57 protein-coding genes, 1 tRNA gene and 1 riboswitch (2 of these 59 cut by a window edge) are annotated in these 54,404 nt (G+C 71.2%); of the genes, 32 read left to right on the top strand and 26 right to left on the bottom strand.

Features of this window, described 5'->3' with window-relative positions:
• From OIE67_RS02370 to OIE67_RS02360, 3 genes are all read right to left on the bottom strand, one after another.
• Positions 1–589: the 5' portion of a GH39 family glycosyl hydrolase gene (locus OIE67_RS02370; protein ID WP_326636183.1), read on the bottom strand. Its footprint begins 800 nt before the window's first position; 589 of the gene's 1,389 nt are visible here — the first part of the coding sequence; it begins with the start codon at positions 587–589; its stop codon lies off the left edge, out of view.
• Between the two features lie 198 nt (positions 590–787).
• Positions 788–1,540 carry an SDR family oxidoreductase gene (locus OIE67_RS02365; protein WP_326636181.1) on the bottom strand — a complete coding sequence of 251 codons (753 nt, stop codon included), beginning with the start codon at positions 1,538–1,540 and terminating at the stop codon, positions 788–790.
• A gap of 40 nt (positions 1,541–1,580) precedes the next feature.
• Complete coding sequence (locus OIE67_RS02360; protein WP_326636179.1) at positions 1,581–2,606, bottom strand: phosphotransferase family protein; 1,026 nt, start codon at positions 2,604–2,606, stop codon at positions 1,581–1,583.
• 157 nt (positions 2,607–2,763) lie between these two features.
• Between OIE67_RS02360 and OIE67_RS02355 the strand changes: the two genes are divergently transcribed.
• Together OIE67_RS02355 and OIE67_RS02350 are read left to right on the top strand one after the other, a co-directional pair.
• A complete protein-coding gene (locus OIE67_RS02355; RefSeq protein WP_326636177.1) occupies positions 2,764–3,846 on the top strand; it encodes a GNAT family N-acetyltransferase in 1,083 nt (360 codons plus the stop codon).
• Positions 3,843–4,967, top strand: coding sequence for a DegT/DnrJ/EryC1/StrS family aminotransferase (locus OIE67_RS02350; RefSeq protein WP_326636176.1), 1,125 nt, complete (start codon positions 3,843–3,845; stop codon positions 4,965–4,967). The genes OIE67_RS02355 and OIE67_RS02350 overlap by 4 nt, the downstream gene beginning before the upstream one ends.
• Here the strand turns inward: OIE67_RS02350 and pdxR are convergent.
• Positions 4,945–6,333 (bottom strand): MocR-like pyridoxine biosynthesis transcription factor PdxR, encoded by a 1,389-nt coding sequence (gene pdxR, locus OIE67_RS02345; RefSeq protein ID WP_326636174.1) that lies wholly within the window; start codon positions 6,331–6,333, stop codon positions 4,945–4,947. The two genes, OIE67_RS02350 and pdxR, sit on opposite strands and share 23 nt — an antisense overlap.
• A gap of 71 nt (positions 6,334–6,404) precedes the next feature.
• Here pdxR and OIE67_RS02340 point away from each other — a divergent pair, with 71 nt between their 5' ends.
• From OIE67_RS02340 to OIE67_RS02305, 8 genes are all read left to right on the top strand, one after another.
• Positions 6,405–7,043, top strand: a complete 639-nt coding sequence (locus OIE67_RS02340; RefSeq protein WP_326636172.1) for a pyridoxamine 5'-phosphate oxidase family protein — start codon at positions 6,405–6,407, stop codon at positions 7,041–7,043.
• Between the two features lie 86 nt (positions 7,044–7,129).
• Positions 7,130–9,577, top strand: a complete 2,448-nt coding sequence (locus OIE67_RS02335) for a serine/threonine-protein kinase (protein WP_326636170.1) — start codon at positions 7,130–7,132, stop codon at positions 9,575–9,577.
• A gap of 109 nt (positions 9,578–9,686) precedes the next feature.
• A complete protein-coding gene (locus OIE67_RS02330) occupies positions 9,687–11,369 on the top strand; it encodes a serine/threonine-protein kinase (RefSeq protein WP_326636168.1) in 1,683 nt (560 codons plus the stop codon).
• 23 nt (positions 11,370–11,392) lie between these two features.
• Entirely contained in the window at positions 11,393–12,775 is a 1,383-nt protein-coding gene (locus tag OIE67_RS02325; protein ID WP_326636166.1) for a protein kinase family protein, read from the top strand.
• Positions 12,776–12,866: 91 nt separating this feature from the next.
• Positions 12,867–14,057: a DUF2510 domain-containing protein gene (locus tag OIE67_RS02320; protein ID WP_326636164.1), complete on the top strand. Its 1,191-nt coding sequence runs from the start codon at positions 12,867–12,869 to the stop codon at positions 14,055–14,057.
• Positions 14,058–14,125: 68 nt separating this feature from the next.
• Positions 14,126–14,719, top strand: a complete 594-nt coding sequence (orn, locus tag OIE67_RS02315; protein WP_106249050.1) for an oligoribonuclease — start codon at positions 14,126–14,128, stop codon at positions 14,717–14,719.
• A 68-nt stretch (positions 14,720–14,787) separates the two neighbouring features.
• A tRNA-His gene (locus tag OIE67_RS02310) sits at positions 14,788–14,863 on the top strand.
• A 186-nt stretch (positions 14,864–15,049) separates the two neighbouring features.
• Entirely contained in the window at positions 15,050–15,244 is a 195-nt protein-coding gene (locus OIE67_RS02305) for a helix-turn-helix domain-containing protein (protein WP_326636162.1), read from the top strand.
• A gap of 195 nt (positions 15,245–15,439) precedes the next feature.
• On the opposite strand, the gene OIE67_RS02300 is transcribed toward OIE67_RS02305, so the two are convergent.
• Entirely contained in the window at positions 15,440–16,624 is a 1,185-nt protein-coding gene (locus OIE67_RS02300; protein WP_326636160.1) for an RNA-guided endonuclease InsQ/TnpB family protein, read from the bottom strand.
• A 176-nt stretch (positions 16,625–16,800) separates the two neighbouring features.
• Here OIE67_RS02300 and OIE67_RS02295 point away from each other — a divergent pair, with 176 nt between their 5' ends.
• Positions 16,801–18,021: an NAD(P)/FAD-dependent oxidoreductase gene (locus OIE67_RS02295; RefSeq protein ID WP_326636158.1), complete on the top strand. Its 1,221-nt coding sequence runs from the start codon at positions 16,801–16,803 to the stop codon at positions 18,019–18,021.
• Positions 18,022–18,027: 6 nt separating this feature from the next.
• Here the strand turns inward: OIE67_RS02295 and lat are convergent, their stop codons facing one another.
• The 4 genes from lat to OIE67_RS02275 all read right to left on the bottom strand — a co-directional run bounded on the left by lat (position 18,028) and on the right by OIE67_RS02275 (position 22,152).
• Positions 18,028–19,296, bottom strand: a complete 1,269-nt coding sequence (lat, locus tag OIE67_RS02290) for an L-lysine 6-transaminase (RefSeq protein WP_326636156.1) — start codon at positions 19,294–19,296, stop codon at positions 18,028–18,030.
• 65 nt (positions 19,297–19,361) lie between these two features.
• Positions 19,362–19,904, bottom strand: coding sequence for an HdeD family acid-resistance protein (locus OIE67_RS02285; RefSeq protein WP_326636154.1), 543 nt, complete (start codon positions 19,902–19,904; stop codon positions 19,362–19,364).
• 87 nt (positions 19,905–19,991) lie between these two features.
• Positions 19,992–20,639 carry a PAQR family membrane homeostasis protein TrhA gene (gene trhA / locus OIE67_RS02280; RefSeq protein WP_326636152.1) on the bottom strand — a complete coding sequence of 216 codons (648 nt, stop codon included), beginning with the start codon at positions 20,637–20,639 and terminating at the stop codon, positions 19,992–19,994.
• 52 nt (positions 20,640–20,691) lie between these two features.
• Positions 20,692–22,152 (bottom strand): penicillin-binding transpeptidase domain-containing protein, encoded by a 1,461-nt coding sequence (locus tag OIE67_RS02275; RefSeq protein ID WP_326636150.1) that lies wholly within the window; start codon positions 22,150–22,152, stop codon positions 20,692–20,694.
• Positions 22,153–22,275: 123 nt separating this feature from the next.
• On the opposite strand from OIE67_RS02275, the gene OIE67_RS02270 reads away from it, so the two are divergent.
• The 5 genes from OIE67_RS02270 (at position 22,276) to OIE67_RS02250 (ending at position 26,330) form a co-directional block, all read left to right on the top strand.
• Positions 22,276–23,097 carry a spermidine synthase gene (locus tag OIE67_RS02270; RefSeq protein WP_326645182.1) on the top strand — a complete coding sequence of 274 codons (822 nt, stop codon included), beginning with the start codon at positions 22,276–22,278 and terminating at the stop codon, positions 23,095–23,097.
• A gap of 175 nt (positions 23,098–23,272) precedes the next feature.
• On the top strand, positions 23,273–24,223 hold the full coding sequence (locus tag OIE67_RS02265; RefSeq protein ID WP_326636149.1) for an SPFH domain-containing protein: 951 nt from the start codon (positions 23,273–23,275) through the stop codon (positions 24,221–24,223).
• A 5-nt stretch (positions 24,224–24,228) separates the two neighbouring features.
• Positions 24,229–24,477, top strand: coding sequence for a hypothetical protein (locus OIE67_RS02260; protein WP_407674827.1), 249 nt, complete (start codon positions 24,229–24,231; stop codon positions 24,475–24,477).
• The gene (locus OIE67_RS02255; RefSeq protein ID WP_326636147.1) at positions 24,452–25,093 is read left to right on the top strand and encodes a GPP34 family phosphoprotein; all 642 of its coding nucleotides are present in this window, start codon (positions 24,452–24,454) and stop codon (positions 25,091–25,093) included. Before OIE67_RS02260 ends, OIE67_RS02255 begins: the two co-directional genes overlap by 26 nt.
• 16 nt (positions 25,094–25,109) lie before the next feature.
• Positions 25,110–26,330, top strand: a complete 1,221-nt coding sequence (locus OIE67_RS02250) for a DUF418 domain-containing protein (RefSeq protein WP_326636145.1) — start codon at positions 25,110–25,112, stop codon at positions 26,328–26,330.
• Positions 26,331–26,370: 40 nt separating this feature from the next.
• On the opposite strand, the gene OIE67_RS02245 is transcribed toward OIE67_RS02250, so the two are convergent.
• Complete coding sequence (locus tag OIE67_RS02245; protein WP_326645178.1) at positions 26,371–27,039, bottom strand: response regulator transcription factor; 669 nt, start codon at positions 27,037–27,039, stop codon at positions 26,371–26,373.
• Between the two features lies 1 nt (position 27,040).
• Entirely contained in the window at positions 27,041–28,777 is a 1,737-nt protein-coding gene (locus OIE67_RS02240; RefSeq protein WP_326636143.1) for a sensor histidine kinase, read from the bottom strand.
• A gap of 239 nt (positions 28,778–29,016) precedes the next feature.
• Between OIE67_RS02240 and OIE67_RS02235 the strand changes: the two genes are divergently transcribed.
• Both OIE67_RS02235 and OIE67_RS02230 read left to right on the top strand, forming a co-directional pair.
• On the top strand, positions 29,017–30,387 hold the full coding sequence (locus OIE67_RS02235) for a serine hydrolase (RefSeq protein WP_326636141.1): 1,371 nt from the start codon (positions 29,017–29,019) through the stop codon (positions 30,385–30,387).
• A gap of 137 nt (positions 30,388–30,524) precedes the next feature.
• Complete coding sequence (locus tag OIE67_RS02230) at positions 30,525–30,686, top strand: hypothetical protein (protein WP_326636139.1); 162 nt, start codon at positions 30,525–30,527, stop codon at positions 30,684–30,686.
• A 12-nt stretch (positions 30,687–30,698) separates the two neighbouring features.
• On the opposite strand, the gene OIE67_RS02225 is transcribed toward OIE67_RS02230, so the two are convergent.
• The 5 genes from OIE67_RS02225 to ngcE all read right to left on the bottom strand — a co-directional run bounded on the left by OIE67_RS02225 (position 30,699) and on the right by ngcE (position 34,869).
• Entirely contained in the window at positions 30,699–31,244 is a 546-nt protein-coding gene (locus OIE67_RS02225) for a hypothetical protein (RefSeq protein WP_326636137.1), read from the bottom strand.
• 95 nt (positions 31,245–31,339) lie between these two features.
• Positions 31,340–31,615, bottom strand: coding sequence for a 4a-hydroxytetrahydrobiopterin dehydratase (locus OIE67_RS02220; protein WP_326636135.1), 276 nt, complete (start codon positions 31,613–31,615; stop codon positions 31,340–31,342).
• A gap of 35 nt (positions 31,616–31,650) precedes the next feature.
• On the bottom strand, positions 31,651–32,505 hold the full coding sequence (locus OIE67_RS02215) for a carbohydrate ABC transporter permease (RefSeq protein WP_106249021.1): 855 nt from the start codon (positions 32,503–32,505) through the stop codon (positions 31,651–31,653).
• The gene (locus OIE67_RS02210; RefSeq protein WP_326636134.1) at positions 32,506–33,420 is read right to left on the bottom strand and encodes a carbohydrate ABC transporter permease; all 915 of its coding nucleotides are present in this window, start codon (positions 33,418–33,420) and stop codon (positions 32,506–32,508) included. It lies immediately after the preceding gene.
• Positions 33,421–33,423: 3 nt separating this feature from the next.
• On the bottom strand, positions 33,424–34,869 hold the full coding sequence (gene ngcE, locus OIE67_RS02205; RefSeq protein WP_326636132.1) for an N-acetylglucosamine/diacetylchitobiose ABC transporter substrate-binding protein: 1,446 nt from the start codon (positions 34,867–34,869) through the stop codon (positions 33,424–33,426).
• A 144-nt stretch (positions 34,870–35,013) separates the two neighbouring features.
• On the opposite strand from ngcE, the gene OIE67_RS02200 reads away from it, so the two are divergent.
• Positions 35,014–36,252: an alkyl sulfatase dimerization domain-containing protein gene (locus OIE67_RS02200; protein WP_326636129.1), complete on the top strand. Its 1,239-nt coding sequence runs from the start codon at positions 35,014–35,016 to the stop codon at positions 36,250–36,252.
• Between the two features lie 20 nt (positions 36,253–36,272).
• Here the strand turns inward: OIE67_RS02200 and OIE67_RS02195 are convergent, their stop codons facing one another.
• Both OIE67_RS02195 and OIE67_RS02190 read right to left on the bottom strand, forming a co-directional pair.
• Positions 36,273–37,487 (bottom strand): aminotransferase class III-fold pyridoxal phosphate-dependent enzyme, encoded by a 1,215-nt coding sequence (locus OIE67_RS02195; RefSeq protein WP_326636128.1) that lies wholly within the window; start codon positions 37,485–37,487, stop codon positions 36,273–36,275.
• A 50-nt stretch (positions 37,488–37,537) separates the two neighbouring features.
• Positions 37,538–38,452 carry a carbohydrate kinase family protein gene (locus tag OIE67_RS02190; RefSeq protein WP_326636127.1) on the bottom strand — a complete coding sequence of 305 codons (915 nt, stop codon included), beginning with the start codon at positions 38,450–38,452 and terminating at the stop codon, positions 37,538–37,540.
• A 45-nt stretch (positions 38,453–38,497) separates the two neighbouring features.
• On the opposite strand from OIE67_RS02190, the gene OIE67_RS02185 reads away from it, so the two are divergent.
• A complete protein-coding gene (locus OIE67_RS02185) occupies positions 38,498–39,100 on the top strand; it encodes a TetR/AcrR family transcriptional regulator (protein ID WP_326636125.1) in 603 nt (200 codons plus the stop codon).
• A gap of 19 nt (positions 39,101–39,119) precedes the next feature.
• A complete protein-coding gene (locus OIE67_RS02180; RefSeq protein WP_106249009.1) occupies positions 39,120–39,752 on the top strand; it encodes a class II aldolase/adducin family protein in 633 nt (210 codons plus the stop codon).
• 89 nt (positions 39,753–39,841) lie between these two features.
• Here the strand turns inward: OIE67_RS02180 and OIE67_RS02175 are convergent, their stop codons facing one another.
• Positions 39,842–41,410: a DUF885 domain-containing protein gene (locus OIE67_RS02175; RefSeq protein WP_326636122.1), complete on the bottom strand. Its 1,569-nt coding sequence runs from the start codon at positions 41,408–41,410 to the stop codon at positions 39,842–39,844.
• Between the two features lie 22 nt (positions 41,411–41,432).
• On the opposite strand from OIE67_RS02175, the gene OIE67_RS02170 reads away from it, so the two are divergent.
• Positions 41,433–42,656, top strand: a complete 1,224-nt coding sequence (locus tag OIE67_RS02170; RefSeq protein WP_181308354.1) for a DUF4032 domain-containing protein — start codon at positions 41,433–41,435, stop codon at positions 42,654–42,656.
• A 13-nt stretch (positions 42,657–42,669) separates the two neighbouring features.
• Here OIE67_RS02170 and OIE67_RS02165 read toward each other — a convergent pair whose 3' ends face one another.
• Complete coding sequence (locus OIE67_RS02165) at positions 42,670–43,272, bottom strand: NAD(P)-dependent oxidoreductase (protein ID WP_326636119.1); 603 nt, start codon at positions 43,270–43,272, stop codon at positions 42,670–42,672.
• Between the two features lie 54 nt (positions 43,273–43,326).
• Here OIE67_RS02165 and OIE67_RS02160 point away from each other — a divergent pair, with 54 nt between their 5' ends.
• The 5 genes from OIE67_RS02160 to OIE67_RS02140 all read left to right on the top strand — a co-directional run bounded on the left by OIE67_RS02160 (position 43,327) and on the right by OIE67_RS02140 (position 45,804).
• Entirely contained in the window at positions 43,327–43,677 is a 351-nt protein-coding gene (locus tag OIE67_RS02160; RefSeq protein ID WP_106249004.1) for a winged helix-turn-helix transcriptional regulator, read from the top strand.
• 139 nt (positions 43,678–43,816) lie between these two features.
• Positions 43,817–44,194 carry a roadblock/LC7 domain-containing protein gene (locus tag OIE67_RS02155; protein WP_326636117.1) on the top strand — a complete coding sequence of 126 codons (378 nt, stop codon included), beginning with the start codon at positions 43,817–43,819 and terminating at the stop codon, positions 44,192–44,194.
• Between the two features lie 3 nt (positions 44,195–44,197).
• A complete protein-coding gene (locus OIE67_RS02150) occupies positions 44,198–44,998 on the top strand; it encodes a hypothetical protein (protein ID WP_326636116.1) in 801 nt (266 codons plus the stop codon).
• A 29-nt stretch (positions 44,999–45,027) separates the two neighbouring features.
• Positions 45,028–45,402, top strand: a complete 375-nt coding sequence (locus OIE67_RS02145; protein WP_326636115.1) for a roadblock/LC7 domain-containing protein — start codon at positions 45,028–45,030, stop codon at positions 45,400–45,402.
• A 30-nt stretch (positions 45,403–45,432) separates the two neighbouring features.
• Positions 45,433–45,804, top strand: coding sequence for a hypothetical protein (locus tag OIE67_RS02140; protein WP_326636114.1), 372 nt, complete (start codon positions 45,433–45,435; stop codon positions 45,802–45,804).
• Between the two features lie 45 nt (positions 45,805–45,849).
• On the opposite strand, the gene OIE67_RS02135 is transcribed toward OIE67_RS02140, so the two are convergent.
• From OIE67_RS02135 to OIE67_RS02120, 4 genes are all read right to left on the bottom strand, one after another.
• Entirely contained in the window at positions 45,850–46,695 is an 846-nt protein-coding gene (locus tag OIE67_RS02135) for an alpha/beta fold hydrolase (RefSeq protein ID WP_326636113.1), read from the bottom strand.
• Between the two features lie 51 nt (positions 46,696–46,746).
• A complete protein-coding gene (locus tag OIE67_RS02130; protein WP_326636111.1) occupies positions 46,747–47,301 on the bottom strand; it encodes a hypothetical protein in 555 nt (184 codons plus the stop codon).
• Positions 47,302–47,484: 183 nt separating this feature from the next.
• Positions 47,485–47,618, bottom strand: a riboswitch (cyclic di-AMP (ydaO/yuaA leader).
• A 164-nt stretch (positions 47,619–47,782) separates the two neighbouring features.
• On the bottom strand, positions 47,783–47,983 hold the full coding sequence (locus tag OIE67_RS02125; protein ID WP_326636109.1) for a DUF5302 domain-containing protein: 201 nt from the start codon (positions 47,981–47,983) through the stop codon (positions 47,783–47,785).
• Between the two features lie 48 nt (positions 47,984–48,031).
• A complete protein-coding gene (locus tag OIE67_RS02120; RefSeq protein ID WP_326636107.1) occupies positions 48,032–49,480 on the bottom strand; it encodes an MDR family MFS transporter in 1,449 nt (482 codons plus the stop codon).
• Positions 49,481–49,536: 56 nt separating this feature from the next.
• On the opposite strand from OIE67_RS02120, the gene OIE67_RS02115 reads away from it, so the two are divergent.
• The 5 genes from OIE67_RS02115 to OIE67_RS02095 all read left to right on the top strand — a co-directional run bounded on the left by OIE67_RS02115 (position 49,537) and on the right by OIE67_RS02095 (position 52,817).
• Positions 49,537–50,031, top strand: coding sequence for a PadR family transcriptional regulator (locus tag OIE67_RS02115; protein ID WP_326636105.1), 495 nt, complete (start codon positions 49,537–49,539; stop codon positions 50,029–50,031).
• Between the two features lie 87 nt (positions 50,032–50,118).
• Positions 50,119–51,099, top strand: coding sequence for a rod shape-determining protein (locus OIE67_RS02110; RefSeq protein ID WP_326636103.1), 981 nt, complete (start codon positions 50,119–50,121; stop codon positions 51,097–51,099).
• Positions 51,100–51,171: 72 nt separating this feature from the next.
• Positions 51,172–51,750: a DUF421 domain-containing protein gene (locus OIE67_RS02105; protein WP_326636101.1), complete on the top strand. Its 579-nt coding sequence runs from the start codon at positions 51,172–51,174 to the stop codon at positions 51,748–51,750.
• Positions 51,747–52,259 (top strand): VOC family protein, encoded by a 513-nt coding sequence (locus OIE67_RS02100; protein WP_326636099.1) that lies wholly within the window; start codon positions 51,747–51,749, stop codon positions 52,257–52,259. The genes OIE67_RS02105 and OIE67_RS02100 overlap by 4 nt, the downstream gene beginning before the upstream one ends.
• A 117-nt stretch (positions 52,260–52,376) precedes the next feature.
• Positions 52,377–52,817: a hypothetical protein gene (locus tag OIE67_RS02095; protein WP_326636097.1), complete on the top strand. Its 441-nt coding sequence runs from the start codon at positions 52,377–52,379 to the stop codon at positions 52,815–52,817.
• A gap of 13 nt (positions 52,818–52,830) precedes the next feature.
• Here OIE67_RS02095 and OIE67_RS02090 read toward each other — a convergent pair whose 3' ends face one another.
• Entirely contained in the window at positions 52,831–54,051 is a 1,221-nt protein-coding gene (locus tag OIE67_RS02090; RefSeq protein ID WP_326636095.1) for an ABC transporter permease, read from the bottom strand.
• On the bottom strand, positions 54,051–54,404 hold the end of the coding sequence (locus OIE67_RS02085; RefSeq protein WP_326636093.1) for an ABC transporter ATP-binding protein. Its footprint extends 396 nt past the window's final position; only the last 354 of its 750 coding nucleotides appear in the window; its start codon lies beyond the right edge, outside the window; it ends in the stop codon at positions 54,051–54,053. The genes OIE67_RS02090 and OIE67_RS02085 overlap by 1 nt, the downstream gene beginning before the upstream one ends.

Raw genomic sequence — 54,404 nt, 5'->3', positions numbered from 1 at the left:
GCTTGACCGTCGGATACTGCTTGGCCACCCGCGTGGCGAGCTTGGCGAAGTCGTCGAAGTGCTCCCGTTCGGGGGCGACCGTGTGGTTCTTGTTCCAGTCCGTACGCCCGGCCTGCCCGCCCTTCATCCAGTCGGGCGCGCAGCAGAGCGTGATGATCGGCACGCCCCTGGAGGACGACATGAACGTCAGCCGCCGGTCGAGGTCACGGAAGTTGAACTGCCCGGGGCTCGGCTCGGGGTTGCCGACGCCCCAGCCCATGATGTGCTGGTTCTGCAGCATCGGGACCCGGCCCAGCACGCCTCTGGCCTCCTCCGCGACCTGCTGCGGCTCGTTGTCGGCGCTGTACTGCGTGTGAGTGATGCCCCAGCGCGGCCAGTTGGTCAGCGCGGGCGGCTGCTCCAGCTGGGGAGCCGGCTCGGTGGGCATGTTGGTGGCCACCTCGCTGCCCCTGAACTCGCCGCGGGCCTTGGTGCGCAGGGCCGCGTAGACCATGATGCCCGCCACCAGGACGACCGCGAGAATGCCGGCTCCAAGGGCGATCGGCCACGGCGATCGTCGGCGCGCGTGCCGGCCGTCGGTCGGTATCACTGAACGCTCCTCATCCTCGCGAGACGTTAGGGGGGATCACGAACCTACAAGATTCGCAAAGGTGGAAGGGGCCGGGCAGCAGCCCAGCCCCTATTACGGTAATCGTCCCGCTTGCAAGCCACTTGCCGTCAATCCGCGCGCGGCCGTCACTGCCCGCTCGCCGTCAATCCGCGCGCGGCCGTCGCCGCCCGCTCGCCGTCAATCCGTGCGTGGCGGTCGCTGCCCGCCCACCGGCCCCGGCACGCCGGCGTAGCGGTACGGGACCGGCTGGCGGCCCGGCTGGACGACGAGGAGCGTCCCAGGAGTCTCGGCGTAGAAGGCGGTCTCGACGGCCGCGGCCACGTCCTCGGCGGTGAGCAGGGGGAAGCCGGCGTTGACGAACATCTCCCGCGATCCGGCCACCAGCGGCGTGTCGGTGAAGCCGGGGCACACCGCGCCGATGCGGATCTTCTTGCCGGCCAGCGGCTCGGCCAGCGCCCTGACCAGGCCCACGACGGCGTGCTTGGTCATGGTGTAGACGGGGTCGCCGGAGAAGCCGACGAGCCCGGCCAGCGACGCGGTGACCACGATCGCGCCGCCGCCGGAGCGGGTGAGCAGCGGGACGCCGGCCCGTACGCCGAAGACCACGCCGTCGACGTTGACGCCGACGACCTGTCGGTAGCGTTCGAGGTCGAAGTCGGCCAGGTCGACCCCGCCGCTGACGCCGGCGTTGAGATGCATCAGGTCGAGCCGGCCGTAGCGCCGCTCGGCCAGCGCGACGGCCTCCAGCGAGGCCTCCTCGGTGCTGACGTCGGCCGCCAGCCAGGCGCCGTCCACCTCTTTGGCCAGCCGCTCGACGCCCTCGCCGTCGCGGTCGACGAGAACGCACCTGACGCCCCCGCCCGACAGACGCCGGGCCACGGCGGCCCCGATGCCGCTCGCCGCTCCGGTGATCAGTGCAACTGTGCTCATGGGCGCTCCTTGCGGGGGTCGGAACCCGTGGTCGAGGCGTTCAGTGCTGGTCGAGCATGCGGTGCGCGCGGGAGATCAGAGTGGGCACGGCGGATCCGATGCGGTCGAATCCCTCTCCCACGGTCTTACCCTGCTTGAAGCGGGCGTGGATACCCTCCACGATGACGGCCAGCTTGAAGTTGCCGAAGGCCACGTAGAAGCCGAGGTCGGAGATCTCGCGCCCGGAGACCTTCGTGTAGTGGCCGGCGAACTCGGCGGCGCTCAGGAAGCCCGGCGCCACGGTCACGTCGCCGGCCACCGGGATGCGGGCCCGTTCGTCGTCGCCGCGGTCGTGCCAGTAGGTCAGGGTGAGCCCCAGGTCGGCCAGCGGGTCGCCGAGTGTGGACATCTCCCAGTCGACCACGGCCGTGATCTCCAGGTCGCCGAGCCGCAGCAGCGTGTTGTCCAGCCGGTAGTCACCGTGCACCAGCGTGCCGGCGGCCTCGGCGGGCAGCCGCGCGCGCAGGCGCTCCACCAGCCGGTGGTACTCGGGCGGATCGGCCGTCTTCGACCGCTCCCACTGCTGGCACCAGCGGTCGAGCTGGCGCGCCATGTAGCCTTCCGGACGTCCGAAATCACCGAGGCCCACCTCGCGGTAGTCGACGGCGTGGATGGCGGCCAGCACCTCGGCCAGCCGCTCGGACAGCCGGCGGGTCTGCTCGGGCGTGGGGTCGCCGAGCTGCTCGCTCTCGCGTACGGCGACGCCCTCCACGTACCCCATGAGATAGAACGGGGCCCCGATCACGTCCTCGTCGGCGCAGAACGCGACCGGCTCGGGAACGGGCACCGGCGTCGGCGCGAGCGCCGAGATGACCCGCCACTCGCGTCGCATGTCGTGGGCGGTGGGCAGCACGTGACCGAGGGGCGGCCGGCGCAGCACGAGACGGCGCTCCCGGGCCTCGACCACGTAGGTCAGGTTGGACCTGCCGCCCGAGATCAGCGAGACGGACTGCGGTTCGCCGGCGTCGGGCACATTACGGCCCATCCACTCGACCAATCGGGGGTGGTCGATGCCAGGTACGGTCATGAACACACATTAGAACGTCACTCGGTCCTGAACACCACCTGGGAGTTGTGTAACGTTCCGGACCTGCGGCTATGCCATGACGCGAGATCCTTTAATCTGGCAGGAGAACACCCCTGGCCCATGCCGGACAGAGAGTGCATGCCGACAGTAGGAGCCCATGCGCATCACCCTTGCCCTGCCTCGCGAACTGGGCCCGACGGAAGTGACCCGATGGCGCGCCCTTCAGGAAGCGCACGCCGCCTTCGACAATCCCTTCCTCTCCCCCGAGTTCACGCTCACGGTGGGCGAACTCCGCGATGACGTGAGAGTCGCCATCATTCACGACGGTCAGGAGATCGTGGGATTCTTCCCGTTCGAGCGACATCCCCTCGGCATCGGCAAGCCGGTCGCCTCCGGGCTCACCGACGCGCAGGGGCTGGTGCACGCCAAGGACGTGCACATCGACCCGGTCCGGCTGATCAAGGGCTGCGGGCTGTCGGTCTACGAGTTCGACCACCTGGTGGCCGGTCAGCCGCTGATGGGCGAGCACCACGAACGGCATCCCTCGCCGATCATCGACCTGCGCGACGGCTGGGAACGTTACACGGAGTTCCTGCGCGCGCACTCCGGCAAGACCTACAAGTCCACCCTGGCCAAGTCGCGCAAGCTCCAGCGCGAGGCCGGGCCGATCCGTCACGACTACGCGACCACCGACCTGGCGCCCCTGCGCACGCTGCTGGGCTGGAAGACCGACCAGTATCGGCGCACCGGCCGCACCGACAGGTTCGCCCACCAGTGGATCGTGGAGCTGGTCGAGCGGCTGCTGGCCACGCAGACCGAGAGCTTCGCCGGGGTGCTGGACATGGTCTACGTGGACGAGCGGCCGGTGGCCGGCCACTTCGGCGTCCGCACGCGCACCACGCTGGCGGGCTGGTTCCCCGCCTACGACCCCCGATACTCCAAATACTCCCCCGGCCTCATCCACCACCTGGCCATGGCCGAGCGGGCCGCCGAGTCCGGCATCCAGGTCATCGACATGGGCCGGGGCCAGAAGGAGTACAAGGACAAGCTCAAGAACGGCGAGCTGGAGGTGGCCGAGGGGCGTGTGGCCAGGGTCGGCGCGGCGGCCGGGCTGCACTGGCTGATGCGGGTGCCGGTGCGCAAGACCCGCGCTACGGTCATGGCCAATCCGCTGCTGCTCAAAACCGCGGACAAGGCATTGAAAACATACGGAAGACTGCGTACTGTCCTACAAGGGTGAAACGCATCGCAGAGCGCACAGGCCGTCACTGTCTGTCGCTTCCGTCCAACCGGCTCGGCCTCTACCTGGCACTACGCCACTGGTGCCGGCCCGGTCAGCGGCTGCTGATGTCCCCCATCTCCGCGGACGAGATCCTCTTCCTGGTGCTCGCGGCCGGGCTGCGCCCGGTGATCGCGCCGCTGTCGCCCCGCGACGGCAACATCGACGTCGCCCGGGTGGATCTCGGCGCGGTCGACGCCGTGCTGACGACCAACCTGTACGGCCTGCCCGACGACGCCCCCGCCTTCGCCGGGAAGATCCTGATCGAGGACGTCGCGCACGCGATGGAGACCGACCTCGGCGGACGGCCCCTCGGCACCTTCGGCCAGGCCGGGGTGTTCAGCCTGTCCAAGCACCCCGGCGCCGGCTCGGGCGGCGTGCTGGCCGTCGAGAGCCAGGCCGATCTCGACGCGCTGACCCGCGCCCGTGACGAGCTGCTGACCAGCGGTTCCCTGCGCGCCGACCTGCTCAGCGTGGCCACGTCCATGGCCCGCCAGGGGGCGCTCAAGCTCGACCTGGTGCGTCCCGCGCTCAAGCTCATGCGCCGCCTCGGCCTGCAGGAGCCGCGTGAGGGCTTCCGCATCGCCCTGGCCGCGCCCGAGCTCGAACTGGCGCTCAAGCAGATCCCCTCGCTGCCGCCCTTCGACCCCTGGGTCCACGCCGACCTGCACCGCTACCGGGCCCGCCGGGGCCGGGTGGCCCGCTGGTACCAGGGGCGGCGGACGGCCAAGGTGCCCCGCGACCGGGCGCGCCGGCTGGCGGGCGTGCAGCGCCTGGCCGAGCTGCCCACCGTCGCCCCGGCCGTGCTCGACGACCTGACCCGGCCGCTGTTCCGGGTGCCGCTCCTGGTCCCCGACAGGGACGCGGCCATCGCCGAGCTGGAGCGGCACGGGGTCTCCACGGGCTACCTGTACGACCCGCCGTACGACGACTACGCCCCCGCCTTCACCGAGCACTCCCCCGATCCCGCTCCCGCGCGCTGGTGGGCCAGGCACGTGCTGCCCGTGGACCCGATGTACACCGCCCGTTCCCTGCCCGTCCTGCGCCGGCTGGAGCCGCCTACGGCCGGCCCGTACGGATGAGGGCGGCCAGGATCTTGCAGCCCCGCCTGACGTCGGGGAGCGAGGCGGAGCCGTACCCGATGACCAGGCCGTGCAGGCGCGTGCCGGCGTGGTGGTGGCGCTCGGCGGAGTCGAGCAGCACGCCGAGCTCCGCGGCCCGCACGACGACGGCGGGCACCACCGAGGCGGGCAGCTCGGCCAGGACGTGCAGCCCGGCCGTGTCGCCGCGCAGCCGGCAGACCGGGCCGAGGAGCTCGACGACGGCGGCGCGGCGGCGCGCGTACTCCAGCCGCATCCTGCGCAGGTGCCGGTCGATGTCGCCGCGTTCCAGCAGGGTCGCCACCGCCTGCTGGACGGGCCCGCTGGTGCGGTCGCCCGTAGCGCGGCGCAGCTCCGCGAGCCGGCCGACCAGCCCGGCCTCCCCGACCAGCCAGCCCACGCCCACGTCGGGCGAGAGGATCTTGGACAGCGAGCCGAGCAGCACCACCCGCTCGGGGTCGAGGCCGTAGAGGGCGGGCAGCGGGGCGACGTCGTAGCGGAACTCGGCGTCGTAGTCGTCCTCCACGATGGTCGCGCCCGTGCTCCTGGCCCAGGCCAGCAGGCGCTCCCTGCGCGGGATCGGCAGGCGGCCGCCCAGCGGGTACTGGTGGGCGGGCGTGGTGTAGAGCACGCGCAGGTCCGAAGGCAGCGTGTCCACGATCACGCCGTCGGCGTCGACCGGGCAGGGCACCACCTCGGCGCCCCTGATCGCGAACACCGTGCGCGCCACGTGGTAGCCGGGGTCCTCCACGCCGGCCTTCGCACCGGGATGGAGCAGGGCCAGCGCGCACAGGTCGAGGCCGTTGCCGGTGCCCCGGGTGACCAGGATGTTCTCGGGGCCGACGGCCATGCCTCTGGCGCGTCTGAGGTGGTCGGCGAGCAGTTCGCGCAGGCGGGGCAGGCCGTACGGGTCGGGGTCCGCGCCGGGCGGCAGGTCGGCGGCCCGGCGCCAGGCCCGCTTCCAGGCCGCCCGGTCGTAGTCGCGCACCCAGGGCCGGCCGGCCGTGAGATCGATCACGTCGGCCGGCGCCGGCGGCGGGACGGGCGCGGGCACGGCGCGCTCCGGCGGCGCGGGTGGCCGCGCCGCATGCTCGATGTCGGCCACGAACGTGCCCGAGCCGTGCCGCCCGTCCAGCCAGCCCTCCGCGTAGAGCTGCTGGTACGCCTCCGTCACCACGGTCCTGCTGACCGCGAGCTGGGCCGCCAGGCCACGGGTGGACGGCAGCCGCTCGCCCGCGGCCAGCGTGCCGTCCAGCATGGCGCGGCGCAGCCAGCCGGCCAGCTGGGCGGTGAGCGGTTCGTCCGCCTCGCGCGACAGCGATACGGGCAGGTCAACGTGGTTGCGCATGGAAGTGGTCTCTGCGAAGGGCTGGATAGTGGCCCTACAGCGTAGGTCCACTTCGTGGTTACGGTCGAATCATGCTCTCCACCACTCCCCGTACGACGCTGGGGCGCTCGAAGGAGCGCGGCAGCACCGACCGCGACGACCTGTACGAGGTGCTCGACAGCGGCCTCATCTGTCACCTGGGCGTGATCGTGAACGGCCATCCCATGGTCGTGCCGACCGGCTACGGCCGCATCGGCGAGACCCTCTACCTGCACGGCTCCACCGGCGCCTCGTCGCTGCGCGCGAGCGAGGGCACCGACGTCTGCGTCACCGTCACCCACCTCGACGGCATCGTGCTGGCCCGCTCGATCTTCCACCACTCGGTCAACTACCGCTCGGCGATCGTCTACGGCCGGGCCAGGCTGGTGACGGACGAGGACGAGCGGATGGAGGGGCTGCGGGCGCTGGCCGAGCGGCTCGCGCCGGGCCAGTGGGACTACGTGCGCAAGCCGAACCGCAAGGAGCTGGCCGCCACGGCGGTGCTGGCGCTGCCGCTGGACGAGGCCTCGGTCAAAATGCGCAGGGGCGGTCCGGTGGACGAGGAGGAGGACTACGACCTGCCGGTATGGGCCGGGGTGTTGCCGCTGGTCACGTCGTGGGGCGAACCCGAGCCGGATTCGGTGCTCCCAGAAGGTATCGGTGCGCCTGTTCACATCCTCCATCGGGAGTAGTTCCATGAATCCGGAACCACCTGGAAAACCCCAGCCCATGATCACGCGTCTCATCAGGTGGGCCGGCTCCTGATGGGAGAGCGGATATGCAGTGGAGTGCTCCCGGTTACACGGAGATCAAGCAGCTCGGGGCGGGTGCCAGCGGACGCGTCGTCCAGGCTGTGCACGACGACACCGGGGTCAGGGTGGCGATCAAGTACCTGTCCGAGGAGTTGCGGCGTGATCCTGCCGCGCTGGCCAGGTTCCAGTCGGAGGCGCGGCTGCTGACCACGCTGCGCGATCCGAACATCGCCACGATGTGGGAGTACGTCCAGGACTTCGGCGGCGCGGCCATCGTGATGGAGCTGGTCAACGGCGTCTCGCTGCGGGCGCTGCTGCGCGAGAACGGCACCACCGAGCCGGAGGCGGCGCTGGTCGTGCTCAAGGGCTCGCTGCTGGGGCTGGCCAAGGCGCACGAGATGGGGCTGGTCCACCGGGACTACAAGCCGGAGAACGTGATCGTCCGCGACGACGGGGTCAGCAAGCTCGTCGACTTCGGCATCGCGGTCAGGCAGGGCACGACCGCGCGGCCGGAGGGGACGCCGCCTTACATGGCGCCCGAGCTGTGGGAGGGGCAGCCCGCCTCGCCGGCCACCGACGTGTACGCGGCCACGGCCGTCTTCTTCGAGTGCCTGACCGGGCACCGGCCCTACCGCTCCACGGAGCCGAGCGTGCTCGGCTACCAGCACGTGCACGCCCCCGTGCCCTTCCACGACGCGCCCGCGCCGGTGCGCGAGCTGGTGCGGCGCGGGCTGGCCAAGGATCCGGCGCGCCGGCCCGGCGGGGCGATGGCGTTCGTGGCCGAGTTGGAGGCGGTGGCCAGGGCGGCGTACGGGGAGGACTGGGAGGAGCGGGGCAGGCGCCGGCTGGCCGCGCTCGTGGCGCTGCTCGCGCTGTTGTTGCCGACCCCGCAGACCGCACCCGCGCCCGAGGTGGCCACGTCGCTGGCCAGGACGGTCTTCCGCGGGCTGCGCGCGAACACGCGGCGGCTGGCCATGGGCGGCGCGGTGGCCTCGGCGGCGGCCGTGGCGGTGGTGGTCGTGCTGGTCAACCGGCAGCCGCCGCCGGAGCGGCCGGTCGGAGCGGCGGCCGCGGTGCCGCCCAGCCTGGTCGAGACGGCGCCGGTCGCCGATCCGGCGACGTCCGATCCCGCGCCGGCCACCGAACCGGAGTCCGATCCCGGCACCGATGACGGCCCGGATTCAGGCCCCGGCGTCGATCCCACCGCCGAGCCGGGGACCACGCCGCAGGCCGTCCCGCAGGATCCGCCCGAGGCCGACCGCCCCGAGCAGGAGCCGACCAGGCAGGCCACCCAGCCGAGCAGCACGGGCAGCGGCGCCCCGAGCGAGACGCCCACGTCCGCCACACCGACCCCGACACCGACACCGACACCGACGCCCACCCCGACCCCCACGCCCACGCCTTCCGAGCCGGAGCCGAGCACGCCGCCGGCCGCCTCGGTGCTGGGAGTGAGCGTGGGCGGCATCACGCTCGGCGAGAACGACGTCGCCCGCAGCACGGTCACGTTCCGCACGAACGGCGCCGGCGCGGTCACCGTCACCGCCACCTGGGCGGCGCCCGGCGCGGACGGCAGGACCCAGCGCCTGCGCCTCAGCGGCGCCACCTCCTACACCCGCACGCTGAGCTGGCGGATCGGCGAGCGTCCCTGCGGCAGGACGGTCACGCTGAGCGTCGCCACCGCACCGGCGGCTCCCGGCGGCACCAGGACGGCCTCCCTGTCCGTGCCGGCCTGCCCGGCCAGGGTGACCGCACTCAGCGTCGCCCTCGGCCTGCCCGAGGTGCCCGGCCGCACGGCCACCGCCCGGGTCAGGCTCACCGCCAGCGCCGCCGGCGCGATCCCGGTCGAGGCCAGGTTCGCGGTCGACGGCGAGGCGGCGGGCACCCGCGAGGCGACCCTGTCCGGCCGCACCTCCTATTCCAGGGCCTTCATCCACACGTTCAGGTCCCGCCCCTGCGGCTCGACGCTGTCGGTGCGGGTGAGCGCGGGCGGCAGGACCGACACGGCGCGGGTCTCGGTGCCGTGCCCGCCGCAGGTGCGGCGGGTGGCGATCGTCGCGGCGGGCGCGCGGGCCGACGGGATCTCCACGCAGGTCAGGGTCACCACGGCGAACACCCAGCCGGTACGGCTCACCGTCAGGTTCGCGGCCGGCGAGGGGGCCGACACGCGCACGGTGACCCTGTCCGGCGCGACCTCCTACAGCCGGGCGTTCGCCTACCGGGCCAAGCTGCCCTGCGGCTCGAAGTGGTCGGTGACGGCCGCCACCGATCCGGCCGCGGCCGGCGGGAGCGCCGGTCGCAGCGGCGCCACCCCGGCGTGCCAGGAGGAGGAGCCGACCAAGGAGCCACCGAGCGACAAGCCGGTGGAGCAGCCACGGGACACACCCAGCGAGAAACCGCAGGAGCCCACGAAGGAGACGCCGCGGGCGACGCCGAAGATCACACCGAGGCCCGAGTCTCCCGGTACCGTTGGGTGACATTTCCCCGCTTGTATGAATAACGGTAGCGGGAAAGCGGCTCCCTCTGGTTAAGCTACGGACCGTTTGATGAGGGTGGGGGCCCTAGTGACTCCAGAGGAGAACCGTTATGTACGGTGATGGGCCGTGGGGGGTCCCGGGCTACACCGAGGTCCGCGAGCTGGGCTCGGGGGCCGCGGGCCGGGTGGTCCTGGCCAGGCGTGACTACGACGGCGCCGAGGTGGCGATCAAGTACCTCAGCGACGAGCTGAGAGCCGATGTCGGGTTCGTGGCCAGGTTCCGCCACGAGGCCAGGCTGCTGGCGACGTTACAGAGCGCGTACCACGCCAGGCTGATCGACTACGTCGAGGCCGGGCAGGGCGCGGCGATCATCATGGAGCTGATCAACGGCGTGTCGCTGCGCGAGCTCCTGCGCTCGGAAGGGCCCACAGGGCCTGAGGCGGCGCTGACGGTGCTCAAGGGCTCGCTGCAGGGTCTCGCCTCGGCGCACGCCATCGGGGTCGTGCACCGCGACTTCAAGCCCGAGAACGTCATGGTCCAGCACGACGGCGTCACCAAGCTGGTGGACTTCGGCATCGCGGTCAGGACCGGCGAGCACGCGAGCGCCGCGGGCACGCCGCCGTACATGGCCCCCGAGCAGTGGGCGGGCAAGCCCGCGGGGCCCGCGACCGACGTCTACGCGGCCACCGTCGTGTTCTTCGAGTGCCTGACCGGCACCCGCCCCTTCCGTGCCCCCAACCTCGCCGCCCTGGCCCACCAGCACCAGGCCGTGGCCCCGCCGACCGAGGAGATCCCCGGGCAGCTGCGCGACCTGGTCGAGCGCGGCCTGGCCAAGGACCCGGCGGAGCGGCCGCCGTCGGCGGAGGCGTTCCTGACCGAGCTGGAGGCCGTCGCGGCGCAGGCGTACGGGCCCGACTGGGAGGAGCGCGGGCGCCGCCGCCTGGCCGCCCTCGCCGGCCTGCTGGTGCTGCTCTTCCCGACCGCGCTGGAGGAGCCCGCGCAGACGGAGACCGCGCTCGCCGAGACGGACTTCGACGAGCCGCCGAGCGTCCTGAGCAAGCTCCCGGTCAAGATCGCCCTGGCCACGGCCACGGCGGGCGTGCTCGTCGCGGCCGTGGTGATGTTCGTCAGCACCGGATCCGACGAGCCGGTGCTCCAGGCGCAGACCACCCAGGTCACGCCGACCACGTCCGAGCCCGAGCCGGCCGTCGAGGAGACGCCCGACGAGGCCACCGAGGAGCCGGAGGAGGAGGCGCCCACTCCCGAGGAGACCACCTCCGCGCCCGTCCCGACGGCCACGGAAAGCGCCGCTCCCCCGGTCGTACGGCCCACGGCCACCAGGAAGCCGACCCCCACCCCCACGCGGACGCCGGTCAGGACCAGGAAGCCGACCCCCAAGCCCACCACCGCGAAGCCCACCGCCACGGAGAGCGAGGAACCCGAGCTGAACGGCGACGTCTACCGTCCCGACGGCGAGCGGCCGCCCACCTCGGCCGCGCCGAGCGCCACGGCCCCGACCCGGCGGCCTGACCCGATCCCCGACCCGACCACGGCCTCGCCCACCCAGAGCGAGCCCACCTCCACGGGCGGCACGGGAGACGGCGGCGAGGAGCCGCCGCGCCGCGAGCCGACGGTGCAGGCGCCACGGACCACCGACTCGACCACTGGCGGAACCACTGACGAGGGCGCGGGCGGTGCGCTGATCGGGCTCGCCCTGGTGACGACGGGCGCGCTACCGGTCACACTTGCGGTGAGGCGCCGTATGGCGGGACGTCACAGAAGGAAGCGCTAGACGCGCCCGGGGGGCAGACGGCGATGAACAACCCTGACAACGGTATCGCCGGATTCCGGCTCACCGAGCACACCTGGATGACCGAACTCGGCAACTGGATCGACGCCATCTCGCCCGACGGCCGCAGGGCCGGCGCGCTGCTGTTCGACCCGAAGATCGTCGGCCTGCCCGGCGTCCGCGACCGCGTCGTGCAGGCGGTCATGACCGACCAGCGGCTCGTGCTGGCCGGGCTGAGCGGGCTGATCCCGGTGGCGGACGTCGTCGCGGCGGGCGAGCAGGTGTGGCTGCTCACCGCGCAGGCGGTCAGCCCGACGCTGGCCGACCTGCTCGCGGCCGGTCCCGTCGATCCGGGCGGGGCGGCCTCCGCCCTGGTGGAGACCGCCCAGACGCTGCTCGCGCTGCACTCCGCCGGGGTCACGCACGGCTCGGTGCATCCGGGCACGGTGGTCGTCACCTCCGAGGGCGTCTCGTTGCTGTCGGAGCGCGGGCTGTCCGACGCCATCAGGGCGCGGGTCTCTCCGCGCGAACGGGACGCGGCGGGCTGGGCCTCCCTGGCCCGCGGCCTGGGCGCCTCCGCCGGCCGGCAGGCCCCCGAGGTGGCCGTGCTGTTCGAACGGGCCGCGAACACGGCCGGCACCCTGGGCCTGGCCGCCGCCCGCGACCTGCTGGTCAACGAGCGCGGCACGCTGCCGGGCGGCCGCATCAGCAGGGACGCCCTGGCGAGTGCGGCGCGCGGTCAGTCGGCGTTCGCCCAGGCGCCGGCCTACGGGCGCGCCTCGGCCGCCCCGCCCGTCGTGACGCCGAACAGGGACGAGGGCGACATCGTCACGCTGCTGCACGTCCCCGGCCGGTCGACGGGACCGGTTCAGTTCGGGCCGGGGGTCGGGACCCAGCCGCAGGCGCGGGAGCGGCAGGAGACGGAGGCCGAACGGATCTGGCGGGCGGGCCGCGACGAGGCGGCCACCGTGCACCGCCCCGGCGGGCGGGCCGACCGGGTCTCGCGGGCCAGGCGGCGGCGCACGATCCTGTCGGCGGTCGTGTTCGCGATCGTGATGGCGGGGGCGGTCCTGGCCTGGCTGAAACTGGGCACCGCGCCGGACCTGGCGGTCATGTCGGTGAACGTGGTGGCGCCGAAGAAGACGCAGGGCTGCGACCGCGCGGTGGTGGTCACCGGCACGGTCGTCACGAACGGGGCGCCGGGCGAGATCACGTACGAGTGGCGCAAGAACCTCGACAAGGAGGTCGTCAAGGGGACGTTACGCACGCAGGCCGACAAGACGTCGTACACGGTGCCGCTGCGGTGGACGCTGCGGGGCAGGAGCAACGTCAAGGCCACGGCCACGCTGCGGATCCTCACGCCGGGGCCGGTGCGCTCGGACAAGGCCACGTTCTCCTACAAGTGCTGACAAGCCTCTGTACGTGCTGACCGGCCGGGCGGGGACCGCCCGATCGCGCTCAGCAATGCATATCAAAGCGGTTCTTACTAATCTGGCGAACATGACCACGCAGACCCCCGCGGGCTGGTACCCCGACCCCTACGGAGAGCCTCAGCTCCGCTGGTGGGACGGCAGCCAGTGGACGGACGCGCTGCACGCCCAGGAGCCGCAGGGCCAGTCCCAGCAGCCGGCGTCCGGCCCCCAGCCGCAGCCCCCCTTCCAGCCGTCCGCTCAGGCCCCGACACAGTCGTTCCCCCAGCCACCACCCCAGCAGCAGCCCCAGCCGCAGCCGCAGACCGGTCCCGGCTGGGCGGTGACGCCGGCGAACCCCACGCTGCAGTTCGGCGGGCCCACCTACGGCCAGTCGGCCTACGGCGCTCCCGGCGGGCCCACCCAGTCGTCCGCCCAGTCGTCCGCCCAGTCGTCCGCACAGCCGCCCACCCAGCAGTGGGGCGGGCCGCTGCCGGGGCCCGGCTACCCGCCGCCGCCCAAGCAGGGCAATCCGCTGCCGTGGGTGTTCGGCGGCCTGGCGGCGCTGGTGGTGCTCGCGCTGATCGTGGTGGCCGGGATCTTCTTCATCAACAGGGACAGTACGGGCGTCGCGTCGCCGCCCCGTGAGACGGCCGAGCCGCGCTTCCCCACCGAGGAGCCTCCGTCCCAGGGGCCGCCGTCGCAGGACCCGCTGCCGAGCCAGGGCGGCGAGTTCCCGCAGCCGGCCGACGGCGTGATCACCGATCCGCGCAGCGGGCTGGCCTTCAAGGTGCCCAGCGGCTGGGAGGTGGCCGCGGTCAACGAGGTCAACAACGGCAGGCCGACCGAGCAACAGTGGACGGCCGCGGTCAAGGCGGACGCCCAGGAGAACTACGAGGGCGAGGCCGACTGGATCGGCAACGTCTTCACGGGGCTGCTCAACGAGCTCTACCCCTACTCCGGCGCCACGGGTCTCGGCGACACCGCCAAAGCCGTCTTCGTGGACTTCACCACCCGCTACTACGCGCCCGCCCACGAGAGCAAGGTCATCGAGGACAAGGCGATGAAGGTGGGCGGCAAGGACGCCTGGCTGTTGCGGTTCGAGCTCGACTTCACCAAGATCTCGGAGGAGAAGGGCTACAAGTGGAAGAAGGAGAACGGGGCGATCGTGCTCGTGGATCGGGGCGACGGGCAGAGCCCGGCCATCGCGTACGTCTCCGTTCCCGACAATCTGGGCACCGACGTGGTCGAGCAGGTTCTCGGCTCGCTCAAACCGGCCTGACCGGTGGCACTAGGCTGGTGGGGTAACAAGCGGGCGGATTGCTCCGAGCCGCTGGGCGAGGAGATCGAATGAGTGACGTGCTGGTCTGGATCGACTGTGAGATGACCGGGCTCGACCTGGGGCGCGACGCGCTCGTCGAAGTGGCGTGCGTGATCACCGACAGCGAGCTCAACCAGCTGGACGAGGGCGTCGACGTGGTCATCAAACCGCCGCCCGAGTCCCTGGAGCAGATGTCGCAGGTCGTGCGCGAGATGCACACCGCCTCCGGGCTGCTGCCCGAGCTGGCGGGCGGGGTGACGCTGGCGGAGGCGGAGGCGCTGGTGCTCGACTACATCCGCCGCCACGTGCCCGAGCCGAAGAAGGCCCCGCTGTGCGGCAACTCGATCGGCACCGATCGCACGTTCATCTCCCGCGACATGCCCGGGGTCGATTCCTATTTGCACTACCGGATGATCGACGTCTCGTCGATCAAGGAGCTGGTGCGCCGGTGGTATCCGCGGGTCTACTTCGCCGCACCGGAAAAGCAGGGCGGACACCGTGCTCTGGCGGACATCACGGAGAGCATCAGGGAGCTGCGCTACTACCGCGCGGCGATCTTCGTGGGTCAGCCGGGGCCCGATTCGGCGACCGCGAGAGCCCTGGCAGAGCGGGTCAGCGGCTAAACGGGTGGCGTAAAGACTCCCGAATCCCGCTACACTTTTCCTGTGCCACCACGCAGTGGGTGGCCGTGGTGGGTGTAGCTCAGTTGGCAGAGCGCCAGGTTGTGGTCCTGGATGTCGAGGGTTCAAGTCCCTTCACTCACCCCAGCGCGAACGGCCGGTCCTTCGGGACCGGCCGTTTGTCTTTTCTACCGACAACGACCCCAAATCATGACAATGCGGGTTATGCTCGCTGTCTACCGCTAACGCCGGAAGCACGGGGGCCATCGGCGACCTGACCGTCTGCGCGCCCCCGGAGGCCGGATGAGAGTCGACGACGCAGCGTTCGATAGCGTGTTCACGTCCCTGAGCAAACGCGAAGCCGAGGTCATGGACCTCATCGCGACCGGTCAGTCCAACGGGCAGATCGCGCGGCGGCTGTTTCTCAGCGAGAAGACCGTGAAGAACCACGTCAACCGGATCTACGCCAAGCTCGGCGTCGACTCCCGCGTCACCGCCATCGGGCTGTGGCGCTCACGTCAGGAGTAGCCGCCGGCCCCGGTCACGGGCCTTCTCGCTTCCCCGATCAGGCGAGAGGGCCCTCTTACGTGCGGCGGAGATTTCGTGCCGATCCCGTATTCAGTGGTTTAAGAGATGCTGGCGGTGCCATAGGCATCCATGACGCTGTCAATGGGGAAGGACTTCTTCGTGACTCCTCCGCTCCCTGGAGGGAGCGGCTTCTCGCTAAGCCGCTTCCGCAGCCCGGCGAAGGGCAAGCCCTGCCCTGAGGATGTTGACCGCCGCGTTCACGTCGGCGTGCGCGGCATGCCCGCACGCCGTACAGACGAACTCCGCCTGGGTGACGCGGTTCTCTTTCGCGCAGTGCCCGCATCGGGCACAGGCGCGGGAGGTGCCGGCGGGGTTCACCGCGATCAGCTCTCGACCGGCGCTTTCAGCCTTGTGCGCGAGGATCATCAGGAACACCCCCCAACCCGCGTCCAGGATGCTCCGGTTGAGACCGGCCTTGGCGGCGACGTTGCGGCCGGGGGCCTCGATCGTGCCGGACGCCGAGCGGGTCATGTTGGTGATCGGCAGGTCCTCGTGCATGATCAGGTCGTAGTCGCGGACCAGCGCGAGCGCGGTCTTGTGCGCGTAGTCGAGCCGCTGGCGGCGCACCTTGCCGTGCAGCGCGGCAACGCGGGCCACCGCCTTGCGCCGCCGCTTGGAGCCCCGTTTCTTGCGGGAGAGGTCCCGCTGCGCCGTCGCGAGACGTTCGGCGGTTGCGGCCAGGTGGCGGGGATTGGCCAGGTGCTCCCCGCCGGAAGTGGTGACCAGCCAGGCCACACCCATGTCGATCCCGGCTACCGCGCCCGTGGCGGGAAGCGGCTCGGCGGGCACCTCGTCACACGACAGGACCACATACCAGCGGGAGGACTTCCGCTTCACGCTGATCGTCTTGACCCGGCCTCTGACCGGCCGGTGCTGATGCACCCGGACGTGCCCGACGCCCTGCAACCGCACGAACGTGGCGGTCGGGTGCTCGGGCTGGGAGTCCCACCGGCAGCCGTCGCCGTCCTTCGGCCATTCCACCGTGTCGAACCGGCCCCGGCCCTTGAACCGGGGAAACCCCGGCGTACGGCCAGTCTTGACGCGTTCGAAGAACGCGCGGAACGCCTTGTCCAAGCGACGCAGCGTGGCCTGCTGGGAAGAGAACGACCACCGGCCCTGCCCGCCGGGGTCATCGCCGCGGATGTGCTTCAACTCGGCCGACTGGTCTGCGTATCGGACACTCACGCCCGCCCTGGCGTAGGCGGTGCGGCGGTGCTCCAGCGCGGCGTTGTACAACTGCCGGTGCTCCTCCAGACACTGCGCGAGCGCGGCGGCCTGCTCGCTGGTGGGGCGCAGCAGGTACTTGAACGACCGGCGCACACCCACCCCCCACGTTCGGTAACGAGACAACCACGCTATCGGCTTACACCGACAAAACCCGGAAGGGGATCTGTGATGCGCGGACCTGGCAGGTCAAGGCACACTCGGGCCTTGGCGGCCCTCCCGCTCCCGATTTCCCCGTCGCCTAAAGGCGCTGGTCCCCTCGGGAGGGGCTGATGGTGAAGAGAGCGCGGGTCGTCGTCGTGGGCGCGGGTTTCGCGGGGCTGAACGCGACACGGGAGCTGGCCAGGAGCGGAGCGCTGGTCACGGTCGTCGACCGCAACCCCTACTCCACGTTCCAGCCGCTGCTCTACCAGGTGGCCACGGCGGGGATGGGGACGTCCGACGTGTCCTACCCGATCAGGACGTTCGCCGCCAAGTGGCCCAATGTGCGGGCCAGGCGGGCCTCGCTGAGCAAGGTGCTGGCCGACGAGAAGAAGGTCGAGCTGGACGACGGCACCGTGCTCGACTACGACTACCTGGTGCTGGCCACCGGCGTCACCACCAACTGGCTCAACGTGGCCGGCGCGCAGGAGAACGCCCACCCCATCTACTCGCTCAACGACGCCGCCACACTGCGCCGGCTGATGCAGCACTGCCTGGAGGACACCGCGGCGGGACGGCGTGAGAGCACCCACATCGTGGTGGTGGGCGCGGGCGCGACCGGGGTCGAGATGGCCGGCACGCTGGCCGAGCTGCGGCGGCGCACGATCCCGCTGACGCATCCCGAGGTGCGGCCGGACCAGACGAGCGTGACGCTGGTCGAGCGGTTCGACTACGTGCTGGCGCCGTACAAGCCGCGGCTGCGCGACTCGGCGGCCAAGGCGCTGCGCAAGCGCGGCGTACGGCTACGGCTGGGCTCCACCGTGGCCTCCGTCGAGCCCGACGCCGTGGTGCTCAAGGACGGCACCCGGCTGCCGAGCGACGTGACCGTGTGGGCCCTCGGCGTCACCGCGCCGCCCGAGGTGGGTGCCTGGGGGTTGCCGCAGGGCAAGGGCGGCCGGATCACGCTCACCGAGGCGCTCAACGTGCCGGAGCATCCCGAGATCTTCGTCGCCGGGGACCTGTCCGGGCCGCCGGACCCGCTGCCCCAGCTCGCCCAGCCGGCGATCCAGATGGGCAAGCACGTGGGCCGGCAGATCGCCGCGGCGATCCAGGGGCGTCCGCTGCGGCCGTTCTCGTACCAGGATCCGGGGATCATGGCGACGGTGGGCAAGGCGGAGGCCGTGCTGCAACTGGCCAACGGGCTGACCATGCGCGGGCTGCCCGCCTGGCTGGTGTGGATCTTCATCCACGTGGCGTACCTGCTGGGCGGGCGCAACCGGGTCAGCGTGCTGCTCAACTTCTTCTGGCGCTACGCCGGGCCGCGGCGCACCGCCACCAGCGTCACCCAGTAACCCCGTCTACAGGGCCGCGGACAGGGCGGTCAGGCCGTGGTCGATGTCGGGCTCGGGGATGTTCAGCGCCGGGCGCAGGCGGACGGACCTGGGCCCGCACGGCAGCACCAGCACCCCGTGCTCCTCCCTGAGCCGGGTCACCAGCGCGTCGCGGGCGGCCTGGTCGGGCAGGTCGAAGGCGCACATCAGGCCACGCCCGCGCACGTCGGACAGCGCCTCCGGACGCTCCGCCTCCAGCTTGGTGAGACGTTCGAGCAGCATCTCCCCCACGCTCGCGGCACGGGCGATCAGGCCGTCGCGCTCGATGATCTCCAGGATGCCGCGGCTGCGCACCATGTCCACCAGGCCGCCGCCCCACGTCGAGTTGATCCGCCCGCTCTGCTGGAAGACGTTGTCGGGCACCAGGTCCACCCTGCGGCCCGCCATGATCCCGCCGACCTGGACCTTCTTGGCGAAGGCCACCACGTCGGGCTCAAGCCCCAGTTGCTGGTACGCCCACGGCGTCCCGGTCGTGCCGCCGCCGGTCTGCACCTCGTCCAGGATGAACAGGGCGTCGTACTCGTGGCAGAGCCGCTGCATGGCCTGGAGGAACTCGGGCCGCATGTGGTTGTCGCCGCCCTCGCCCTGGATGGGTTCGGCGATGAAGCAGGCGATGTCGTGCGGGTGCCGTTCGAACGCCGCCCGCGCCTGGGCCAGCGCCCGCTCCTCGGCGGCCTCGACGTCGCCGAAGTGGATGGCGGGCACGTCGATGCGCGGCCAGCCGAACGCGGGGAAGCGGTCGGTCTTGCCCGGCTCGGTGTTGGTCAGGCTCAGCGTGTAGCCGCTGCGGCCGTGGAAGGCCTTGGTCAGGTGCAGCACCTGGGTGCCCAGGTCGCGTGATCGGCCCGCGGCCTCGTTGCGGCGGCTCTTCCAGTCGAAGGCGGTCTTCAGCGCGTTCTCGACCGCGAGGGCGCCGCCCTCGACGAAGAACAGGTGCGGCAGGGCCGGGTCGCCGAGCACGCGGGCGAAGGTGTCGACGAAGTCGGCCAGGTGCTCGGTGTAGATGTCGGGGTTGGCCGGCTTGTTGCGGGCCACCTGACCGAGCAGGTGGGTGAAGTCGGGGTCGAAGGGCGGGTTCACACCCAGTGGGGCCGAGGCGAAGAAGGTGTAGAAGTCGAGGTAGCGGCGGCCGTTCCTGGCGTCGACGAGCCAGGAGCCGTGGCTGAGCTCCAGATCGAGCACGAGCCGGTATCCGTCGACGAGAAGGTGGCGGGCAAGGCGGGCGTGTACGTCCATGGCGCCTCCACAGCGAATCGGGTGCCTGACATTCCTCTTGAAGAATGTCGGCATCCAGACAAAATTTACGGTATACCTGCCCTCGAAGTGAAGTTCTTCACGCGCAGTGACAGGGCGATCATCGCGATGCCGTAGAGGATCGCGAAGACGCCGATCAGCCAGGCCAGGCCGAGCAGCCCCGCGCCGGGCCAGATGAGCAGCAGGACACCGAAGATCACCGACAGGACGCCGCCGACGATGAACATCCACTCGTTGTCGATCACCTTGCGCAGCTGCACGCCCGCCACGATCTCGGCGATGCCGCTGAAGATGGCCCAGAAGGCGATGATGTAGAGCAGGGCGACGGCGGTGAGGCCCGGCCAGACGAAGGCCACGATCCCGGCCAGGATGCCGAGGATCCCGGAGATGATCAGCCAGGCGCGTGACCGTGCCCCGTGGCGGAATCCGGCGAACAGCTCGGACGCACCGCTGACGATGGCGTACACGCCGAAGAAGACCACCAGGACGAGCAGCGTGAGCCCGGGCCAGCTGAACGCCAGGATGCCGAAGACGATCGCCGCCAGGCCGCGAATGAGCAGCAGCCACCACGAACGAGAGATATCCCCCATACTGGTCTGCCTTTCCGGGAGGCGCCCTCGAACAGACCAGCAACGGGTCAAATGTCGGCGATCGGCCCTTTCATGACCACTTTGGGGTCAGACGTGGGAGTAGACCACGATCGACACCGCGATGTACTGCACCAGGTACGCGGCGACGGTGAAGGCGTGGAAGACCTCGTGGAAGCCGAACCAGCGGGGCGAGGGATCGGGGCGGCGCAGGCCGTAGACGACGGCTCCGGCCGAGTAGAACACGCCCCCGACCGCCACCAGCACGACGGCGGCCAGGCCGGCGCCTTCGAGCAGTTGCGGCATGACGAAGACCGCGGTCCAGCCGAGCGCCAGGTAGAGCACCGTGTAGAGCCAGCGCGGCGCGTTCATCCAGAGCACCCGGAACAGCACCCCGGCCAGGGCGCCGCTCCAGATGATCGAGAGCACCGCGACGCGGGGCGCGCCGTCCAGCGCCAGGAGGGCGAACGGGGTGTAGGTCCCGGCGATGATCAGGTAGATGTTCGCGTGGTCCACCCGGCGCAGGAACTCCGCGAGCCGGGGGCCGAGCTCACCGCGGTGGTAGGTGGCGGAGATGCCGAAGAGCAGGGCCGAGGTGACGGCGTAGACGGCGGCGGCGGCACGTGCCTGCAAGGTGGGACCGAGCGCCACGAGCACGAACCCCGCGATCAGGGTGACGGGCAGCGCTCCAGTGTGCAACCAGCCTCGCAGCCTGGGCTTCACGGTGATGGTCGTCATGAAACCTACGGTACCGTAGGTTAGCGGACGCTCTCCTTCCGGCCCGGCGGAATCACAGGCCCTTCAGGAAGCGGGCGGCCACCGGGACGGCCGCGGCCCGGCCCGAGCCCCCGTTCCTGATGAAGACGCAGAAGGCCAGGTCGTCGCGGTAGCCGAGGAACCAGGCGTGCGAGGTCTCCCCCTCAACCTCGGCGGTGCCGGTCTTGCCCGCGACCCCCTCGGGCAGCCCGGAGTCGCTGGCGGTGCCATGGTCGACGACGGCCGTCATCATGTCCCGCAGCGCGGCCACGACCGTCCCGTCCATGACGACGTCGCCGTGCGGGACGCCGTCGATGCGGCGTACCTGCTCCTTCGACAGCAGCCGCGGCGAGCGCCAGGTGCCGCTCTCGACGGCGGCGGCGAGCGCGGCCATGCACAGCGGAGTGGCGACGACCTCGCCCTGGCCGATGACGTCGGCGGCGAGCAGGTCGAGGTCGGCGGTCTCCGGCACGGTGCCGCAGGTCCCGCCGATGCCGGTGGCGATCGGCCGGCCGAAGCCCCACTCGTCCGCCGTCTCGCGCAGGTCGGCCCCCGTCAGCCGCGTGGTGGCCTGCTCGATGAAGGTGGTGTTGCAGGAGTAGGCGAAGGCGTCGGTGAACGTGACGACCCCGCGGTCCACCTCGCCGTCGTTCTCGTACAGGCGGTGGAAGGGGATCTGGTACGTGCCCGGGCAGCCGACCTGGGCCGCCGGGTCGAGCCCGCTCTTGAGCAGAGCCGCCGCGGTGATCGTCTTGAAGACGGAGCCGGGCGGGAAGACGTCGCGCACCGCGCTGTAGTTGTCCTTCAGCCGGTCGGCCAGGCCGATGATCTCTCCGGTGCTGGGCCGGATGACGATGATCGTGGAGTCCTCCACGCCGTCCAGCGCCCGCGCGGCCGCCGCCTGGACCGGGCGCGACAGGGTGGTGCGCTCGACGTTCGCCTCGGGCCGCCGGGTCATCAGCTGCCGGTCGGGCTGCCCCGGCGCCTTGGCGACCAGCGCCCAGCCGTGCACCGCCTGCTCGAACTCGGGCTTGAGCGGGTTGAGGTAGGCGTCGGCGTAGCTGTCGTTCGGGATCTTGTCGCCCTCCGCGGTGACCAGTTCGGCCGCCGAGGCGTCGATCTCCGCCAGCTCCAGCGTGCCGCCGTCCTTGAGCAACGGGTGCAGGGTCTCGGGCGCCCACAGCACCTTCCAGGACCGGTCGCGTACGGCCAGCCGTAACACGCTGTCGAACGGCCACGCCCCGAACTCCGACAGGTGCCGCACCCCCGCGAACGGCACCTCGGCGCTCTCCTCCCCCGTGCTCTTCATCCTGCCCGGCGCGAGTTCGATGGACTCGACGTGCAGCTCGTCGCTCAGCGCGCGGTGCCGGACGACGAAGTCGCCGGGAGGCCGGTAGACCAGGCGCGCCATCTCCGTCGCGTCCGCCTCGCGCCAGGCCGCGAAGTACGCGGAGGCCGTCTCCGAGGCGCTGCCCTTGACCCGGCTCGACGCCATGACGGCGAAGGCACCCGCCCCGACTACCGCGACAACGGCGATAACGAGCACAATCAGCCTTCGTCGTCGCATACGGTTTCTCCCAGGAGGGGATCAGACGTGGCACGTGGACAGCGGGAGCCGATGCCTGGCCTGTACCCGGTGACTTTCGGCGAGATCGAGCTGCTCCGGGATCTGGACAGGCAGGACGGCTGGGTGCTGTCCAAGGATGGCGTACCTCAGTCGTATGTAGATCTACAAGACCCGACATTTCTGGAATTTGAGTATGTACGACTCATGGCGGATGCGATCGACCTTTTGCCAGAAGGTCCGCTGAGCTGCGTCCACGTGGGCGGCGGCGCCTGCACGATCCCCCGCTACGTCTCCGCCACCCGCCGCGAGTCCAGGCACATCGTGATCGAGCCGGACGGCCTGCTGGTCAACCTGGTCCGCGAGCAGCTCGATCTGCGCTCGGTCCCCCGGCTGAAGGTCATCGTCGCGGGCGGGCGCGAGGGCACGGCCAAGGTGTGGGACGAGACGGCCGACCTGATCGTCCTCGACGCGTTCACCGGGGCGACGATGCCGGTCGAGCTGGCCACGGCCGAGTACATGGGCGACCTCGCCCGCGTCCTGCGCCCCGGCGGCACCCTGCTGATCAACCTGGCCGACGGCACGGGCCTCGCCTTCACCAGGCGGCTGGTGGCCACGGTCACGGGCACGTTCCGGCACGTCGCCCTGCTGGCCGAGCCCGGCATCCTGCGGGGGCGCCGCTTCGGCAACCTCATCGTGGCCGCCTCCCGTACCGAGCTGCCGATGGACCTGCTGACGCGACGGGCGGCGGGCGGGCTGACCCAGGCGCGCTGCGTCCACGGCGAGGCGCTGACGAACTTCGTCGCCGGCGCGGCCGCCATCAAGGACGGCGACCCGGTCCTCGCCCCGGTCCCGCCTCCCGCCGTCTTCGGCTGACCCCGGCCGGCCGCCCAACCCCGCACCACCTGAGAACCGCCGCCTCCCTGCACGTGCGCGGCGCTGCCGCCATGCCCGCACAAAAGTCCCACCGAGCCGAGGACTTCCCTCGCCTCTCAAAAAGTGATATCACTTTGCTAGCAAGGTGAAGTCACCATGGAAGGGAGACAGGCCGATGGCGAACACATCGGGCGGGGTCGCGCTCGAAGGCACGGTCGTGGACATGCCGGCGCCCCAGATCAGCGAGCGGCCGCTGCGCGCGGCCAACGGGTTCGTGATGGCGGGCGTGGCGACGGCGCTGGAGCTGGCCGGCATCGCGCTGTTCATCGTCGGGATCGCCGTGCTCGCCACGGACGGCGGGACATTGGGGCTGTGGGCGCTCGTCGTGGGCATCCTGCTGGGGCTCACCGGGTTCTTCCTCTACTTCGGCCTCACCGCGGTGGCGCCGGGCGAGGCCAGGGTGGTGCAGTTGCTCGGCCGCTACATCGGCACCCTGCGCAACCCCGGCTTCCAGTGGATCAACCCGATCACCCAGCGCCGGCGGGTCTCCACCAGGATCCGCAACCACGAGACCGACGTGACCAAGGTCAACGACGCCGACGGCAACCCCATCCAGATCGCGACCGTGGTGGTCTGGCAGGTGGAGGACACCGCGCAGGCGGTCTTCGAGGTGGACGACTTCCTGGAGTTCGTGGCCATCCAGGCCGAGACGGCGGTGCGGCACATAGCGGGCAGCTTCCCGTACGACGCCCACGGCGAGCCCAGGCTGTCGCTGCGCGACAACGCCGAGGAGATCAACGACCAGCTGTCCACCGAGATCGGGGCCAGGGTCGCCTCCGCCGGCGTGAAGGTCATCGAGTCCCGCATCATCCACCTGGCGTACGCGCCCGAGATCGCCCACGCGATGCTGCGCCGCCAGCAGGCCGGGGCGGTCGTGGCGGCCAGGCAGCGGATCGTCGAGGGCGCGGTCGGCATGGTCGAGATGGCCCTGGAGAAGCTCGCCGAGCACGACGTCGTCGAGCTCGACGAGGAACGCAAGGCCGCCATGGTGAGCAACCTGCTCGTGGTGCTGGTGGGCGACCGTGACACCCAGCCGGTGGTCAACACCGGCACGCTCTACCAGTAATCACCGTGGAACGTAAGAAGATCCTTCTCCGGCTCGACCCCGTGGTCCACGACGCGCTGGCCAGGTGGGCGTCCGACGAGCTGCGCAGTACGAACTCCCAGATCGAGTTCCTGCTGCGCAGGGCGCTCACCGAAGCCGGCCGGATGCCCGAGGGGGTGGGGCGGATCCGCCCGCGCGGGCGGCCGAAGAAGATCCCCGACGAGAGCCAGGACGAACAGGAGCAGGCGGATGGAGACACCGGCGAAGCAGACTGAACCGCTGACCAGGGCGGCCTTCATGCTGGCCTTCGACCTGAGCAAGGAGCGCCTGACCAACCGCGGCGAGCTGGGTTACCTGCTGCGCGCCGCGGCCCTGGCCGAGCTGCTGCTGGCGGGGCACCTGACCGACGAGTCCGGCAAGCCGCGGGCCCGCAGCGCTCCCCGCCACGGCGGGCTGCCGGGCGTCGTGTGGGAGCAGATCTCCACCTCGCCGCCCCGCTCCTGGCGGCACTGGATCCGTAAGGAGAGCGGCAAGGCGGTCCGGCTGGTGCGCGACGAGCTGGAGCACGACCGGGTCATCAACGTGGAGCGGCGCCGGTTCCTGCTGTTCCCGCTCACCGTGGTCACGCCGCGCAAGGCATACCTGTGGCGCAGGCTCGCCGAGCGCGTCGGCCAGGCCATCCGCGGCGGCCGGCCGGTCACCCGGATGGAGCAGGACGATCGCGTCCTGGCGGCGCTGGCCGCCGCCGCCCGGATGAAGGTGGTGCTGACCAGGACCGAGTCCTACCGGCACCGCAAGCGGATCGAGCAACTGTCCGAGCCCGTCAAGCCGATCACGACCGCCCTGCGCAAGAACATCGACGCGGCCAGGAACGCCGCGCAAGCGGGCTGAGCACGCAGGAGGAGAGATGACCACACTGCCCGGGGCTCCCGCACCGCCAGGCCCCACCACCGCCGAGACCGTCCCCGCCCCCGCCCCGCCAGGCCCCACCGTCAGCACCGTCCCCACCCCCGCTCCCGCACGGGCGCTCGCCCCTGATCTGGCGCGCGGCGTGATGCTGCTGGCCATCGGGTTCGCGCACGCGCCGCTGTTCGTGACCTCCGTCGATCGCGGCCCGGCGGTGGCCAACACGATCGCCGACCTCTTCCACGTCCTGTTCGTCGGCAACCACGCGCGGCCGATGTTCGCCTTCCTCTTCGGGTACGCGCTGGTGCAGTTGCTCGACCGGCGGATCGCCCGCGGCGAGTCCTGGGTGAGCGCCCGCAAGCTGCTGCGCCGGCGGGGCTGGTGGCTGATGGCGATCGGGTTCGCGCACACGGTGGCGCTGGTGCCGATCGACATCCTCGCCGTCTACGGGTTCGGCGCCGTCCTGCTGACCGGCCTGCTGCGGCGGGGCGACAGGGCGCTGCTGTGGACGGCCGGGCTCACCCTGATCCCCGCCACCGCCGTGATCGGGGCCGTGCTGTGGTTCCCGCTGTCGCAGGGCGTGTCCACCTACACCAAGGGCAGCGTCGCGGCCGGCGCCAGGGGCTTCGGCGAGCTGCTCGTCGAGCGGACCCTCGTCTGGCCCTTCAGCGTGCTCTCGGTCATCGTCACGGTCGTGCCGGGGATCGCCCTGGGCATGTGGGCGGCGCGCCGCCGCATCCTGGACGAGCCCGAGCGCCACCGCTCCCTCCTCATCCGCTTCGCGGTGATCAGCACCACTCTGTCCGTCGCCGGGGGACTGCCCGCGGGTCTCCTGCAGATCGGGGTGTGGAACGGCGCGCCGGACGCGGCGGTGTGGGCGGCCGCGATGGCGCAGCCGCTCACCGGGTACGCGGGCGGCATCGGCATGGCGGCGCTCGTCGCCCTGGTCGCGATCCGGGCCTCCCGTAGCAGGGGCCGGCTCACCACGATGGTCGAGGCTCTCGGGCAGCGGTCGATGACCTTCTACCTCTTCCAGTCCGTCGTGTTCGTCCTGGTCTTCTACCCCTACGGTCTGGGGCTGCAGGACGACCTCGGCCTCGCCGCCGCCACCGGCGTGGCGGCGCTGACCTGGCTGGGCTCGCTGGTGCTGGCCGACGTCATGCGGCGGGTACGCCACCGCGGCCCGGCCGAGATCCTGCTCCGCCGCCTGGCCTACCGCTGAGCCGTCCAGGCTATGAGTGAGCCGCCTCGCCTGGGGCCGGTCACGAGGGCTCCGGCCCCAGGTAGGCCAGCACCGCCGCCACCCGCCGGTGCACGTCGCCGCTGTTCTCCAGGCCGAGCTTGGTGAAGATGGCGTTGACGTTCTTCTCCACCGAGGAGATCGACAGGTGCAGGGCGCGGGCGATGGCCGCGTTGGAGCGGCCGTGGGCCATCTCCCGCAGCACGTCGCGCTCCCTGCCGGTCAGCGCCTCCTGCTGGCCGCGCACGTCGCGCCTGGCCAGCAGCCCCTCGACCACCTTCGGGTCGATCACCGAGCCGCCCGACGCCACCGCCCTGATCGCCCCGAGCAGCTCGTCCAGGTCGCCCACCCGGTCCTTGAGCAGGTACGCGTACCCCTCCGTGCCGTGCTTGAACAGCTCGAACGCGAACAGCGCGTCGGCGAACTGCGACAGCACCACCACCCCGACTCCGGGATGCGCGGCGCGGATGCGGTGGGCGGCGTCGATGCCCTCGAAGCCCGGCCGCCACTGCCCGCCCGGCATCCGGATGTCGGTGATCACGACCTCGGGGCCCAGCCTGCGTACGGCGTCCATGAGCTCGTCGGCGTCGCCGACCGCGCCCACGACCGTCACCTCGCCGGACATCTCCAGCAGCCGCCTGGTGCCCTCGCGTACGAGGTAGTGGTCGTCCGCCACCACCGTGCGGATCATCTCACCCACCGATCGGCACCCAGGCGTTCACCCGTGTCCCCTTCCCCGGTTCGCTGTCCACCGTCAGTTCGCCGCCGAGCGCGTCCAGCCGGTCCGCCAGTGTGGCCAGGCCCCTGCGGCTCGTCGTCTGCGGGTCGAAGCCCGCGCCGTCGTCGGCGACCGTGGCGCTCAGCCGGCCGTCCGGCTGTGACAGGCCCACCTCGATGCTGGCCGCGCCCGCGTGCTTGAGCGCGTTCGCCACGGCCTCGCTCACCGTGAAGTAAAGCGCGCCCTCCACCTCGTCGGCGAAGCGCCGGGCCCGCAGCGGCGGGGGCGCGCTCACCGTCGTGCGCACGGGGAGCCGGGAGCAGCGCTCCTCCACGGCCTCCACCAGGCCGCCCTGGCTGAGCGAGGACGGATGGATGCCGGCCGCGAGCTCGCGCAGGTCGTCGAGCGTCTGGCGGGCCTGCTCGCGCAGCCCGGCCAGCAGGTCGGCGCCGCCGCCGGTGGCCCTGGCCAGTTCGAGGCCGGCGATGAGGGCGACGAGCTGCTGCTGGACGCCGTCGTGGATGTTGCGCTCGATCCGGCGGCGCTCGGCCTCCTGCGCGTTGACCAGGCGGGTGACCAGGCCGGCGCTCTGGATCGCCAGCCCGGCGGGCACGGCCAGGGCCTCCAGCAGCCGGCGGTCCACCCGGGTCAGCGGGCCCGCGTCCCTGGGACCGCACTCGATCCGGCCGAGCCCGCCGCGTACCGGCAGCTCCAGCACCGCCTCGCCGCTCTCCCTGCCCGCCACCACGCGGGTGCCGTCGGCCAGCGTCACGGCCGCCCACCGCAGGTCCAGCCCGGACCGCACCGCCGCGGCCAGCCGGCCGACCTGCTCCACCGGCTCGGCGGCGTCCTCCAGCGCCGTACCGAGGTCGGACAGCACCTCGTCCGCCGTCGGCCGCAGGTCGAACACGAACTGCAGGCGCGATCCCCGCAGGCCGACGCGGATGTCGAGCAGCCGGTGCCGCACGACCGCCACGGCGATCGCGGCGGGCAGCGAGCCGACCACCGTCAGGATCCCGATCACGCCGACCGCCGCGACCTGCACCCCGCCGTAGCTGAACAGCAACGTCAGCACCACACCCACCGCGGTCGCGAACATGCCGGCGACCATCAGGGCGTACTGCCCGCGCTCGCCCTCGCCGGCCCTCCGCCAGCGCACGACCAGCCCGCAGAACACGATCACCGCCATGATCCACGTGACCAGCTGCCCGGCTCCCGACGTGAGCATCGCGGCCAGCGTCTCCGCCGAGCGCGGCCGGTCCATCGTGGACGGGGCGATGCCGGCCGCCATGGCGCCCACGCCATGCGCCGCGATCGCGAGGCCCGAGATCCACGCCACGATCCGCCAGCGCCGCGCGGGCAGCCGCCCGTCGGGGAACAGCAGGGGCACGTAGATCCAGGTCAGGCCGTAGAACCCGGCGAAGAAGGAGCAGAGGAGGACAACCAGCACCGGGGGGCCACCGTGGAGGTCCAGGCCCACGCCGAGCATGCCGAGCCCCAAGGACAGCGCGGCGGCCAGCAGCAGCCAGCCGTAGCCGAGATCGGGGCGCCTGGCCGCCAGCAACCAGCCCAGCGCGGGCAGGAGCAGGGAGACCGCGACGAACGCCCACTGCGTGGCCGGCGCGGGCGTCCCCGACTCCAGGAGCGCGCCGATCACGATGCTCCCGACCGCCGCCAACGCCAGCGGCGCGGCCATCAGCCTCCGCTTCATAAAGCCTCATCGTGACGAACGTGCGCGTACGCGTCTATGAGGTTATCCGCATATTCGTTACGGCCATCCCCACCAGCGACAACGGCGGCCCGCTTGGTGGTGGCGGCCACGCCGGCCGGTGTTCGCTGAAGAAACGAAGCAGAACCCCCGAACCCGGAACACGAAGCCAGAGCACGACCCCGTAACCCTCAAGCCCAGAGCCCCAGTCCTTCAGCCTCACGTCCGAAACGGAGCTCCTCATGAATACCAGGTCGAAGCCCGTCCGGCTGCTCGCGACGGCCGCCGTGGCGGTCACCATGACGGCGTGCGTGAGCGGGCCCGCCCCCGTCCAGGCGAACACCGCCCCCACGGCCTCCCCCACACCGTCCTCCACCGCTCCGCAGATCCCCGGCACCCCCGCGGGCAAGCAGCTGAGCTGGCTGTTCGAGGCGGTCCCGCGCGCGCCGATCGCCGATGACGAGCTGGCCGGGCACTTCACCGCCGACTTCCTCAAGGCCGTTCCCGCCGCGCAGATCAACCAGATCTTCGCCCAGGTCAAGGGCATGCGGCTGGAGCGGATCGTGGGTTCCGGCGACAGTCAGCTGGTGGCCAGGGTCGTGGCAGGCGGCACCCCGTTCGAGATCGTCATCGTCGTGGACGGCGCGGGCCTGATGACCGGCCTGCAGTTCCGCGAGCCGGTCGAGGCGAAACCGGCCCCGAAGAGCTGGGCGGAGGTGGACGAGCTGCTGCGCGCCGTCTCCCCGCAAGCGGGCTTCCTGGCCGCCGAGCTGACCGGGAAGGGTCGCTGCGTGCCCGCACACACCATCGCCGCCGAGCGGGCGAGCCCGCTCGGTTCCATGATCAAGTTGTACGTGCTCGGCACCGTCGCCGACCGGATCAAGCGTGGCGCGTTCGGCTGGGACACCCAGCTGACGATCAAGGACGAGCTCAAGAGCCTGCCCACCGGCAAGCTCCAGGACCGTCCCGACGGCAGCAGGGTGTCGGTGCTCGAAGCCGCCAGGCTGATGATCTCCATCAGCGACAACACCGCCACCGACCTGCTCATCCACAAGGTGGGCCGGAAGGCCGTCGAGCGCACCATGCGCGCGTGGGGCGTCCGCGCGAAGGGCAACGTGCCGCTCCTGACGACGAGGGACCTGTTCACGCTGAAGGGCGCGGACTACCCGCGCCTGGCCAGGCGGTACCTGTCGCTGAGCCCCGGCAAGCGGCGGGCCTACCTGGAGCAGGTCGTGGCCAGGACGCCCCTCGCGCAGATCAAGCCCTGGATCGAGCCGCGCGACCTGGACACCATCGAGTACTTCGCCTCGCCGTCCGACATCTGCCGGGCCTACGCGCACCTGGTGCGGCAGGACGACAAGCACGTCGGGGAGGCCCTGTCGATCAACGACGCCGGCCTCGGCCTGAACAGGAAGCAGTGGCCGACGGTGTGGTTCAAGGGCGGCTCGGAGGCCGGGCTCTCGGACCTGAGCTTCCTCGCACGGACGAAGACCGGCAAGACGTACGTCGTCACCACCATGGCCGTCGACCCGACCGCCCCGATCACCGAACAGGACACACTGGACCAGCTGGTCGTCTCCCGCGCCGCCTTCGCCCTCCTCACCAAGCCCTGACCACGATCCGGCGACCCTTTGAGGAGTGCGAGCCGCCGGCGAAGATCAGCAAGGATCTCCACCTGGTCACCCAGGGCAGCACCACCTGGCCCGGCACTCGCGAGGTGACGCTCACCGTACCGAACAGGGGTCGCAACGTGGCCCTCGTCATCTACTGCGGGGACGGTCTCACCGAGCGGCTCACCGCCGATGTGTGGGTGAACGGGCGTCAGATCAGGGGCCGGCTGGGGACGCCCATCCCCGACTACCGGCGGCGATCGGGAACGCTGACTGTCGCGGCTTATGACGGCAGCCTGTGACGACTGGCGCGGTCACTTGAGCGTCAGGCAGGCGATGCGGTCGCCGGCGGTGCCGGCCTGCGGGCCCGAGGGCTTGGTGGCCTTGGCGTGGATGACGAGCGAGCCGGGCACCTTGGCCGGGTCGAGGGACCACTCGTGCCGGGCGCTGGCGCGGCCGGCGCCCTCGCCGTCGGTGGTGAAGTCGAGCCAGACCTCGCTGGTCGGGTCGATCTGGCCGGGGTGGTGCTGGTAGTGGGGGCCCGAGTCGTCGGGCTTGCCGCCGCAGGGCTTGGTGTGCAGGTGGGCGCCGTAGCGGCGGTCGGGCAGCAGGCCCTCGGCGACGAGGGAGGTGCGGGTCTGACCGTTGGAGGACTCGACGGTGACGCTCGCCTGGCTGCCCTTCGGGGCGAGCTTGCGGTCGTAGGCGATGGCGGCGGTGTCGTCGCCGGTGAACTCACCGGCGGAGGACAGGTTGACCGTCTCCACGGGCTCAGGGGCGGTCTTGGCGTTCTGGACGGGAGCGGGCGGTGCGGCGCAGGCCGCCGTCAGCAGGATGAGCAGGAGTGCGGGCACGCGCATGAGACCCCCCATGACGAGAGCCCCACCGGCACGAGGGCTCCGAGAGGGCACCCACTCTAACCAGTGACCGCTCGCTCACGTTGGGTAATGGGCGGCTACGCGCCATGTTTTACCGCGATGTCGTCGATCAGCGCGGCCAGCGTGAAGTCGAGCTCCGTGAGCCCGCCCGCGTCGTGCGTGGTCAGGGCCAGGTGGAGGGTGCGCCAGCGGATGTCGATGTCGGGGTGGTGGCCGAGCTCCTCGGCCTTGACCGCGATCTCGTCGACGATGCGGATGGCGGCGGGGAAGTCGGGCGCGGTGAGCGTGCGCCTGATCTCGTCGCCTTCGCGCCGCCAGCCGGGCAGGCCGGCGAGCCTGCTGTCCACGTCCATGGAGCCTCCCGCGTTCCGTCGCCTCCGCACCCACGTTACTTGAGGGCCCCCGAGCCGAGCCCCGACTGGATCTGGCGCTGGAAGATGATGTAGACGATCATGACCGGCAGGATGGTGATGGACAGGGCGGCGAACAGGCCGGGCCAGTCCGCCTCGTAGCCCGCCAGGGTGGAGATCCTGGCGATGCCCTGGGTGAGCACCCATTTGTCCGGGTCGCCGGCCAGCAGCACCAGGGGCAGCAGATACTGGTTCCACTGCCCGAGCACGTTGAAGATCGTGATGCTGATCAGGCCCGGCCTGGCCATGGGGACCATGATCTGGAAGAACGTGCGGGTGTGCGAGGCGCCGTCGATCTGGGCGGCCTCCGCGACGGCCTCGGGCAGTGTTCTGAAGAAGGCCGCGAGGAAGAACACGGTGAACGGCAGCGAGTACGCCACGTACACCAGCACCAGCCCCACGTGCGAGTTCAGCAGCCCGACCTGCTTGACCACGAAGAACAGCGGCCCCAGCGCCAGGAACACCGGGAACGCCAGCCCGGCCACGAAGTAGTAGTAGATCAGCCTGCTGCCGGGGAAGCGGTAGCGCGCCAGCACGTACGCCGCCATCGAGCCGAACACCATCGTCCCCGCCGTGCCGAAGAGGACGACGATGACGGTGTTGAGCATGTACCGGCCGATGTGCGCCGTGTCCCAGGCCCGCCCCCAGGCGTCCAGCCGCAGCGCCCCGGGCAGTTGCAGCGGATCGCCGAAGATCTCGGCGTTGCTCTTGAACGAGGCCAGGAACGTCCACAGCAGCGGCGCGACGATGAGCAGCGCCCACACGGCCAGCGCCACGTGGGACAGCCCGTTGAGCACGCCGAACCGGGGTCTTTCGATCTCGCGCGGAGCCATCTACAGCTCAACCCTCTCCCGCCTGGTGGTCCGCAAGGTCAGCACCGCGAAAGTCACGGTGAGGAAGAACAGCGCCACGCCCATGGCGGAGGCGTAGCCGACCTTCTGGTAGGAGAAGGCGGTGTTGTAGATCGTGACCGGCAGGATGGTGGTGGCGCCGTCGGGCTCGCCCTTGTCGCCGGCCAGCACCTGGATGAGCGCGAACCCGTCGAAGGCGGCGATGCCGAGATAGATCCACCCGACCTGTACGGTGTCGCGCAGCAGCGGCAGCGTGATGGAGAAGAACAGCCGCAGCCGGTTGGCCCCGTCGAGCGCGGCGGCCTCGAAGTAGTCCTTGGGGATGGCGGCCATGCCCGCCGAGAACAGCACCACGTAGAAGCCGACCGCCTGCCAGACCATCACCGCGATGATCGACCACAGCGCCAGGCCGGGCTCGATGAGCCAGCCGACGGGGTCGATGCCGAACCTGGCCAGCACGCCGTTGATCACGCCGTCCTCGTCGGGCCGGTAGACGGCCTGGAACAGCACGCCGACCACGGCCACGGCCAGGACCTGGGGGAAGAAGAACACCGTCCGGTAGAAGTTCGACCCCCACACCCCTTTCATCCCGGCGCCGCGGGTGCCGCCGCCGAGGTTGAGCAGGAAGGCGAAGACGAGCGCGATGAGGATGGTGACGAGCGGCAGCACCAGCAGCAGGATCCCGTGGTTGCGCAGGGCCCGCCAGAAGACCTCGTCCTGGAACAGCCGCCCGAAGTTGTCCAGCCCGACGTAGCGGACGATCGAGCTGTATCCGTTCCAGCTCGTCAGCGCGAGCTGGAACGCCTGCACGTACGGGCTGATGACGAAGACGGTGTAGAGCACGAGCGGCACGGCGAGGAAGCCGGCCACGAACCCGTACCTGCGCAGCCGCTCCATCGGTCACGAGCTCCTGGTCTGCTTGGTGACCGCGTCGTCCTTCTTGACGGCGTCGGCCTTCTTCTGCAGGTTGGCGCAGAACTCCTCGGGGGTGATCCGGCCGGCCATGACCACGTTGATCTCCTCGGTGCCGTAGTCGAAGAGCTCCTTGTACCAGCCTTCGAAGCGCGCCTCGGTGATGATGTTCTGACCGGCCCTGTCCTGGGCCCTGGCGGCGCTCATGAGGCCGGCGGGCAGGTCGACGCCCTCGGCGGCCCCGTTCACGACCGTGACGTTCTTGGTCTTCTCGGTGAAGCCGCGCGCGCCTTCCTTGGAGAGCATGAGGCGCAGGTATTCGAGGCCGCCCTGCGGGTTCTCGCCCTTGGCCGCGACCACGAAGTTCTCGCCGACGCCGACCTGGATGGCCCCGTACGGCATCCGGTCGGAGCCGGTGACCTCGGGGATGGGGGCGATGGCGTACTCGAAGTCGTCCGGCTTGTCCTTGGCCATCTCGTTCTCGATCCAGGAGCCGACCGGGTAGAAGAGGACCTTGTTCTGCAGTTGCTTGATCTGGGTCTGGGTGTGATCGAGACCGAAGTACGCTTTGTCGCCATATTTCGCCTGGATGTCCGCCCAGACGGTGACCGCCCGCTTCATCGGCTCGGCGTTCCAGGCGTTGTCGACCAGGTTGTCGATGTCGATGATGACCTGGTTCCCGCCGATCTTCGCGGCGGTGTAGAGGACGTTCCAGAACTGGTAGTACGGCCCCTTCTGCCCCGGATAGGCGAAGAGCAGGATGCCCTCCTTCTTGGCGGTCTCCCCCAGCGCGGTGAACTCCTCCCAGGTCGCCGGCAGCGTCCAGCCCTTAGTGGCGAACAGCTTGGCGTTGTACCACAGGGCCCGGTGCGACACCGTGTAGTTGAGCACCAGGTTCCTGCCGGTGACCTTGGCGTTCTCCAGCACGGCCGGGGTGATCGTGTCGCGTACCTTCTTGGCCGGGTCGTCCACGGAAGGGGCGTCGAACAGCGGGGTCAGGTCGGCCAGGTGACCCTCGGCGGCCAGGGCGGCCAGGTCCATCGACTTGGGGCCCGAGTTGTTGATCACGTCTGGGGCGTCGCCGCCGATCAGGCGCGGGCGGAGCTGGGTGCCGATCTCCTGGGTGGCCGTGTGCTTGACCGTGACGCCGGCGAACGCCTGCTTGTAGAGCTCCTCGTGCAGGTCCTTGGCGTAGGCGTCGCCGTACCCGCCGCTGAAGATGACCACTTCGAGCGGCTTCTGGGCGTCCACGCCGAAGGGGTTCTTCGGGTCGGCGGAGGCGGGGAGCGAGGTGGAGGGGGCGGCGGAGGGCTCGCCTCCGGTGCCGGCGGTGGCGCACGCGGCCAGCAGACCGGCGCCTGGGCCGGCGGCGAGCGCGGTGATGCCGATCCGGCGGAGCAGCTGACGCCTGGTGATGTCACCCGGGTGGGTCATGGGGGCTCCTGAATTAGGAAAGTTTCCTAAACGATCTCCGCAACGTACGAACGGGCCGGCGCGGGCGTCAAGGGGGTGCGATCGAGACGTGACCTTGCCGTGACGGGCTTGCACAGAACAAGATTCTAGAATATGAGTTGATCCATGATTGCCGAGTACGCGGACCGCGTGTGGCGGGGCGAGGCCGACGACAGCATCGTCGACCCGGGCATGCAGGGCAGGGGCGTCCTCACGGTCGCCGACGGCGTGGGCTGGTGGCCGGGATTCGGCAACGTCATCACGTTCGAGACCGAGGGCGAGCTGGCGCTGTTCGACACGAGCAGCCCCTTCTCGGCGAAGAAGCTGCACGAGGACGTACGCGCCTGGACCCGCGCCCCGCTGACCACCGCGTTCTACTCGCACGGGCACATCGACCACGTCTTCGGCACGGGCCCCTTCGAGGAGGAGGAGGAGGGGCGGCGGGCCACGGTCTACGCCCACGAGGCGGTCGTCGCCCGGTTCGAGCGTTACGTGCTGACCAACGGCTACAACGCGGTGATCAACCAGCGCCAGTTCCAGGCGCCGCAGCTGCGCTGGCCGGACGTCTACCGCCATCCCGACGTCACCTACGCCGACCGGCTCACCGTGCGGCGCGGCGGGCTGACGTTCGACCTCGTGCACGCCAAGGGCGAGACCGACGACGCCAGCATCGGCTGGGTGCCCGAGCACAAGCTGCTGCTGCCCGGCGACCTGTTCATCTGGGTGACGCCCAACTGCGGCAACCCGCAGAAGGTGCAGCGCTATCCCCGGGAGTGGGTGCACGCCCTGCGCCTGATGGCCGGGCTGGGCGCGGAGATCATGCTGCCCAGTCACGGCGCGCCGATCTTCGGCGCCGACCGCATCCGGCAGGCGCTGCTGGAGACCGCCGAATGGCTGGAGTCGCTGGTCACGCAGACGCTCGACCTGCTCAACGCGGGCGCGCGGCTGGACGAGATCGTCCAGGCCGTACGGCCGCCCGCGCACCTGTCGGAGCGGCCCTATCTGCGGGCGCGCTACGACGAGCCGGAGTTCGTGGTGCGCAATCTGTGGCGGCTCTACGGCGGCTGGTACGACGGCAACCCCGCCCACCTCAAGCCCGCTCCCGACGCCGTTCTGGCCAAGGCCGTGGCGGAGCTCGCGGGCGGCCCGGCCGCGCTGGCGGACGCGGCGCTCAAGGCCCTGTCCGAGGGTGACGAGCGGCTGGCCGGCCACCTCACGGAGATGGCCGCCCTGGCGGCGCCCGACGACGCGGGCGTGCACCGCGTACGCGCGGAGGTCTTCGCCACCAGGGCGGCGAATGAGCTGTCCACCATGGCCAAGGGCGTCTTCACCTGGGCCGCCGCGGAGTCGGAGCGGCGGTCGTGACGGGCGGGTGACCCCGCGTCTCAGCCGAAGTGGGCGCGGGTCTCCGCGAACGCCTGGTCGGTGCCCTCCAGGGCCTTGGCCACGTCCGCCTCCGTGTGCGCGGCCGACATGAACCAGTTGTGCCACGGGTGCAGGTAGACCCCGTGCCGCAGGCAGGCGTCGCTCCACCACATGGCCACCGACAGGTCGGCGTCACCGTCGAAGCTGAGCCACGGGATCGACACGGGCCCCGTCTGGTTCACCACGAACCCGTGCGCCTTGGCCTGCGCGTACAGCCCGTCACGCAGCTGCGTGCCCGCCCGCTCCATGGCCCCGATGCCGTCCTCGTCGCGCAGCGTCTCGATGGTCGCCTTGGCCGCCGCCATCGCCACCGCCGAGAACCAGAACGACCCCGTCGAGTACAGCGTCTGCGCGGGCCCGCGCAGCGCGTCCGTCCCGGTGACGGCGGCGATCGGGTAGCCGTTCGCCATCGCCTTCGACCAGGCCGTCAGGTCCGGGCGCACACCGTACGGCTCCCACGACCCGCGCAGGTCGATCCGGAACCCGGCCCGCACGTCGTCGATCACCAGCGCCGCCCCGAGCCGGTCCGCCAGCGCCCTGGCGCCCCGGGCGAAGGCGGGCTCGACCAGCTCCTGATCCTCGAACGAGTCGTGCTTGAAGGGCGTGACGATGATCGCCGCCACGTCGCCCTCGACAGTGGCCGCCGCGGCCTCCAGGGACTCCAGCGAGTTGTACGCGAACTCCACCAGGTCGGCCCGCTCGTTGGGCGTCGTGCCCGACAGGGACGGCGTGCACCACGGGTCCGCCCCGTGGTAGGCCCCGTGCGCCATCAGCACCTTGGTGCGCCCCGTCGCTGCCCTGGCGACCATGAGCGCCTGCGTGGTGGCGTCCGTGCCGTTCTTGGAGAACATCGCCCAGTCCGCGCTCGGCACGGTGTCGACCAGCAGCTCCGCCAGCTCCACCATGACCGGGCCGGGCCCGTTGAGGCAGTCGCCGAGCGCGGCCTGGCGGGCGGCGGCCTCCTCCACGCGCGGGTGCCGGTGCCCGAGCACGATCGGGCCCCAGCTGCACATGAAGTCGATGTACTCGCGGCCGTCCACGTCCCACTGGCGGCAGCCTTCGCCGCGTTCGAAGAACTGGGGGAAACCGGGGGCGAACAGGGCCGCGTTGAGGTGGCCGTACATGCCGCCTGGGACGACTTTCTGCGCCCGCAGGCGAAGGTCTGCGTCGGTCATGAGGGGGTCCTTTGTCGTGGGAAGGCTCGTGGGAAGGCTCAGGGGACGGCTCAGAGGAGGGCGAGGGTGGAGTCGAGGTCGGTCAGGCCGGCGTCGGAGCCGAGCCCGGTGGCGACCCGGGCGGCGGCGGCCGTGCCCCAGCGGGCGGCCGTCAGGACGTCCTGATCGTGCAGCAGGCCGGTGACGAAGCCGGCGCAGTAGGCGTCGCCGCAGCCCGTGGTGTCGGCCACGTCCGTCTTCAGCGCCGGCACCTGCCGTACGCCGTCCTCCGTCACGACGAGGCTGCCCGCCTCGCCGAGCGTGACGAGGACGCCGCGCGGCCCGTCGGCGAGCAGTGCCCGCGCGGCGGACTCGACGTCGTCCGTCCCGGTCGTCAGCAGGGCCTGAGACTCGTTCGGCAGCACGTAGTCGACGTGCGGGAGGAACGCGCGGGCCATGCCGAGCAGGTCGGGCAGCTCGGAGAGCAGGTCCATGGTGACGACGGCGCCGTTCGCGCGGGCGGTGTCGAGCAGCTCGAAGAACGCGGGGTCACCGAGCCCGAACGTGACGTCCATGCCGCCCAGGTGGATCGCCCGCGCCTGGAGCAGCGTCTCGGTGTCGAGGTCGGCGTAGGTGACCCCGAGGTTGGCTCCCGGCACGTGGAAGCTGGGCCGCCCGCCGTCGGGCCTGATGGGCAGGATCGAGGCCGCCGTCTGCTCCCCCGGCCTGCGGACGAGGCGTGAGACGTCCACGCCGCGCTTGGCCAGGATCATCAGCAGGAAGTCGCCGAGCTCGTCGTCGCCGATCGCTCCCATGGTGACCACGTCGTGGCCCAGTTTGACCAGGTCGACCGCCGTGCCCGCGGCGGCGCCCGCGGCGGTGAGGCGGATCTGGTCTACCAGTACGGTGTCCTGGCCCTCGGGGATGTGCTCGACGGGCCGGGCGAGTATGTCGACGATGTGGACGCCGACGGTGACGACGGTCATAGTCTAAATAGACAGACGTCCGAATAAAAAGTCAACGGAGGTTCGATGCCGAAGATCGTCGATCACGACGAGCGCAGGCGCGAGGTCCTGTCGGCGGCCGGCCGGGTGATCGTCAGGGACGGCATCGACGCCGCCACCACCCGCGCCATCGCCAAGGAGGCCGGCTACTCCAACGGCGTGCTGGCCCACTACTTCGCCGACAAGGACGAGATCCTGCTGTCGGCGCTGCGCCAGTCGCACGAGCGCATCCGCGCCCGGCTGACCGGCAAGGTGACGGACGCAGGCGGTCCCGGCGGCTCCGCCCTCGCGGCGCTGCGCGAACTGCTGCTGGACAACCTGCCGCTGGACGACGAGCGGGCCCGTGAGACCCGGCTGGAGGTGAGCTTCTGGAGCCGCAGCCTGGCCTCGGAACGGCTGGCCGGGGTGCAGCGGGCGGAGGCGGACGAGCTGCGCGCCGCCGTCCGCGACCTGCTCGGCCGGGCCCGCGCGGCCGGCGAACTGCGGAACGGCGCCGACGAGCTGGACGATCACGCCGAGCACCTGCTCGCCCTGATGGACGGCCTCAGCCTGCACCTGCTGCTCTACCCCGAACGCCTGACCCGCGCCGACGCCGGGCGCGTCATGCTCCGGGCCCTGGACCGCCTGTGATGCACTACATTCCACGCGTATGAGCCTTCGCGAGCAGTTGTGCGAGTACGGCCGCCGCGCCGTCGAGCTGGGCCTGGTCATCGGCACCTCGGGCAATCTCAGCGTGCGTCAGGGCGACCTGGTCGCGGTCACGCCCTCGGGGGTCGCGCTCGACCGGCTGACGCCGGAGATCTGCCCGATCGTGGACGTGACCGGCCACCTCGTGGAGGGCGACGCGCAGCCGTCCAGCGAGACCCCGATGCACCTGGCCGTCTACGAGACCACCGACGCGCAGGCCATCGTGCACACGCACTCCGTGTTCGGCACGGTGGTGGCCACCACGATGACCGAGTTGCCGCCCGTGCACTACAACGCGCTGCTGCTGGGCGGGGTCGTCCGGGTGGCCGAGTACGCCACGTACGGCACGCCGGAGCTGGCCGCGAACGTGCGTGCCGCCCTGGAGGGCAAGCGGGCCGCGCTGATGGCCAACCACGGCGGGGTGAGCATCGGGGCGAGCCTGGAGGAGGCGTTCGAGGCCACCCGGCTGCTGGAGTGGCTGTGCGAGGTCTACGTGCGCGGGCTCGGCGTCGGCCGGCCGACCGTCCTGACGGACGAGCAGCTGGCCGCCGTGATCGAGCGGGCGGCGAACCCGCCCACCTTCCCTCGCCGCTGATCGGCCAGGCGGGGACGCGACCCGCCCGGCCGGCCGCCGGTGAGCGGCTGTGCGAGCGCGTACCCGCTCAGCCGGCCGCCGCCGACCGGCTACGCGAGCGCGACCTGCTCGGCCAGTCCGAGCGGCAGCCCGCCCGATCCGGCGATCCGGTCGTGGAACTCCTTCGGCGAGCCACGGAACGACTCGCGGATGCGGTCGATCTCGATGGCGCCCGTGAGGTAGGAGGGCGCCTGGGTGGGCCAGGCGCAGTAGCGGCTGACCTCGCCCTGGGCCGTTCCCGGCGACAGCGACGCCTTCGTGGACATGAACGTCTCGGCCTCCTCGACGGACATGTCCTCGCAGTGCAGCGCGGTGTCGACGACGATCCTGGCCGCGCGGAAGATCCGGCAGTCGAGGTGGGCCAGCTCGGTGGCCGGGGTGTCGAAGTAGCCCTGCTCGTGCAGCAGCTTCTCGACGTAGAGGGCCCAGCCCTCGGTGAAGTACGGCGTCCTGAACACCTTCCTGACGGCACGGGGATTGCCCGCCATGTACGACAGGTGCCAGTGGTGCCCGGGGTAGGCCTCGTGGACGGCGATGGAGGGCATCTGGGCCCGCGAGTTGGTGCGCAGTCGCTGGCGTACCTGCTCGGGGGTGAAGTCGTCCGGCGTGTACGGCACGAAGAAGACGCCCCTGCGCGAGGCGCTGAGCGGCGGCGGCGCCAGGTAGTGGGCCACGGCGAGGACCGGCCGGGTGTACTCGGCGGACGGCAGCACCTCGCACTCCTCGCCCTCGGCGAAGGTCACCAGGTCCCGCTCGCGGACGAACTCGCGCGCCCGCCGCGTCTCGGCCTCGTACTCGGCGCGCATGTCGGCCAGTGTCGGCGGGTGGTCGTCCATGAGGAACTCCATGGCCGCCCGCCAGTCGTCGCCGCCGTTGACCCCCACCGCCACCTCGCGCATGCGCGTGTCCAGCTCCGACCAGGCGGCCCGGCCCTTGGCGTGCAGTTCGGCCGCGCCGTACCCGAGCATCTCGCGTTCGCGCAGCAGCGTGGAGTAGAGCTTCTCCCCCATCCGCCAGGTGCCGCCGCACTCGAAGCCCTCCAGGAAGGCGACGAGGTCGTCGAAGGCGCGCGCGGCCGGTTCCGCGGCCTCGGCCAGGCGGGCGCGCAGGCCGGCGTCCTCGACCATGGCCGGGATGGTGCGGGTGAGCAGGTTGCGGCCGGTGCGCGCCTGGCCGAGCCCGCGCGTGATCAGCAGCGGGGCGGCCAGGTCGGGGTCCAGGTTCGCGCGGCAGGCGGCCAGCACGCCGGGCACCTCGGCCAGCCGGGTCAGGGCCGACTCGACCAGCTCGGCCTCGGGCTTGAGCCGGCGCTGGAACGGGGTGTACATGGACGCGAAGATCGTCGAGAGGTAGACGGCGGGGTCACGCCGCCACTCGGGCCAGGACGCGAGCGCGATCGAGCCCCTGAGCTGCGACAGGACGAGATCCCTGTCGATCGCGTCGTCCAGGGACGGAGCTTCGGCGGCCGACAGGCGTTCGAGCCACTGGACCTGCTCGCGTTCGCGCGTCTGCCAGCCGGAGGCGGTGAGATCACCGAGGGTGTGGTTGTGGCCTTCGGCCCCGAGCGAGGCGGCGGCGACGGGATTGCGAGAAAAGTACCACTTGAGAAACTCGTCCACTGATGCACCTTATCCTGTGGAAATGCCCCTGCAGATCACCGGCGCGCTAGGCGACCCTGACCTGATCCGCCTCCCGTGGGAGGTCCCCCTCGCAGACTGGCCGCAGCGCCATCTGGTCGATCTGCCGCGCGGCATCTCGCGGCACGTCGTGCGCTTCGCCCGGCTCTCCGGCAAGGTGTACGCGATCAAGGAGATCAGCGAGCGCTACGCCAAGCGCGAATACCAGCTCCTGTGGGACCTGGCCAGGCTCGACGCCCCCTCGGTCGAGCCGGTCGCGTACGTCACCGGCCGCGAGGAGGGGCTCGACGCCGCCCTGATCACCCGGCACCTGCAGTACTCGCTCCCCTACCGCGCCGTCATGTCCGGCACCCTGCGCCCCGACACGCTGACCCGGCTGCTGGACGCGCTCGCCGTGCTGCTGGTGCGGCTGCACCTCAACGGCTTCTACTGGGGCGACTGCTCGCTGTCCAACACACTGTTCCGGCGTGACGCGGGGGCGTTCGCGGCCTACCTGGTGGACGCCGAGACCGGCGAGATGCATCCGATGATCAGCGAGGGGCAGCGGCTGGGCGACATCGACACAGCGCACACGAACATCTTCGGCGAGATGCTCGACCTGGAGGCCGGCGGGCTGCTGCACCCGTCGATCGACCCGATGGAGACCGCCGAGGACATCGTGGCCCGCTACCACCGCCTGTGGAACGAGATCAACGAGAGCGAGATCATCGAGGAGGTGGACTGGCACCGCGTGGAGCAGCGCATCAGACGGCTCAACCTGCTCGGCTTCGACGTCGCCGAGATGATGGTGCGGCGCAAGGTCGGCACCGGCCGGCTGATCGTCCGGCCCAAGGTCGTGGACGCCGGGCACCACCAGCGGCGGCTGCTCCGGCTGACCGGGCTCGACGTCGAGGAGAACCAGGCGCGGCGGCTGCTCAACGACCTCGACGGGTTCCGGGTGGCCAAGGGGCTGCGGCACGAGGACGAGGCCATCGTGGCGCACCGGTGGCTGGCGGAGGTGTTCCAGCCGACGGTCGAGGCCATCCCCGTGGAGCTGCGCGGGAAGCTGGAGCCCGCGCAGTTGTTCCACGAGTTGCTGGACCACCGCTGGTTCCTGTCGGAGCAGGAGGGCGCCGACGTCGGGCTGCCCGCGGCGGTGAAGTCGTACGTGGACAACGTGCTGGTGCACAAGCCCGACGAGCAGGCGCTGCTGCCGGACGAGCCCGACGAGGAGTTGTCCGGCCGGTAGCGGCCGGCAGCGGTCAGTAGGCGACGGAGATCCGCCGGCGCGGGTTGGCGTCGCGCTCCACCTCTTCGGCGATGGCGACGGCGAAGTCCTCGGCGGAGATGAAGCTGTTGCCCTGGTCGTCGCTCATGACTTCGTCGCCACCGACCCGGAAGGCCCCCGTACGCTCTCCCGGGGCGATGACGATCGCCGGGCAGACGAACGTCCAGTCGAGGTCGTCCACTTCCCGGTACATGCGCAGGGCGGAGCGCGCGGCCAGCGCCTCCTTCTTGTACGCGTCGGGGAACTCGGGCGTGTCGACCAGGTCGAGGCCGGGGGCCACCTGGAGGCTGCCGGCCCCGCCGACGACGATCACCCGGCTCACCCCGGCCGCGCGCAGGCCGTCGAGCAGGGCGCGGTTGGCGTCGAGGAACGGCTGCTCGGGCTCCTCCACGTCGCGCGCGGGACCGATGGCGGAGATGACCGCGTCGTAACCCTTGGCCAGGGTGGCGGTGTCGTGGATGTCGCCCTTGACGGGGCCGCGGCGGCTGACGCCGGTGACCTCGTGGCCGCGGTCGCTGAGTTCGGCGGCGATGCGCTGCCCGACCATGCCGGTCGCGCCAAAGAGAAGGATCTTCATGCGGCCAAGAGTATCCATCGGATACTGGTTACTTCATCGTGCTATAAGTACCTTATGGATACCGGTGATGTCTTCGACCCGAACTGTCCGACGAGGGTGGTTCTGGACCGGATCGGCGACAAATGGTCGGCGCTGGTGCTGCTCTGCCTGGCCGGCGGGCCGATGCGCTTCACCAGGCTCAGGGAGCGGATCGGCGGGGTCACGCCGAAGGTGCTCACCCAGACGTTGCGGGCCATGGAACAGGACGGGCTGGTGACGCGCGAGGTGTTCGCGGAGGTGCCGCCGCGGGTGGAGTACGCGCTCACGGACCTCGGGCACTCCCTGCACGATCCGATGGCGGCGGTGGCAGCCTGGGCCGAGCAGCATGTCGGCGAAATTCTCCGAAGCCGTGAAATGTATTCATAAATCGTAGAGTTATCCGCACTGGTGTTGTTTTTCTTACCCGTAGCCGTATAAAAGCCCAACGCCAGGATTCCGCCGCCGCGGTCGGGTGACGCCGGACCCCTACGCTTGCCTCCGTTCCCATGAAGGCGAGGGAGGTCCCGTGCTCGGAATAGACACCTGCCTGGCAGAGGTCATGTCCATACCGGGGGCGCTGGGCGCCATGCTGGTCGACCACACCAGCGGGATGGCGGTGGCCTTCAGCAGCGCGTCCGGGGTGGACGCCGACCGGTCGGCGGCGGCGCTCACCGAGGCGCTGCGGGCCACCACCGACGGGCTGGCCCGCTCGTGCCCCGGCGACGTCGTGCGCATCGACGACATGCTCGTCACCACGGACAAGGGTCACCATCTGCTGCGGCTGCTGGAGACCGTGTTCGAGGGGCCGCTGGTCATCTACGTGCGCCTGGACCGGGAACGCTCCAACCTGGCCCTGGCCAGGCACCGCCTGCAGAACATCTCCAGCGCCCTGACGACGAAGTGACCCATGACCAGGTTGGACACCCTCCTGGCCGGCCTGGCCCGCGAGCGCTCCACGGGTGCGCTCCGGGTCGGCAGGAGCGGCACGATCTTCCTCGCGGACGGGCGCGTGACGTACATGGAGTGCGCCCAGGCGCCCAGCGTCGAGCGGCTGCTGGCCGCCAGGGGCCTGATGAGCGAGACGGCGCTGCGCCGGCTGCGGGACGACGGCGGCTGCGCGCGGCTGATCGAGGAGGGGCCGCTCACGGCGGGCGAGCTGCAGTACGCGGTGCTCGGCGGCGTGCTGGACGCGGCCTTCTTCCTGCTGCCGGCCAGTGGGGCGCGGCCGAAGTTCCGGCCGGGCGAGCGGCACTGGCTGGGCGGGCAATGGTTCTTCGACGTGGCCGGGCTGGTCCGCGAGTGCGCGCGGCGGCGGGCGCAGCTGACCGAGATCTGGCCGTCGGCCGAGGTGGACCTGCTGCCGGTACGTCCGCTGGCCCGGCTGCCCGGCCACGGCGTGACGCTGAGCCGGGTGCAGTGGGAGGTCGTCGTCCGGGCCGATCACAAGGCGACGCCGCTGGAGCTGGCCAAGCAGATCGGGCGGCCGGCGTACCCGGTGCTGCTGGCCGTCAGGAGGCTGGCCGCCGCGGGCCTGCTCGCCGAGCCGGAACCGGCCGGTCTGCCCAAGCGCGGCCAGCACGCGGCGGCGGGGAGACCGCCGCACGATCCCGGGGCGGCCCCCCAGCCGCTGGGGCCGCCCGTCACGGGCGATCCGACCGATCTGGCGCTGCTGATGCGGCTGAAGAAGGCGCTGGAGGAGCTGTCGTGAGGTTCCCCTCACTCAGGAGGAGGCCACCGGTGGAGCTACGACAAGAGGTGCTGGAGGAGATGACGCTCCTCCGCGAGCGTACGCCGGACGTGAGCGGCAGCGTCGCCTGCACGGTGGACGGCCTGCCGATCGCCTGCGACCTGGAGAGCCGTACCAGCGAGCAGGTCGCGGCACTGTCTGCGGCGCTGCTCGCGATGAGCAGCCGGATGCTGGTCATCACCGGCCGGGGAGCCCTGGAGGAGACGCTCATCTCCGGCACCGCCGGCTTCGTGGCCTTCTACGCCGCCGGCCCCACCATCGTCCTCACGGTCCTGGCCGGACCCGGCGCGAACGTCGGGCTGCTGCGGCTCGAGGGCAGGAAGACGGCCGCCGCGGTGGCCGCCGTCGCAGCACGCAAGCACTGAACCGAACCCGTCAGAAAGGAGAAACGAGACATGGCTGGAATGGACGTCTCCCTCAAGGAGATGATGAGCATCGACGGCACGATCGGCGCGGCCATCGTCGATCACGGCAGCGGCATGGCGCTGGGCACGCTCGGCGGCTCCAAGGACCTCGACCTCCAGATCGCCGCGGCCGGCAACACCGAGGTGGTCAAGGCCAAGCTCCGCACGATGGACTCGCTCGGGCTCAAGGAGACCATCGAGGACATTCTCATCACGCTGGGCACCCAGTACCACATCATCCGCCCGATCACGGGGCGCGGCGGCAAGGGGCTGTTCCTCTACCTCGCGCTCGACCGCTCGCGCGCCAACCTGGCGCTGGCGCGGCACCAGTTGCGCGGCATCGAGGAGAAGCTGGAGATCTGAGCGCGCCGTGGCCCGCGCCCGGGGCGCGGGCCACCGCCCGCCGGCTCAGGCGGAGGTGAGCTTGGTGATCTCCGCGGCGAAGGCGGGCCAGAGCTCGCGCGGCAGGTCGTGCCCCATGCCGGGGTAGGTCACCAGCCGCGCTCCCGGGACGGCCGCCGCCGTCGCCCGGCCGCCGGCCACGGGCACGAGCGGGTCGGCCTCGCCGTGCAGCACCAGCGTCGGCACGCGGACCCCCTTCAGCCCCTCCGTACGATCGCCCGAGGCCATGATGGCGGCGAACTGCCTGGCCGTGCCCGCCGGGTCGAAGCTGCGGTCGAAGGCGCGCCCGGCCAGCTCGACGATCCGCTCGCGGTCCAGCTCGTAGCCCGGCGAGCCGATCACCGCCCACCGCTCCACCGCCTGCTCCAGCGCCGTCTCGCGGTCGGCGGGCGGCCGGCCCATGAGCGCCGAGGAGGCCGCCTCCGTGGGCGGGGCGACGGACGGATTGGGGGTCGACATGATCGAGGTCAGGGTCAGCACCCGCCCGGGATGGCGGATGGTCAGCGCCTGGGCGATCATCCCGCCCATCGAGGCCCCCACCACGTGGGCGGACGGCCAGCCGAGCACGTCCATGAGGGCCGCGGCGTCGTCGGCCAGGTCGTCCAGCAGGTAGGGGGCGGGGGCTCCCGCCGCGGGCACGCCCGCGTCGTGGAAGTGGGTGGACAGCCCCACGTCGCGGTTGTCGTACCTGACGACGTGGTGCCCCTGCTCCGCGAGGAGCTCACAGAGCCCTTCGTCCCATTGGATCATTTGGGCGCCCAGGCCCATGATGAGGAGCAGGGGCCGGCCCTGCGGTGAGCCGAAGCTCTCGTAGGCGATGTCGATGCCGTTCGCGGCTGCGCGGTTGGTCACGGAGACCAGAATGACATTCTGGTCCTGACTCCGCAAAGGTGGGCGTCCGGGTCAGTTCTGCGGCGGGGTGGCCGGGTTGCGGTCACGCTCGCCCCACGCGCCGGTCGAGAAGGGGACCGGGTAATTCTTCTTGCCCATGCCGTCGCCCCACTTGGTGATGACGTAGTCGATCTCGATGTGTCCCTGGCCGCCGACGCCGTCCACGCCCAGCGTGCTGGAGTTGAACCGGCCGCCGGTCAGCTCGGCGAAGGTCTTGGCGTCGAGGTCGAGCATGATGCCGCGGTTGGAGGGCTCGCCGGGGCCGCGGTCGCCCACGAAGAAGGGCATCTTCTTGCCCTTGTACATCACGTACCCCTCGGTCAGGAGGGGCCAGCTGGGGCTGGCGGCCAGCCCTTTCTGCATGGGCTTTCCACTGGCGGGCAGGCCGGTGTCGCCGGCGCGGCCGGAGGCGTCGTCCCAGAAGTACGAGGCCGTGGTGGAGCCCTTGAGCAGGACCTTCTCGTCCGTGCCGGTCTCGGCGTGAGCGGCCGGGCCGGCGATGGTCAGCGTACCGATGGCGATTGCGGTGAGGAGGGTGAGGGAACGCAGGCCAGAACGGGCAGACATGAAAAGGTAAACCCTTCGCGAGGGGACAGGGAGTTGCGCCCATGGGGGAATGGCACGTAGCGGGGAAAATCACCTGACGTCGCTACGCGGGGCGCAAATTGACGAGCCTTGGGAGAAGGGGGCCGCTCTAGTAGGCGGCCGGCATGCGGTCCGGGGGTACGACGCGCTGCTGCATGGGGTGATTCGTCCTCTCCATCACACCTACCGGGTTAGCTGACGGGTTCGGGCGTGGAGATGCCCTACCGGCGTGGTGGCCGGATTCACCCCATGAGGTGGGTCCCCGGTTCCCTGGGTTCGGGATTCGGCGCCAGTCGGCTGTCCCTGTGGGTAAGGACTAGGTCACCGGCTGGTAATGGCCGTTACTCTAACTATGCAAACGGACATACGCAAACGTTCCATCACAAACCGGTCGAAAGATCTACCTTCGTCAGGGAATGAAGAAGGGGGCACGGGCATGCCGTACCCCCTCGGATTTTTCGCCTCAGCCGCCGCTCTTGCGCCTGAACGATCTCTTACTCGCAGCCGGACCGTGCGCCCCGTGGATCTTCGAAGGGTCGACGCCCCTGCCACCCGCGCCCGCGCCCGCAGCCTGGTTGCGCTTGCGCTCCAGTGCCTCACGGAACTTGCGCTTCATCTCGTCCTCGGGAGTTTCGCTGACTTCCGGCTCCGGTGTATCCGCCATGAGGACCTCCAAGGTGTTGGGGACAGTCACAGCTTCGCATGACACCGCTTACGACGCGAAACCGGCCTCGACCTTGCCTTGTGGCACAGAAGGCGGCCGCAGCCGCCGGTTGGGCAGCGCCACCAGCGCCACCAGCGCGATCACGGCCCCCGCGATCCCGAGCGCGGGGACGACCAGCGCGGCCGCCGAGGCGTGGGCCGCGGCCGCCCCGTGGAGGGGAGCGCTCGCGGCGACCTCCGAGGTGTAGAGGGTGCCGCCGACGGCCAGCGCCACGGAGCCGCCGATCTGGCGGAAGAAGGTGAGGTTGGCCGAGGCCGTGCCCAGCTGACCCGGGTCGACCGACTGCTGCGCGGCCACGGTCAGGCCCGACAACATCGGGCCCATCCCGAGCCCCAGCGGCAGCATCCACAGGGCCAGCGCCAGGCCGCCGCTGTCCACACTCAGGTTCAGGCAGAGCAGCGCCCCGGCCGCCAGCAGGAACGGCGCGGCGACCAGCCACGGCTTGTACCGGCCCGTCCTGGACATGAGCGCGCCCATGAGCACGCTGCCCAGCACCATCGCCAGCGTCAGCGGGTAGATCCGCAGGCCCGACTCGGTGGCGCTGAACCGCAGCGCCTCCTGGAAGTAGCGGGGCAGGAAGACGACGCCGGCGTACATGCAGAAGGCCGTGAAGAAGGAGGTCACCATGACCAGCGTGTACGTCCGGTTCGCGAACAGGCCCATGGGCATGATCGGATCGGCCGCCCGCCGTTCCACCAGCACGAACACCACCAGCGACGCCAGCGCGAACCCGATCGGCCCGGCCACGGCGGTGTCGGTCCACGTGTGGCCGTCCATGCCCTTCTCCGTCAGCCCGAGCAGGAGCGCGCTGATGGCCACGGTGAAGACCGCGATGCCCGCGTAGTCGGGACGCCCGCCGCCGGTCCCCCGCCGGTTCGGCAGCCGCAGCACGACGACGGCGATCAGCGCGAGCCCCAGCGGCACGTTCACGTAGAAGGCCCAGCGCCAGCTCGCCTGGTCGGTGAACAGCCCGCCGAGGAACGGCCCCGCCAGGAACGTCAGCCCCATCACGCCGCCGAGCGCCCCCTGCACGCGGCCGCCGTTGCCGCTGCTCGGCGGGAACATCTCCATCACCAGCGCGATCGACAGCGGCAGCAGCGCGCCGGCCCCCAGCCCCTGCAACACGCGGAACGCGATGAGCTGCCCCATGTCCTGCGCCGCCCCGCACAGCGCCGAGCCCGCCACGAAGACCACCATGCCGATCAGCAGCAGCGGCTTCCTGCCGTGCTGGTCGGAGAGCCTGCCGTAGAGCGGCACCGTGACCGTGGACGTCAGCAGGTAGGCGGTCACGACCCAGGTGTAGAGCGTGCTGCCGCCGAGCTCCGTGGTGATGCGCGGCAGCGCCGTGCCCACGATCGTCTGGTCCAGCATCGCCAGGAACATCCCGCCGAGCGCGGCGAGGAGGACGAGCCCGTCCGGCTTCGTGTCAGTATTCACATGTGAAGAGTGATATGTAAGAGCTTACATGTCAAGCCGTCGCTATGCTGGCGGTCATGTCCCTACGGATCGCGCTGCTCGGGCTGCTGTCGGCCGTCGGCCCGGCGAGCGGTTACGACCTCACCAAGAAGTTCGAGCTCTCGCTCAACCACGTCTGGCAGGCCGGGCACACCCAGATCTATCCGGAGCTGGTCAAGATGGCCGCCGACGGGCTCGTGCGGGCCGAGGCGGAGGGCGCGCGAGGGCGCAAGACGTACACGGTCACCGAGGAGGGGCGGCGTCAGCTGCGCGGATGGATGGTCGAGCACGTGCCGGCGTCCACGATCCGCAGCGAGATCGCGTTGCAGGCGTTCCTGCTGCCGCTGCTGGAGCGGGACGAGGCGATCGAGGTAATCGAACGCATCAGGGCGGGCTTCGCGGAACGGCTGGCGTCGCTGGACTGCAAACCGGCCGGGGTCTTCGGCCAGTACGCGCTCAACCTGGGGATCGCGCAGGCCAGGGCCGGCCTCGAATGGGCCGACGAAACCCTCACCGCCCTCCGCCGCCCCTGATCTCCGGCGGCTTCGCGGCCTCAGGGTAAAGGGGTTCCGTTACGTTCCTGGTGTTGCGTTGGAGCGGTCCAGGAAAGGGATACCCCAATGAGACTCCTCGGCCGTGACCTCGCGATGGATCTGGGAGCCGCGAGCACGCGAATCTACGCCAGACGCAAGGGCATCGTGCTCGACGAGCCCTCCGCCGTCATGTGCGACGGCCGGACGGGCAAGGTCATCGGGTACGGCGCCGAAGCCGCCGCGCTCGGCGGGGGCGGGCGTACGTGCTGGCCGGTCAGCGGCGGGCTGCCCGCCGACACCGAGCTGGCCCGGCGCATGATCCGGCACTTCCTGCGCAAGGTGCACTGGCATCCGTACGCCCGGCCGCGGGTGATCATGGCGCTGCCCTCCGACTCCACCCCGATCGACCGGGCCGCGCTGCGCGACATCGCCTACGAGGCGGAGGCGCGGACGGTGCAGCTCGTCCCGCACGCCCTGGCCGCCGCGCTGGGGGCGGGGATGGAGCTGACGGACTGCGCCGGGCACATGGTGATCGACATCGGCCGCGACGCGGCGCGGGTCGCGGTGCTGTCCGGGGAGTCGGTGGTGGCGGCCGGCTCGGTGCCGTACGGAGGGCAGGCCGTCAACCGGGCCATCGCCCGCTTCGTCGAGCGCGAGCACGGGCTGCTGCTCGACGAGACCGAGGCCGAGTCGGCCAAGCGCCGCGCGGGCGGCGGGGACCGGCAGATCATGGTGCACGCCCGCGACCCCGACACGGGGCGCGAGCGCGAGCTGGCGCTGCCCGTGGAGCGGATCTTCGAGGCCGCCGCGCAGCCGATCGAGTCGATCGTGCGCACGGCGATGGAGACCGTCGAGCGCTGCCCGGCCGAGCTGACCGCCGACCTCGGGGTGCGCGGCGCGGTGCTGGTCGGCGGCGGCGCGCTGCTGCGCGGGCTCGGCCGGCGGCTGCGCGAGACCCTGTGCATGCCGGTACGCCGGGCGGAGCGCCCGCTGGAGGCCGTGGCACTCGGGCTGGGGCGGTGCGTGGACGAACTGGGGCCGATCGGGAGGCTCCGGGGGCGTCTATGACGGGTGACCCGTTCCGGCAGCTTCGGGGGCGTCCATGACGGACGACCCGTTCCGGCGGCTTCGGGGGCGTCCATGACGGACGACCTGTTCCATACGGGCGTCTCGCTCGCCGACAAGGCCATCAGGACCGTCGTCGTCTATCTCGCCGTGGCCGCGCTGCTGCGGATCGGCGGCAAGCGTGGCATCGCCCAGCTCAACAACTTCGACTTCGTGGTCATGCTGCTGATGAGCAACGTCGTCCAGAACGCGATCATCGGCCCGGACAATTCGCTGGCCGGCGGCCTGGCCGGGGTGGTGATCCTGATGGCGGTCAACGCCGTGGTGGTGCACCTGGCCGCCGCCGTACCGATGGCCGGCAAGCTCGTGGAGGGCGGCCCGGTCGTGCTGGCCCGCGACGGGCGGTACCTGACCCGCGCGCTGCGGCGGCTGGGCCTGCGTCAGGCCGATCTGGACGTGACGATCCAGCTCAGGGGCGGTACGAGCGTGGCCGACACACGGCTCGTGCGCCTGGAGCCCGGCGGCGCGGTGCTCGTCCGGCTGCGCCCTGAGGAGGAGAACGCCGAGCGCGGCGACGTCGACGAGTTGCGCGCCCGGCTCGACCGCATCGAACGCAAGCTCGACGCGCTGGCCAGGACAGGAGGTGGCGCATGACCGCACGCGGCATCGACCACGTCGGGGTGACCGTGCCCGACCTCGACGCGGCGACCGAGTTCTTCGCCCGCGCCTTCGGCGCCGAGGTGCTCTACGACACCCTGCCGCGCTCGGACGGCCCCAAGGGCGGATGGGGCACGGAACGGCGGCTCGGCGTGCCGCAGGGGACGGCCGAGGTGGCGGTGCGCATGCTGCGGCTGCCGAACGGACCCGGGATCGAGCTGTTCGAGTTCAACGGGCCCCGGCAGGGGGAGGCCGTACTGCCGTGCGACCTGGGCTGGCAGCACGTCGCCGTGTACGTGGACGACGTGGACGAGGCGCTGCGGCTGGTGACCGAGGCGGGCGGGAGCGCGCTGTCGGAGCCGGTGCCGATGCCGGGGCCGGAGGCGGGCGAGCGCAACCGGTTCGTCCACTGCCGCACGCCCTGGGGCTCGACCGTGGAGCTGGTGAGTTATCCGGATCCGCAGGCGTACGAGAAGGAGAGCGACCTGCGCCGCTGGCGGCCTTGACGGCCGCACGCCGCGCCGCGCGGATCCGGGGGTCGGCGCCTTGGCGGCCTTGGCACGCGGGCTGATCTTTTCGTGATGGGGTCGTTAGCGATTGGTGATCTTCGCTAGGATCGGCGGGTGCGCACCCGCCGTCACGCCCTGTCCGCGGTGCTCTTCGGACTCGCGGCGATGACGGCGTGCGCGGCCCCGTCCGAGCTGCCCACCCTGGCGGAGGCCTCCCGGCGGCTCGACTCCGACGCCGGCGACCTGCTCGGGGCGACGGAGCTGGGGCTGTCGGCGGTGCGGCGGGCCGACGACGACACCTGCGTCCCCGGCCAGACCCGGCACTTCTTCCAGGCCGAGACCGACGCCGAGGACGCGCCGGCCGGGCTGCTGCGGCGGTTGCGGGCCATGGGGTATGACGAGGTCGTCGACGACCTCGACCTGCGTGACGAGGCCAACCAGGTGTCGGTGTTGCGCGACCCCCTGACCCGGGTGACGTTCGAGCTGACCGTGCTGTCCGGCGACCGGCCCGGCGTCCGGGTGGTGGGCAAGACGATCTGCTACGCGAGCGGCTGACACCCGGGCGGGGTCATGGGGTAGCCAGCGCCTCCGTCGGGGAGAGGCGGGAGGCGCGGACGGCCGGGTAGAGGCCCGCCACGGCGCCGATGGCCAGGGTCGCGGCCAGGCCACCGAGCGTGGCCCAGGCCGGCACGACCGAGGGCCAGCCGCTGTAGAGGGCGTACCCCATCGTCACCGCCGTCCCGAGCAGGATGCCGCCGAGCCCGCCCAGCGCCGACAGCAGCAGCGACTCCGCCAGGAACTGGGTGCGGATCTGCCCTCTGGTCGCCCCGAGCGAGCGGCGCAGGCCGATCTCCCCGCGGCGTTCCAGCACCGAGATGACCATCGTGTTGGCCACCCCGACCCCGCCCACCAGCAGCGCCACCGCGCCCACGCCCAGGAGCAGGTTGGCGAAGGCCTCGTTGGTCGCCTGCTTGGCGGCCAGCGCGTCGGACGGGCGGGAGACGTCCACCTCGTTCGGGGCCTGCGGGTTCGCCGTGCCCGCCAGCACCTGGCGTACGGACTCCAGCCTGGCCTCCTCCGCCCGCGTGTAGAGGACGGTCGGATGCCCGTCGAAGCCCAGCCGCTCCTCGGCCACGGGCCAGCCGACCAGGACGCCGCTGTCCAGCTCGTCGGCCAGCGCCACGGGCTCCAGCACGCCGACGACCGCGAACCGCACGCCGCCGACGACGATCTGCGTGTCCTCGCCGACCGGCCCGATGCCGAGCCGCCGGGCCGCGGCCGCGCCGATCACCGCAGCCGGGTACCGCTCCGTGGCCGCGTTGAGCCACCTCCCGCTGCGCAAGGTCGCGCCCACCGTGGCGGGCAGGTCGAGGCGGGCGGCATAGGCGTTGAGCCCGCCCGTCTGCGCCTTCGGGATCCGCTCCGAGCGGTAGACCTTCGCGTCGGCGACCTTCCCGATCGAGGAGGCCGACTGTACCGGGCCGATCCGTTCGATCATGACCTCCGCGTCCACCGGCATCTGGGCCGCCTCGCCCATGAGCGTGGTGCCCGACGAGATGGTCAGCAGGTTCGTGCCCAGGGCCGACAGCTGGCGGTCGAGTTCGGCGCCGGACGAGGACGAGAGCCCGACCACGCCGACCATGGCCGCGATGCCGATGGCGATGCCCAGTGCTGAGAGGAACGCCCGCAGCGGGCGCGTGCGCAGGCCGACCGCGCCGACCCGCATCACGTCGCGCGGCCGCATCCTGGCCGGCGCCGGCTTCGGCCGCGGCACCTCGACGACCCCCATCACGCCACCCCCGATTCCACGGACCCGGACGTGACCGATCCGGACGACACGGACTCTTCCGAGAGCCCTTCCAAGGGCTCTGAGCCGGCGGCGGAGTCGGAGACGATCTCGCCGTCGCGCATCCGCACCTGCCGGGGCAGGCCGGCCGCGATCTCCCGGTCGTGGGTGATGATCAGGATGGTCGTGCCGCCCGCGTTCAGCTCGTGCAGCAGCTCCATCACCCCGGCGCCCGAGACCGAGTCGAGCGCGCCGGTCGGCTCGTCGGCCAGCAGCAGCGGCGGATCGCCCGCCACCGCCCTGGCGATGGCCACCCGCTGCCGTTCCCCACCGGACAGTTCGTGGGGTTCGTGGTC

The organism is Nonomuraea fuscirosea (assembly GCF_035917475.1).
Lineage (GTDB): Bacteria > Actinomycetota > Actinomycetes > Streptosporangiales > Streptosporangiaceae > Nonomuraea > Nonomuraea fuscirosea.
This window is presented reverse-complemented; position numbering and strand designations above follow the sequence as displayed.

Excerpts from the sequence above, each read along its gene's own strand:
- OIE67_RS02365 (WP_326636181.1), bottom strand. The coding sequence starts at position 1,540 with ATGAGCACAGTTGCACTGATCACCGGAGCGGCGAGCGGCATCGGGGCC.
- OIE67_RS02360 (WP_326636179.1), bottom strand. The coding sequence starts at position 2,606 with ATGACCGTACCTGGCATCGACCACCCCCGATTGGTCGAGTGGATGGGC.
- OIE67_RS02355 (WP_326636177.1), top strand. The coding sequence starts at position 2,764 with ATGCGCATCACCCTTGCCCTGCCTCGCGAACTGGGCCCGACGGAAGTG.
- pdxR (WP_326636174.1), bottom strand. The coding sequence starts at position 6,333 with ATGCGCAACCACGTTGACCTGCCCGTATCGCTGTCGCGCGAGGCGGAC.
- OIE67_RS02340 (WP_326636172.1), top strand. The coding sequence starts at position 6,405 with ATGCTCTCCACCACTCCCCGTACGACGCTGGGGCGCTCGAAGGAGCGC.
- OIE67_RS02335 (WP_326636170.1), top strand. The coding sequence starts at position 7,130 with ATGCAGTGGAGTGCTCCCGGTTACACGGAGATCAAGCAGCTCGGGGCG.
- OIE67_RS02330 (WP_326636168.1), top strand. The coding sequence starts at position 9,687 with ATGTACGGTGATGGGCCGTGGGGGGTCCCGGGCTACACCGAGGTCCGC.
- OIE67_RS02325 (WP_326636166.1), top strand. The coding sequence starts at position 11,393 with ATGAACAACCCTGACAACGGTATCGCCGGATTCCGGCTCACCGAGCAC.
- OIE67_RS02320 (WP_326636164.1), top strand. The coding sequence starts at position 12,867 with ATGACCACGCAGACCCCCGCGGGCTGGTACCCCGACCCCTACGGAGAG.
- orn (WP_106249050.1), top strand. The coding sequence starts at position 14,126 with ATGAGTGACGTGCTGGTCTGGATCGACTGTGAGATGACCGGGCTCGAC.
- OIE67_RS02295 (WP_326636158.1), top strand. The coding sequence starts at position 16,801 with ATGGTGAAGAGAGCGCGGGTCGTCGTCGTGGGCGCGGGTTTCGCGGGG.
- lat (WP_326636156.1), bottom strand. The coding sequence starts at position 19,296 with ATGGACGTACACGCCCGCCTTGCCCGCCACCTTCTCGTCGACGGATAC.
- OIE67_RS02285 (WP_326636154.1), bottom strand. The coding sequence starts at position 19,904 with ATGGGGGATATCTCTCGTTCGTGGTGGCTGCTGCTCATTCGCGGCCTG.
- trhA (WP_326636152.1), bottom strand. The coding sequence starts at position 20,639 with ATGACGACCATCACCGTGAAGCCCAGGCTGCGAGGCTGGTTGCACACT.
- OIE67_RS02275 (WP_326636150.1), bottom strand. The coding sequence starts at position 22,152 with ATGGCGTCGAGCCGGGTCAAGGGCAGCGCCTCGGAGACGGCCTCCGCG.
- OIE67_RS02270 (WP_326645182.1), top strand. The coding sequence starts at position 22,276 with ATGCCTGGCCTGTACCCGGTGACTTTCGGCGAGATCGAGCTGCTCCGG.
- OIE67_RS02265 (WP_326636149.1), top strand. The coding sequence starts at position 23,273 with ATGGCGAACACATCGGGCGGGGTCGCGCTCGAAGGCACGGTCGTGGAC.
- OIE67_RS02255 (WP_326636147.1), top strand. The coding sequence starts at position 24,452 with ATGGAGACACCGGCGAAGCAGACTGAACCGCTGACCAGGGCGGCCTTC.
- OIE67_RS02250 (WP_326636145.1), top strand. The coding sequence starts at position 25,110 with ATGACCACACTGCCCGGGGCTCCCGCACCGCCAGGCCCCACCACCGCC.
- OIE67_RS02245 (WP_326645178.1), bottom strand. The coding sequence starts at position 27,039 with ATGATCCGCACGGTGGTGGCGGACGACCACTACCTCGTACGCGAGGGC.
- OIE67_RS02240 (WP_326636143.1), bottom strand. The coding sequence starts at position 28,777 with ATGAAGCGGAGGCTGATGGCCGCGCCGCTGGCGTTGGCGGCGGTCGGG.
- OIE67_RS02235 (WP_326636141.1), top strand. The coding sequence starts at position 29,017 with ATGAATACCAGGTCGAAGCCCGTCCGGCTGCTCGCGACGGCCGCCGTG.
- OIE67_RS02225 (WP_326636137.1), bottom strand. The coding sequence starts at position 31,244 with ATGCGCGTGCCCGCACTCCTGCTCATCCTGCTGACGGCGGCCTGCGCC.
- OIE67_RS02220 (WP_326636135.1), bottom strand. The coding sequence starts at position 31,615 with ATGGACGTGGACAGCAGGCTCGCCGGCCTGCCCGGCTGGCGGCGCGAA.
- OIE67_RS02215 (WP_106249021.1), bottom strand. The coding sequence starts at position 32,505 with ATGGCTCCGCGCGAGATCGAAAGACCCCGGTTCGGCGTGCTCAACGGG.
- OIE67_RS02210 (WP_326636134.1), bottom strand. The coding sequence starts at position 33,420 with ATGGAGCGGCTGCGCAGGTACGGGTTCGTGGCCGGCTTCCTCGCCGTG.
- ngcE (WP_326636132.1), bottom strand. The coding sequence starts at position 34,869 with ATGACCCACCCGGGTGACATCACCAGGCGTCAGCTGCTCCGCCGGATC.
- OIE67_RS02200 (WP_326636129.1), top strand. The coding sequence starts at position 35,014 with ATGATTGCCGAGTACGCGGACCGCGTGTGGCGGGGCGAGGCCGACGAC.
- OIE67_RS02195 (WP_326636128.1), bottom strand. The coding sequence starts at position 37,487 with ATGACCGACGCAGACCTTCGCCTGCGGGCGCAGAAAGTCGTCCCAGGC.
- OIE67_RS02190 (WP_326636127.1), bottom strand. The coding sequence starts at position 38,452 with ATGACCGTCGTCACCGTCGGCGTCCACATCGTCGACATACTCGCCCGG.
- OIE67_RS02185 (WP_326636125.1), top strand. The coding sequence starts at position 38,498 with ATGCCGAAGATCGTCGATCACGACGAGCGCAGGCGCGAGGTCCTGTCG.
- OIE67_RS02180 (WP_106249009.1), top strand. The coding sequence starts at position 39,120 with ATGAGCCTTCGCGAGCAGTTGTGCGAGTACGGCCGCCGCGCCGTCGAG.
- OIE67_RS02170 (WP_181308354.1), top strand. The coding sequence starts at position 41,433 with ATGCCCCTGCAGATCACCGGCGCGCTAGGCGACCCTGACCTGATCCGC.
- OIE67_RS02165 (WP_326636119.1), bottom strand. The coding sequence starts at position 43,272 with ATGAAGATCCTTCTCTTTGGCGCGACCGGCATGGTCGGGCAGCGCATC.
- OIE67_RS02160 (WP_106249004.1), top strand. The coding sequence starts at position 43,327 with ATGGATACCGGTGATGTCTTCGACCCGAACTGTCCGACGAGGGTGGTT.
- OIE67_RS02150 (WP_326636116.1), top strand. The coding sequence starts at position 44,198 with ATGACCAGGTTGGACACCCTCCTGGCCGGCCTGGCCCGCGAGCGCTCC.
- OIE67_RS02140 (WP_326636114.1), top strand. The coding sequence starts at position 45,433 with ATGGCTGGAATGGACGTCTCCCTCAAGGAGATGATGAGCATCGACGGC.
- OIE67_RS02130 (WP_326636111.1), bottom strand. The coding sequence starts at position 47,301 with ATGTCTGCCCGTTCTGGCCTGCGTTCCCTCACCCTCCTCACCGCAATC.
- OIE67_RS02125 (WP_326636109.1), bottom strand. The coding sequence starts at position 47,983 with ATGGCGGATACACCGGAGCCGGAAGTCAGCGAAACTCCCGAGGACGAG.
- OIE67_RS02115 (WP_326636105.1), top strand. The coding sequence starts at position 49,537 with ATGTCCCTACGGATCGCGCTGCTCGGGCTGCTGTCGGCCGTCGGCCCG.
- OIE67_RS02110 (WP_326636103.1), top strand. The coding sequence starts at position 50,119 with ATGAGACTCCTCGGCCGTGACCTCGCGATGGATCTGGGAGCCGCGAGC.
- OIE67_RS02105 (WP_326636101.1), top strand. The coding sequence starts at position 51,172 with ATGACGGACGACCTGTTCCATACGGGCGTCTCGCTCGCCGACAAGGCC.
- OIE67_RS02100 (WP_326636099.1), top strand. The coding sequence starts at position 51,747 with ATGACCGCACGCGGCATCGACCACGTCGGGGTGACCGTGCCCGACCTC.
- OIE67_RS02090 (WP_326636095.1), bottom strand. The coding sequence starts at position 54,051 with ATGGGGGTCGTCGAGGTGCCGCGGCCGAAGCCGGCGCCGGCCAGGATG.